This window comes from Shewanella sp. MM_2022_3 (assembly GCF_022557375.1).
Classification (GTDB): Bacteria; Pseudomonadota; Gammaproteobacteria; order Enterobacterales; family Shewanellaceae; genus Shewanella; species Shewanella xiamenensis.
The window spans coordinates 1-43,459 of sequence record NZ_JAKZGV010000037.1 but is presented as its reverse complement, the minus strand read 5'-3'; the positions used below and the strand labels follow the sequence as shown (position 1 = coordinate 43,459).

The 43,459-nt window shown below is 46.1% G+C and carries 37 protein-coding genes; 19 read left to right on the top strand and 18 right to left on the bottom strand.

What is annotated here, in order from left to right:
• Positions 1–735 precede the first annotated feature (735 nt).
• From MMG82_RS16080 to MMG82_RS16070, 3 genes are all read left to right on the top strand, one after another.
• Positions 736–2,547 carry a DUF4209 domain-containing protein gene (locus MMG82_RS16080; protein ID WP_241407098.1) on the top strand — a complete coding sequence of 604 codons (1,812 nt, stop codon included), beginning with the start codon at positions 736–738 and terminating at the stop codon, positions 2,545–2,547.
• A 606-nt stretch (positions 2,548–3,153) separates the two neighbouring features.
• Positions 3,154–3,888 (top strand): DUF599 domain-containing protein, encoded by a 735-nt coding sequence (locus tag MMG82_RS16075; protein ID WP_240293017.1) that lies wholly within the window; start codon positions 3,154–3,156, stop codon positions 3,886–3,888.
• A gap of 94 nt (positions 3,889–3,982) precedes the next feature.
• Positions 3,983–4,162 (top strand): helix-turn-helix domain-containing protein, encoded by a 180-nt coding sequence (locus MMG82_RS16070; RefSeq protein ID WP_011623867.1) that lies wholly within the window; start codon positions 3,983–3,985, stop codon positions 4,160–4,162.
• A 51-nt stretch (positions 4,163–4,213) separates the two neighbouring features.
• Here MMG82_RS16070 and cyaB read toward each other — a convergent pair whose 3' ends face one another.
• Genes cyaB through cydD form a run of 3 tightly spaced genes read right to left on the bottom strand, consistent with a single transcriptional unit; the run spans position 4,214 to position 8,536 of the window.
• Positions 4,214–4,813, bottom strand: coding sequence for a class IV adenylate cyclase (cyaB, locus tag MMG82_RS16065; RefSeq protein WP_240293016.1), 600 nt, complete (start codon positions 4,811–4,813; stop codon positions 4,214–4,216).
• Between the two features lie 52 nt (positions 4,814–4,865).
• Complete coding sequence (gene cydC, locus MMG82_RS16060; RefSeq protein ID WP_241407097.1) at positions 4,866–6,617, bottom strand: cysteine/glutathione ABC transporter ATP-binding protein/permease CydC; 1,752 nt, start codon at positions 6,615–6,617, stop codon at positions 4,866–4,868.
• Positions 6,614–8,536 carry a cysteine/glutathione ABC transporter permease/ATP-binding protein CydD gene (cydD, locus tag MMG82_RS16055; protein ID WP_241407096.1) on the bottom strand — a complete coding sequence of 641 codons (1,923 nt, stop codon included), beginning with the start codon at positions 8,534–8,536 and terminating at the stop codon, positions 6,614–6,616. The genes cydC and cydD overlap by 4 nt, the downstream gene beginning before the upstream one ends.
• 400 nt (positions 8,537–8,936) lie before the next feature.
• Here cydD and MMG82_RS16050 point away from each other — a divergent pair, with 400 nt between their 5' ends.
• Complete coding sequence (locus tag MMG82_RS16050; RefSeq protein WP_055647743.1) at positions 8,937–9,455, top strand: type II secretion system protein; 519 nt, start codon at positions 8,937–8,939, stop codon at positions 9,453–9,455.
• Between the two features lie 83 nt (positions 9,456–9,538).
• On the opposite strand, the gene MMG82_RS16045 is transcribed toward MMG82_RS16050, so the two are convergent.
• Positions 9,539–10,588, bottom strand: coding sequence for a DUF3626 domain-containing protein (locus tag MMG82_RS16045; RefSeq protein ID WP_037421804.1), 1,050 nt, complete (start codon positions 10,586–10,588; stop codon positions 9,539–9,541).
• Between the two features lie 407 nt (positions 10,589–10,995).
• Here MMG82_RS16045 and MMG82_RS16040 point away from each other — a divergent pair, with 407 nt between their 5' ends.
• The gene (locus MMG82_RS16040; protein ID WP_144345552.1) at positions 10,996–12,612 is read left to right on the top strand and encodes a DEAD/DEAH box helicase; all 1,617 of its coding nucleotides are present in this window, start codon (positions 10,996–10,998) and stop codon (positions 12,610–12,612) included.
• Between the two features lie 154 nt (positions 12,613–12,766).
• Here the strand turns inward: MMG82_RS16040 and MMG82_RS16035 are convergent, their stop codons facing one another.
• Entirely contained in the window at positions 12,767–14,467 is a 1,701-nt protein-coding gene (locus tag MMG82_RS16035) for a methyl-accepting chemotaxis protein (protein ID WP_144345551.1), read from the bottom strand.
• A 299-nt stretch (positions 14,468–14,766) separates the two neighbouring features.
• Here MMG82_RS16035 and MMG82_RS16030 point away from each other — a divergent pair, with 299 nt between their 5' ends.
• The 4 genes from MMG82_RS16030 (at position 14,767) to MMG82_RS16015 (ending at position 19,188) form a co-directional block, all read left to right on the top strand.
• Positions 14,767–16,137 carry a cysteine desulfurase gene (locus MMG82_RS16030; protein ID WP_241407094.1) on the top strand — a complete coding sequence of 457 codons (1,371 nt, stop codon included), beginning with the start codon at positions 14,767–14,769 and terminating at the stop codon, positions 16,135–16,137.
• 51 nt (positions 16,138–16,188) lie between these two features.
• Positions 16,189–16,632, top strand: a complete 444-nt coding sequence (locus tag MMG82_RS16025; protein WP_203432937.1) for a SufE family protein — start codon at positions 16,189–16,191, stop codon at positions 16,630–16,632.
• Positions 16,633–16,742: 110 nt separating this feature from the next.
• Positions 16,743–17,933 carry a membrane dipeptidase gene (locus MMG82_RS16020; RefSeq protein WP_172587622.1) on the top strand — a complete coding sequence of 397 codons (1,191 nt, stop codon included), beginning with the start codon at positions 16,743–16,745 and terminating at the stop codon, positions 17,931–17,933.
• 82 nt (positions 17,934–18,015) lie between these two features.
• Entirely contained in the window at positions 18,016–19,188 is a 1,173-nt protein-coding gene (locus tag MMG82_RS16015) for an AAA family ATPase (RefSeq protein WP_047533314.1), read from the top strand.
• Positions 19,189–19,191: 3 nt separating this feature from the next.
• Here MMG82_RS16015 and MMG82_RS16010 read toward each other — a convergent pair whose 3' ends face one another.
• On the bottom strand, positions 19,192–19,512 hold the full coding sequence (locus tag MMG82_RS16010; RefSeq protein ID WP_240293473.1) for a cupin domain-containing protein: 321 nt from the start codon (positions 19,510–19,512) through the stop codon (positions 19,192–19,194).
• Positions 19,513–19,649: 137 nt separating this feature from the next.
• Between MMG82_RS16010 and MMG82_RS16005 the strand changes: the two genes are divergently transcribed.
• Positions 19,650–21,935, top strand: a complete 2,286-nt coding sequence (locus MMG82_RS16005; RefSeq protein WP_241407093.1) for a toxin-antitoxin system YwqK family antitoxin — start codon at positions 19,650–19,652, stop codon at positions 21,933–21,935.
• A 65-nt stretch (positions 21,936–22,000) separates the two neighbouring features.
• Here the strand turns inward: MMG82_RS16005 and MMG82_RS16000 are convergent, their stop codons facing one another.
• Both MMG82_RS16000 and MMG82_RS15995 read right to left on the bottom strand, forming a co-directional pair.
• Entirely contained in the window at positions 22,001–22,375 is a 375-nt protein-coding gene (locus MMG82_RS16000; RefSeq protein ID WP_037421824.1) for a PH domain-containing protein, read from the bottom strand.
• Between the two features lie 142 nt (positions 22,376–22,517).
• A complete protein-coding gene (locus MMG82_RS15995) occupies positions 22,518–24,434 on the bottom strand; it encodes a U32 family peptidase (protein WP_047539475.1) in 1,917 nt (638 codons plus the stop codon).
• 190 nt (positions 24,435–24,624) lie between these two features.
• Here MMG82_RS15995 and rluA point away from each other — a divergent pair, with 190 nt between their 5' ends.
• The 3 genes from rluA (at position 24,625) to MMG82_RS15980 (ending at position 29,706) form a co-directional block, all read left to right on the top strand.
• Entirely contained in the window at positions 24,625–25,302 is a 678-nt protein-coding gene (gene rluA, locus MMG82_RS15990) for a bifunctional tRNA pseudouridine(32) synthase/23S rRNA pseudouridine(746) synthase RluA (protein WP_088586733.1), read from the top strand.
• A 95-nt stretch (positions 25,303–25,397) separates the two neighbouring features.
• Positions 25,398–25,859: a transcriptional regulator AsnC gene (gene asnC, locus MMG82_RS15985; RefSeq protein WP_011073571.1), complete on the top strand. Its 462-nt coding sequence runs from the start codon at positions 25,398–25,400 to the stop codon at positions 25,857–25,859.
• A 208-nt stretch (positions 25,860–26,067) separates the two neighbouring features.
• The gene (locus MMG82_RS15980) at positions 26,068–29,706 is read left to right on the top strand and encodes a S8 family serine peptidase (RefSeq protein WP_241407092.1); all 3,639 of its coding nucleotides are present in this window, start codon (positions 26,068–26,070) and stop codon (positions 29,704–29,706) included.
• 110 nt (positions 29,707–29,816) lie between these two features.
• On the opposite strand, the gene MMG82_RS15975 is transcribed toward MMG82_RS15980, so the two are convergent.
• The 9 genes from MMG82_RS15975 to MMG82_RS15935 all read right to left on the bottom strand — a co-directional run bounded on the left by MMG82_RS15975 (position 29,817) and on the right by MMG82_RS15935 (position 38,101).
• Complete coding sequence (locus MMG82_RS15975; protein ID WP_011715945.1) at positions 29,817–30,587, bottom strand: ABC transporter permease; 771 nt, start codon at positions 30,585–30,587, stop codon at positions 29,817–29,819.
• The gene (locus tag MMG82_RS15970; RefSeq protein WP_208661758.1) at positions 30,584–31,522 is read right to left on the bottom strand and encodes an ABC transporter ATP-binding protein; all 939 of its coding nucleotides are present in this window, start codon (positions 31,520–31,522) and stop codon (positions 30,584–30,586) included. The genes MMG82_RS15975 and MMG82_RS15970 overlap by 4 nt, the downstream gene beginning before the upstream one ends.
• Positions 31,523–31,773: 251 nt before the next feature.
• The gene (gene hpt, locus MMG82_RS15965) at positions 31,774–32,304 is read right to left on the bottom strand and encodes a hypoxanthine phosphoribosyltransferase (RefSeq protein WP_241407091.1); all 531 of its coding nucleotides are present in this window, start codon (positions 32,302–32,304) and stop codon (positions 31,774–31,776) included.
• Positions 32,305–32,311: 7 nt separating this feature from the next.
• Positions 32,312–32,971, bottom strand: coding sequence for a flavin prenyltransferase UbiX (locus MMG82_RS15960; RefSeq protein WP_241407090.1), 660 nt, complete (start codon positions 32,969–32,971; stop codon positions 32,312–32,314).
• Between the two features lies 1 nt (position 32,972).
• Positions 32,973–34,370: a UDP-N-acetylmuramate:L-alanyl-gamma-D-glutamyl-meso-diaminopimelate ligase gene (gene mpl, locus MMG82_RS15955; protein WP_241407089.1), complete on the bottom strand. Its 1,398-nt coding sequence runs from the start codon at positions 34,368–34,370 to the stop codon at positions 32,973–32,975.
• A gap of 168 nt (positions 34,371–34,538) precedes the next feature.
• Entirely contained in the window at positions 34,539–35,174 is a 636-nt protein-coding gene (locus MMG82_RS15950; RefSeq protein WP_047539463.1) for a hypothetical protein, read from the bottom strand.
• Between the two features lie 176 nt (positions 35,175–35,350).
• Positions 35,351–36,214 carry a sterol desaturase family protein gene (locus MMG82_RS15945; protein WP_047539461.1) on the bottom strand — a complete coding sequence of 288 codons (864 nt, stop codon included), beginning with the start codon at positions 36,212–36,214 and terminating at the stop codon, positions 35,351–35,353.
• A gap of 52 nt (positions 36,215–36,266) precedes the next feature.
• Positions 36,267–37,298 carry a DUF2804 domain-containing protein gene (locus tag MMG82_RS15940; RefSeq protein WP_047539459.1) on the bottom strand — a complete coding sequence of 344 codons (1,032 nt, stop codon included), beginning with the start codon at positions 37,296–37,298 and terminating at the stop codon, positions 36,267–36,269.
• Positions 37,299–37,540: 242 nt separating this feature from the next.
• Positions 37,541–38,101: a porin family protein gene (locus MMG82_RS15935; RefSeq protein WP_047539456.1), complete on the bottom strand. Its 561-nt coding sequence runs from the start codon at positions 38,099–38,101 to the stop codon at positions 37,541–37,543.
• Positions 38,102–38,238: 137 nt separating this feature from the next.
• Between MMG82_RS15935 and MMG82_RS15930 the strand changes: the two genes are divergently transcribed.
• The 4 genes from MMG82_RS15930 to MMG82_RS15915 all read left to right on the top strand — a co-directional run bounded on the left by MMG82_RS15930 (position 38,239) and on the right by MMG82_RS15915 (position 41,359).
• Positions 38,239–38,805, top strand: a complete 567-nt coding sequence (locus tag MMG82_RS15930) for a YajG family lipoprotein (protein WP_037421857.1) — start codon at positions 38,239–38,241, stop codon at positions 38,803–38,805.
• Positions 38,806–38,838: 33 nt separating this feature from the next.
• A complete protein-coding gene (locus MMG82_RS15925; protein WP_011073582.1) occupies positions 38,839–39,426 on the top strand; it encodes a peptidylprolyl isomerase in 588 nt (195 codons plus the stop codon).
• A 70-nt stretch (positions 39,427–39,496) separates the two neighbouring features.
• Entirely contained in the window at positions 39,497–39,817 is a 321-nt protein-coding gene (locus MMG82_RS15920) for a hypothetical protein (RefSeq protein ID WP_047539454.1), read from the top strand.
• Positions 39,818–39,973: 156 nt separating this feature from the next.
• The gene (locus tag MMG82_RS15915; protein ID WP_047539452.1) at positions 39,974–41,359 is read left to right on the top strand and encodes an MFS transporter; all 1,386 of its coding nucleotides are present in this window, start codon (positions 39,974–39,976) and stop codon (positions 41,357–41,359) included.
• Between the two features lie 96 nt (positions 41,360–41,455).
• Here the strand turns inward: MMG82_RS15915 and MMG82_RS15910 are convergent, their stop codons facing one another.
• Positions 41,456–41,941: a YajQ family cyclic di-GMP-binding protein gene (locus MMG82_RS15910; RefSeq protein ID WP_011073585.1), complete on the bottom strand. Its 486-nt coding sequence runs from the start codon at positions 41,939–41,941 to the stop codon at positions 41,456–41,458.
• Positions 41,942–42,103: 162 nt separating this feature from the next.
• On the opposite strand from MMG82_RS15910, the gene MMG82_RS15905 reads away from it, so the two are divergent.
• Together MMG82_RS15905 and MMG82_RS15900 are read left to right on the top strand one after the other, a co-directional pair.
• On the top strand, positions 42,104–42,466 hold the full coding sequence (locus tag MMG82_RS15905; protein ID WP_037422291.1) for a VanZ family protein: 363 nt from the start codon (positions 42,104–42,106) through the stop codon (positions 42,464–42,466).
• Positions 42,466–43,449 carry a 2-dehydropantoate 2-reductase gene (locus MMG82_RS15900; RefSeq protein WP_156143213.1) on the top strand — a complete coding sequence of 328 codons (984 nt, stop codon included), beginning with the start codon at positions 42,466–42,468 and terminating at the stop codon, positions 43,447–43,449. Before MMG82_RS15905 ends, MMG82_RS15900 begins: the two co-directional genes overlap by 1 nt.
• The last annotated feature ends 10 nt before the right edge of the window (positions 43,450–43,459 follow it).

The window sequence follows — 43,459 nt, the reverse complement described above, 5'->3', positions numbered from 1 at the left end:
ATACCAAGCGGACAGGTCGAGCTTGTGTAGAGGTATTGTGGGAAGGATGGTTTAGGTTACAAACCATCCTTGAGGGTTACGAATTGGCCATGTCTCTCAATCACGAAGACTTGTGATCAAGAGACAGGACTCTGTCTGGCTTTTTTATTGGGTAATGAATGCTTATACCTTAAATTCAATTCGGGAAATGATCATAGGAATCAGTGGCGCCCAGAACTTTTCTGCAGTTAAACTTTTAGTCGTGGCTTAATTTTTCATCCTTTGGGACTTTCTCAGTCTCAATTCAGGCCAGTAGTTGCGGTAATGGTTCGAGGTGCTAATAGGCTGCATAATGGTTTCTAGCTATCGTATCCCCTCATTGCCTGCCGCAGGCCCTTGCACTGTTACACCAGTGACACGCCGTGAATACGTCCCTGTAGGCTCTACTAAAACATCCATGTTTTAGAAGGTCACTGGCGCAACAATGCTTGATTTGGTGTAACCATTGATAGTCGAGTAATGCCTGTCCTGATCTTCCTGCGAGCGTAAAAGAATAAGAAAGCTAAAATAATATCAACTGATTACCAATCAAACGGTATAAAAACCGCTACCGCAAAAAAGCAAATACCTATAGCATCATTTGTACAAATTGATATGGATGTGGCAACTGCCAAGTCCAACAAGCAATTTATGCCCTACAAACAGTGCTGAGCATAAATACTAAGATGTTAGCTGCAATCTACACACTGAGGTCATATGTCTATACAGGAAGTTGAAGTAACTCTAGAGGAGTTGCAATCACTAGATCAAGATCAAATACTCAATGCATGTAAAAGCCCAGTGTATTATGAATTAGAGTCAGCTTTTGGGAGTATTAAAGACTCTAATGCCGCAAAGTTGCTATCTGCCGCTTGCTCGATGCATCTAAAGCCTGAAAATCCGAAAGCGCCATTTTCACCTAAATTCATAATGCAAGACCGTAGAGGTCTTATTGCTAATGATTTTTCTAAAGAGTCTTTAAACTCACTTTCTCAATTTTGCTCGTTTGTAACAATACCTGAGCTACAAGCACGATTAGCTGATATTTCTTGGGTCACAAAAGTTGGAAGTGTTGAACATGCTTATATGGCAATAGAGGCATATTTAGAGTCTGCAAAAAAATTATTAACAATAGCTGATTCATGGGTTCACCCAGCAGAGCGAATCGAACGTGCATTAAGGTTGAGCTGTATGTTCAGAAGTGACACTCAGCGGCCTGATTTGTTCGAAAAGTTAGTTGACTTCATTACATCTGAGATAAATAGTAAAAAGCTAGATGATAATCCCTTTTATGCTTTACGTTTATTGACGTTATCACATGAATGTGGCGTTGGGAGTGATGACTGGATTCTAAACACAGCAGAGGAAATAGCTCAAACTCGTTTCGAACTAGGTGATTTTAGGACTGCGATAAATGCGTGGGAGTGTGCATTGAACTCAGCACTCTCGACTCGAAATAAAGGTAAACAACAAGAAATCTGGAGAGAAATAGCAGCTTGCCACATCAAAGATTCAGAATTTCAAGATGGTGGACTTATCGCTGCCGGATGCATACTTAAAGCAAGAGATGCATTGTCTAAAGTTCCCAATACTAAGCAAGAAAGACTTGAGCTATATGAGAGAATGAGAGATCACCAAATTGAATCTCTACATCAACTTCATGAGTTTTCAACGCCCGCGCAAGACATTAGTGAAATTGTTCATCAAGCAAAAATTCACGTCCAAGGTAGAGATTTCTTCGATATGCTTTTTAGGCTTGGTGTTCTGGTTTCAAGACCTACAGATATTAACAAGCTGAAAGAGCAAGCAATAGAACAGATGCAAAGTAGCATTGCATGGATGTTTGGTGGAACACATATAGATCACGAAGGTATCACAGTTGCAACGATTCCTGCTGGTATGGGGCTAAATCAAAGTCAAGATGGTCCAGTCACTTGGGCTACAATGATGAGAAATATTGGAATTGATCATCAACTAGCTGTTCAAGGGCAAATACGACCTGCTCTTGATGAACTAATGACTCAACATTATGTTTCTGAATATGCACTAGAGTCGATTTTAAAAAACAGTCCGTTCATACCATATGGGCACGAATATTTTTATATTAAAGGGATTATGTTCGGCCTTGAAGGGGACTTCCTAAGTGCATGTCATCTTCTTATTCCACAGATTGAAAATTCACTTAGGTACGTGGCAAGAAGTCAAGGAGAGGAACCAACAACATTGCACGGTGATGGTTCTCAAGAAAGAAGTGGCCTGAAATATTTATTAGATCATCCAGTTATTCTTGAAGTTTTAGGTCAAGACATTGTCGGAAATCTTCAAGCGATTTTAATAGATAAGATATATGGGGACTTAAGAAACCAAATGTCTCATGGCTATATGCCGGCTGGTCACTTTTATGGTGTTGCACCGGTTTTTCTTTGGTGGTTAATTTTACACATTTTAATGTTGCCTTTAGGTAGTCACTGGAAGAAGTACTACAAACCAGAAAATGCAGCTAACAAAGCCATTAAGCCGGATTCGTAACAGTTGGCTCAGAAAAAATAGGACGAAAATTTACTGTACTGCCATTTTTAAATATCTAGTTATTAATAACTCACTTTCGGGTTTATCAATGGTTAGGGTAATTGAGCATTGCCATAAATTGACCATTCACGGCATGGTAATGCTAGTCTTTTGGATCTGCAGATTATGCTGATTTTCAAAAGGCAAACCATGGTAATGGGCGAGACGACCGTCCGCCCCATGGACGGGGCGGTCGAGCATCCACGGACGGACTAGCTGCGTGTCGGTGAGTCATTACCATGATTGGCCTCACTCCTATTTTGGCCTGATGCCAATCATAACGTCCTCTCAGGGTGATAAAATTTAACAAACCGCCATTCACTGTATAGTTACATTTTAAGTTGTTGTGTTAACAACACCTTTAGCATGAACTTTTAAGCCCATTCCTCCCAAATGAATCAGCTCTAAAGCAGAACTTAAAAACTACCAATGTGAGCGGCTTCAAATTGTGAATAGGCGAGATTTGAAAGCGATATGAGGGGATTGCGCCTAAGAGATAAAAACCTTCATAATCGCACTCAATCAACCGATTTTTTACTTTCTCAAAGTCACTTTCTCAAGGCAACTATGACATTCTCGCTATTAGATATTTCTGCATTGACGTGGTTTATCGTTTCTTGGGCTGGCTATACCGCCTTTGCCCGGCGCAAGGCGAGAGATACCGACTGTATTGCCCGTGGTCTGCATAAGCATAGAATTTACTGGATGCTTGAGTTGATGACCCGAGGAGTGCGGGTAGGCGATGCGGCACTACTGGCAAACCTTGAACGCAATATTGCCTTTTTTGCCTCGACCACGCTATTCGTACTCGCAGGGGTACTAACCCTATTTGCGCAGGTTGAACGCCTTGAGGCCGTGATTGCCACTATTCCCTATGCGACGCCACCAAATCATTCATTGGTACAAGTTAAATTAGCGTTATTAGTGGTCATTTTTGTGATGGCGTTTTTCCAATTTACCTGGTCGATGCGCCAATACGGCTTTGTGAACGTGATGATAGGCGCAGGCCCGATGGATAGCGAAGGCGCCAATGACAACCTTAAAGCGTACGCAAGACAAATGGCAACGGTGCAAGACCAAGCCGCCCATTCCTATAACTATGGCCTGCGGGCTTACTACTTTTCGATGGCCGTGCTCTGCTGGTTCGTGCACCCTATCCTATTTATTTTGGCTAGCCTGTTTGTGGTGGTCACCCTGTATCGCCGCGAATTTAAATCCCGCGCAGTTATGGCCATTACCGCTGCGAAGGCACATTTAGGAACAGAATACCAAGCGCGAGAAACTCAGCGTCAATCCAAGTAGTCGTCATTTAGCCTGAGACTGCGCCAGTAAAGCGCAGTCTAATTCTTGTTCTATACTCATTGGGTTAATCACCAATCAATAATGGGAGTGAACCATGAGTGATAATCTGTTGACAGTTGATGAAGTGTGCAAGTTGCTGGATAAGAGCCCAGCGACGATTAAACGCTATGCGCGGGAAAACTTGCTCAGCAGCGTGAAAGACGGTGAAGAATTGCGATTCCCCGAAGAAGAGGTCAAACGTTACTTAGCCTTTTCGCAGCGCTTAGGAAGATAAGCCGCCGCGCCTTTTATCGATTCATCCCCAAATGGACTTGGGATGCCTCGCTTATCCTTGTATAGCCATCTGTAACTGTTTGTAAGATAAGAGTTCTCGCTGTGATTCCTCTAGCCCAAGTTCTGCGGCTAAGGCTAGGAGCTGCGCCTCATAGATTGGCAGCTTAGCTTCATCATTAGTCATAATAGCAAGCTCGGCAAAGTCTCCTAAACCTTCGAGCCAATCAAGCGTTAAATGAAATTCCCCGAGAAAATACACGCTGCGGCGTTTTTTAATCTCAAGCACACATTGATAGCCTAAAGTCCGCAGCATACTTTTGGCCTTGTTGGCATCCGTGATATTGACCGCTTCACAACGGCCTTTCTCGGGCCCTTTTACAATCCACAGCATGATGCCAGAGGGATGCATCTCGCGAATACACAGGCTTTTATGCTCAGCAGCTAAGGATGCTATAGGTGAATCAAAATAGCAGTCATGCTCAAGATTATCCTCGAGCATCACCTCGGGGGATTTGGCGCTTAGACGTGCCCAAAAGGCTTCACGGTCTGCAAGTCGATACTTAAGCTCTACCTCAAACTTGCCGTTAAAATGAGCGTTAATTTGCGGAGCTAATTCTTTTGGTGCAATGTCTGCTGGCATTGGGTTACTCATATAAAGGCTTCACTCCTGCTGCACGTATTTCTCACCCATTCGACATCCAGCCTCAAGCTAAGCGACGATAGAGCGCCTGATAGGCGGGACAAGTTTGAAGTAACTGCTGATGATCGCCCGATGCCACAATTTGCCCCTCAGCCATAAGGTGAATTTGGTCCATCTTGGCCATCGCCGTTAATCTGTGGCTAATCATTAGCAAGGTTTTATCTTTCGCAAATTCAAATAATAAGCTTAGGATTTCCCGCTCGGTGCGCTTATCTAGCCCTTCTGTGGGTTCATCTAACAACAATAATGGCGCATCCCTTAGCAGTGCTCTCGCCACGCCGATACGGCGCTGCTCGCCGCCCGATAACTGCCGGCCGCCCTCGCCAATCCACATATCGAGAGGCTTGTCGCCTTTAAGTAATTCGCCTAAACCAACCTGTTGTAAGACTTGGATAAAACGCTCGTCATTGGCGGTACGCTTTTGCCCTTCTGGCACAGGCAAGGCAATGGCAAGGTTCTCCCGCAGCGTGCCCGCATACAGATAGATCCGCTGGCTCACGACTGTCATCGCCGATCTTAATGCGGCCTCGCTATAGTCACTTAATTGATGACCATCGAGGTAAATCTGACCGCTTTGCGCCTGCCACTCTCGGGTAATTAAGGACAATAAACTGGATTTACCGCAGCCAGTCGCGCCCAATAGCGCCACCTTTTGGCCCGGTTTTATCTCGAGGGATAAGCCCTGAAGCACAGGCTGGTTTCCGCTATAACTAAATTGGATATCGCGGATCAGCAATCCACCAAAGGTCGCCTTAAGATCTGTATCTGTACTAAAACGAATATCGCTTTCTTGGTCGGTGATTTCGTTAATACGCGTTGCCGCCAGCACACAACCGGACAAATGTTGGAAGGCGCCCGCAATCGGCATCATCATTTCCACACAGGCCATAGTGGCAAACACCATCAAGGCGAACATCGGGCCGGGAGGCACAGCATCGCCCACGCCATTGGCGGCTAAAAATAGCATCATGATGAGTGCCGAGCCCGTCGCCAGGATCAGCATGGCTTGGCTTAAGGCGGTGATATTAGCCATCGCCCCTTGGCTAGCAAATAACGCCTGCTCGGCCTCGTCGAGCTTGTGTCTGTATCTGGCGTTTGCACCAAATAAACTCAGCTCCGCTTGGCCTTGTAATATATCGAGTAACTGCACCCGATATTGGCGTTTAGTCTCCAGCATATTGCGGCTAGGCGCATGCCCTAGACGATAAAACAACAGTGGTAGCAGCAGCCAAATCACCACTAAAAACAGGCATAAACTTAAGGCTAGCTTGGCATCAAACCATGCAAGGAATAGATATAACAACGCCGTCATCAGCAAGGAAGCCGCCATCGGCGTCAACAATCGTAAATACAGATGGTCGAGTGTATCGATATCCGCCACGAGGCGGTTGAGCATATCCGCACGGCGCAAACCTTGCAGATTTTTAGCGCTGAGAGGGAAGAGTTTTCGCCAGGCCCAAACTCTGAGTTCAGTCAGTAATTTAAAGGTCGCCTCATGGGTCGCGAGACGCTCACCGTAACGACTGGCTGTACGGGCAATAGATAAGAATCGCACGCCACCCGCGGGGGTAAAAAAGTTAAAGGATTGGGAGCCGATAACCGTTAATCCCGCCACCGCCGTCGCCGATAAAAACCAACCCGACAACGACAATAAGCCAATCCCCGCCATCAAAGTGGTAAGGGTGAGCACTAGCCCAATAACCATCATTAACCATTGATGGGAGAACAACCGAATGAAGGGAAGGAGTATTCTCATTGTGCACCTCCCTCTGTTGTCCCTAACGCAATATCGACGCGAGTATCAGGCATTGGCGATTCAAGCTCAATATCGGCTACCGACTCGGTATTTTCATGCAACATGGTTTGGAATAAACCCGCCTGCATAGAAAGAGTCGCAAAGTCGCCTCGCTGGACAATCAATCCCTTATCTAAGACTAAGATCGACTGCATCCGATCGAGCTGATCTAATCGATGGGTCACCATAATGCACATCTTGCCCGCCATCGCACGGTTCAAGGTGAGCGTTAATAGTTGCTCGCTAACACTGTCTAAACTCGCGGAGGGTTCATCAAGGATAAACACCTGCGACGCCTGTGCTAGCGCCCGCGCCAGAGCTATACGTTGTGCCTGCCCGACCGATAGGGTTGATGATTGTTCACCGATAGCAGTCGCTAAACCAAGGGGTTGCATGCGCACAAATTCATGGATATTGGCTTGCTCTAGCAAGTGCCACACCTGCTCGTCTGTAATATTAGGATTGGCTAGGGCTACGTTTTCCCGCACTGTGCCATGGAATAACTGTGGCTCTTGTCCAAGCCACGCTAATTGGCGCCGCCAATAGGCAAGATCAATGCTGGAGAGCTCAACACCGTTAATCAGTAACTTGCCTTGATAGGGTAAGAATCCTAATAGCGCGTTGAGTAAACTGGTTTTGCCTGCACCACTTGGGCCAACTAAGGCTAAATGTTCCCCCTGTTTCAACTCAAAACTGATGGGTCCTAATAAGCGGCTGCCATCAACGCTAAAGACTTCAAGTTCTTCAGCTATCAGGCTTTCAATCTTCTCAAGTCTGGTATCACAAACGACTGAGTCTGTTGGCTGAGGCTCGGGATGCTCAAGCAGAGTCATTAAAGCCTGCGCGGCACCAATCGCCTGCGCTTTGGCATGGTAGTGAGTGCCCATATCCCTTAACGGCTGATAAAACTCCGGCGCTAAAATAAGGATAAACAAACCGACAAACAGGCTAAAAGGTAAACCTTCATTGGTATTAGGCCCAATTTGAGCGTGCGCGCCATAGTAGCCAAAATCGAGGTGACCTAAGTAACTAAAACCAAAGTAAACCGCTAATACAGCAATCGACACCGCCGCAAAAAACTCCAGTACCGCCGAGCTTAAAAAGGCCATGCGCAGCACCGACATGGTTCGGCTGCGAAACTCCTCCGATGCCTTTTCAATCACCTTCAGCTCAGCATCGCCTCGATTGAATAACTTTAAGGTCGCAAGCCCTTTTAATCTATCCATAAAGTGGCCACTTAATCTGGCTAACGCATTGAAATTTTTACGGTTGGCATCAGCAGCACCCATACCGACAAGGATCATAAACAGCGGGATAAGGGGCGCGGTTAACAGTAAAATCAGCCCCGCCGCCCAGTTGATGGGAAACACGGCGATGAGGATCAATAAGGGGATCACGCCAGCAAGCGTCATTTGCGGTAAATAACGGGCATAAAAATCTTGTAAATCTTCAACTTGCTCTAACACTATGCTCGCCCAACTGCCTGCGGGTTTACCTTTAATAAACGCAGGGCCGAGCCGAGTTAATTTATCCATTACCGCACTGCGGATCTGTTGGCGTAAACGCCTACCCGCTTCAAAACTGGCACGCTCGCGGCCATAGGCAAGTATTGCTCGCAATAACATTAAGCCAATCAAGGCCATAAAATGCGGCAGATAATCACTCGCGCTGATAACAGTCTGAGCGCTATCGGCGCCGAATCCGAGCAATCCATTACCAATAATCACACCATCGAGGAGAGTGGCAATTAAATAAGCCTGCACGATCAATGCAATAGCACTTAATATTCCACACCAGACCGAAAGTTTAAGAAACCAGCCACAGGCCTTTTTTTGCGACTTGAGCCAAACAAGAAGGGACTTTTCTAACGACTTATCCATGGTGCTCCAACAAAACCAACACTGCAGTAAATTGTAGAAATCGATCTAACGCTTACCAATCAATGCCAAGGACTTGCAATAAGCGAAAAGCTTCGATAGGGACGCAGTATCGCAGGCATCCCCAACAGATGAAACCTTGGACGTATCTTTTGCTAAAAGATTCACGAAAATGCGATGATGATCAATAAATTCAGATTTAGCTCACAAAGATAAATACTTCACGCCTATAAACACTTATCTAGAACCACGTATTCGCACTCTCACATATCATCAAACTTAAAAATCTTTGTTGATTACGGATAACCCTATTTAACGAGGATAAAGACTAAAATATTAGCTAACTGGTCATTAGCGAAATTGTTGGATAAGATAGGAATAATTTTCAAGGAGTTAGATAGCAATGACAAACAAACATTCCGGTTTCACGTTAATAGAACTTGTTGTTGTGATTATTATTTTGGGCATTTTGGCTGTAGTGGCTGCCCCCAAATTTGTTAATTTACAGTCTGATGCGTACAAAAGTCAGTTGTCGGGTGCATTGGCATCAATGAAGTCTGCGGTCACCTTATTCAAGGCAAAATCAGAAATCGCCAACACAGGTACGACTAATCGTGTGGTTTTTGATGGTATTCGGGGTGAGAATTACCAACCTTGGGCCGCAAGCAGTAGTGGCACAGCACCTAGTGCGGGCTACACAACACCACCTGAAATTTTTAATGCCGCAGGCTTAAGCGTGAATGATTGGTCCTACCGTATTTATACATCTAACGGCACCTATCAAGTCATTGCAACCCCAAAGCAAAAGTTAAATCTGGCGACCCCTACTCAAGCAGAGGTATCTGCAACTAATTGTTATATAGACTATAAATGGGAGACAACAGGTGTTCCGACCTATACTAAGGTTGACACAGGTTGCTAATCACTGAGGCTTGTTGACGTTTTGGGCGCAATCAAAACGTCAATAGTGCGCATGTAACCATATTTAGTGACCCTATTTCCGCGCTAAGGCTGAATACCACCGTATTTGACTAACACATGCCAAAGTAGCTTGAGTTCATGGGCTACTTGAGCACGATTACCTCGATCTCGCCAGTGTTGTGGTGAATGGTATAAATCCCGCGCAGCAACCCCAATGGCATAAGCATCGACGCTATCGTCAATCGCAATACGTTCGGCCAGAGATGGCATAGTGGGTCCACGGAAATCGCTAGGGATCTGTGCCGTATGCAGGCTAAAACCATTATGGTATTGCAGCTCAATATCGTAACGGTCGCACAACTTAGTTAACGTTGCCCCGATTTCAGTCCCTTTAAAACTCGGATCGGCCACCAGCATGGCAATATCTTCATCGAGTGACACGTCACCGTGAATTTGCGCTTCGATATAATGATCAAGATTTGTCGACATCGGGCGTTCAAAGCGGGCAAGCAATGACGAATTAAGCTGATGCGCCAAATAATGGATCACATTTAGAGGCTTAAAGTCCGCTTTACCCAAGGCATAGTGGCGCTCAAAACTCTCGGTCAGCAGTGCCGCTAGCACATCATCAAAACAAGATAATGTCCCCTTTTCCTTAGGATTACGGTAAGAATCAAGGTAAGTAAAGGTCGAACGCGTGAGCAATTGTGAGTGGGTGAGCAGATAACAACTGCCAAAACGCGGGGCGGGGCCATCCTGCCACATACCTAAATCTAAAGCGCCATACTTAGGGCGGGATTTGGTTCCTTTATACACATCGCCAAACAGCTGATTTTCCCAATGATCCCTTGGTCCTCCAAGCTCAGGCGATAACTGCCCATTGGAAATATGGGTCTCGAACTGACTACGGTATTGCCCATCACGTAGAAGCCCTTCAGCGACTGTTAGACCTCGGCTGTCGATTCTGTCGGGATGGAAATGCAGTGCAACGCGGCCACACTGAAATAATTGCTTGAGTGCTAACTGCATCTCCTGCATGGGAATATTCGACATCTGCTGCACGTTTTTAATCACAGCCACGGCCTGCTCACTTCGCCCACGTGCAAGGCGTTCAATATGCTGTATTGCTGTCATAATCCACCCGCCATGAGGCGTTAATATTCCTGAGCAGAACTATCTTAAGAATGCAATGGTGCAGAATTCAACCTGCAAACGGAAAAACATCCCGCGAATCTTTACATATCCCGTTTATGAATATGTCTGGCCAACACTTTGGCAACCTATTGAGGAATCTTGTTAATTTTACCTCAAGTTGAACTACTTATAAGCAATCAAATTAACATAAACGTGATCTTTCGCTAAATACTGAACAAGATACTGATAGGTCGATAAATTAGCCACTAATGAAATAGGATTTTTATGCCTTTATACAACAAAATGCTTTCAGTCGTAGCACTGAGGCCCCTGTTAATGTAAGCTGCACGCCCGCCGTTCAGGCTATACCAAAGCAACGATGCGATGTTGCCACAAGAGATCCATTAATGAGTTTTTCCGCCTTAGGTTTATCCGCACCACTCCAAAAAGCCGTATCCGAACAGGGCTATGACACGCCATCTCCCATCCAAGTGCAAGCAATTCCAGCTGTACTAACGGGCAAAGACGTCATGGCTGCGGCCCAAACGGGAACAGGAAAAACCGCAGGTTTTACGCTGCCATTACTGGAATTACTCGCTAAAGGCCAAAAAGCCAAGTCAGGACAAACTCGCGCCTTAGTCTTAACTCCTACGAGGGAACTGGCGGCACAAGTTGGCGAAAGTGTTGAAACCTATGGTAAATATCTACCACTGCGTTCAGCTGTGGTCTTTGGTGGCGTGCCTATCAACCCGCAAATCAATAAATTACGTCATGGTGTTGATGTGTTAGTTGCCACACCAGGGCGACTATTAGATCTTGTGCAACAAAATGCGGTGAAGTTTAATCAACTTGAGATCTTAGTGCTCGACGAAGCGGATCGTATGTTGGATATGGGCTTTATCCGTGATATCAAAAAAATCCTTGCACTCTTACCCGCTAAGCGACAAAACCTGATGTTTTCAGCCACCTTCTCCGATGAGATCCGTGAGCTTGCAAAAGGGTTAGTCAATCATCCGGTTGAGATTTCCGTCACGCCGCGCAATGCCGCCGCAACGACGGTTAAGCAATGGATTTGCCCCGTTGATAAAACGCAAAAATCAGCCCTGCTGATCCAACTCATCAAACAGGAAAACTGGCAGCAAGTGTTAGTGTTTTCGCGTACTAAACATGGCGCTAACCGACTCGCGAAGAGCCTTATCCAAGCCGACATTAGCGCTGCCGCGATCCACGGTAATAAAAGCCAAGGTGCGCGCACTAAGGCCCTCGCCGACTTTAAGAGCGGTGAAGTTCGCGTATTGGTTGCGACCGATATTGCCGCCCGCGGTTTAGATATCGATCAGTTACCGCAAGTTGTTAACTTTGATTTACCTAACGTGCCTGAAGATTATGTGCATCGCATTGGCCGCACCGGCCGTGCTGGCGCCACAGGTCAAGCCGTTTCATTAGTCAGCAGCGAAGAAATTAAACTGCTTAAAGATATTGAGCGATTAATTAACCGCGTGCTCGAGCGCCAAGAAGTTGCAGGTTTTGGCCCAGTGCATGCGCTGCCCGAAACAACGCTCACTCCCCAAGGCAAAAATCATAAAGTAAAAGCCGTGGCAAGCCAGCGTAAACACCGCAGTGCAGGAAAACCTGCCCCACGATCTGGTTCTGGCCGAGATGCGTCTCAAACATCAAGCGTTCGAGATGGCAACCACGATAAGCACAGCACGCCATCACGCAACAGCAATGAACATCATAAGACCGAGGCAGCAGTTGCACGCTCGCCAAAACCAAAGAGTAAGCATCCTCAGCGCGATGGCGGCACAACTAACAGTGCAACGGCGGGGAACAATGCAAAAGCGAAACCGCATTCAGGTGCACAGCAACGTAGCCATGCAGAACGAAGCGACAAATCAAACAATGATGGACGCCGCCAAGAGCAGCCCAAAGGCCGCCATCCACACAGTGCAAAACCGGCTTCGAATGAGCCGAAACAGCACTCACATCGCGCAGATAACCGCCCGAATCGTGTTAAGCCTTAATCGCGTTAAGTCATAGTCGCATTAAGTCGCGTTAACTAATAATCGCCGTTAAGCTTCAGCCAGTTATCCAAAAATGCACAATAAAAATGCCCAGAGCCTAAGCGCTGGGCATTTTTATTTTACTAAACAAATTGATAGCGATAGTGCTAAATCCCTAGACTGTGCGCACCTTAAATTGCAGCATCGCTTCACGTAATGAATTTGCCTGTTGGGAGAGTGACTCACTGGCTTTAGCCGTTTCAAAAGCGCTGCTAAGCACAGACTCACCTGAATCCCGTATGGTGTTGATCCGTTCACTGATATCCTCAGCCGTGACAGCTTGCTCCTCACTCGCGGTAGCCACTTGCGCATTAGCCTGCGATAACTGGGTTAAGGCATCCGAAATCTCAAACAAGTTTTGTTTGATTTGATTGACTAATAGAGATGAGTCTTTGATTTGTAATTCATTTTTACCAAATGAATCCACAGCAGATTTTGCATCAAGTACTAAAGTTTGAATAAGTTCACTGATTTCCTGTGTAGCCGTTTGGCTACGAGTTGCCAATGCACGAACCTCATCGGCAACCACGGCAAACCCTCGACCTTGCTCACCCGCTCTTGCCGCCTCAATCGAGGCATTTAAGGCTAACAAATTGGTCTGGCCAGCAATCGCATCAACTACAGACACAAAATTTAAAATTTTACCCGTACTGGCCTGTAACTGTTGGATCAGTTGACTGGATTGCTGAGCGCTAGCCACTAATTGCTGAGCAATTTTCTCACTCGCGTCAACAACGGCACAGCTTTCTTTCACTCGGCTTTCCGCTTGTCCAGAGGAGTAGGATGCACTCTCGGCGCTGCTAGCAACTTCAGTAATTGTCGCCGCCATTTGGGTCATGGAGGTGGCAACTTGATCTGTATCTTCCTGCTGGCTAAGTATCGCTTTACGGTTATTTTCAGCTACAGCATTAAGCTCTGTAACCATAGATGCGATTTCTTCACTGCGACCAATCACTTGCCCAACGGTTTTACTGAGGGTTAGGGCCATTTGATTCATACTAATAGTCAGCTCGCCCAGTTCATCTTTCGATTCTACTGTTAATTCTCGGCTAAAGTTTCCCGACTCCATCATGGCTGCTGCATTACGCAGGCGCATAATCGAACGTACTATGTACTGACTAAAGGCGATTCCGATAACTAAACCTAAAATCAAAGCGATAGAAGAAATAACTATCAAGCCGTAAATGGCGTCTTGCTCTTCGTTCTCGGTAACAGTGACTGCTGTTTGTGTCATTTGCTCTAAACGCAACGCAAACTGGCTTAGCTGGGTATTAAATTCACCTTGGGTTTGTTCAAGTTCATTCACCTGTTGCACCAATGCCGCAGGATTAGTGCGTTGCTGGATTGCGGCGACCACGGTGGCAAGCTTTAGATCGTAATCTCGATAAACTCGAATAATATTGGTAATTTCTTGGGTTAACTGTTGTGTTTTATCTCGTAACTCTGAAGATTGGGGATATGCTAGCGCCTCATTGAGCATGGTTTGGGTCGACATCAACTCATTATTAATCCGCTCTTTATGTTGAATAACTTCTCCAATAAAGCCGTCAATTAATCGCTCCTGCGCTGAAACGGGTATCTCAGAGGCTCTGAAAGCCTTCTCAAGGCTAATCGAACTCTCAAGCTGCAAGATAGTAACTTCATTCGACAATTTCACTAATGGTATGTTTTCTAATGCAATTGTGTGAATTTCATCAGCAACCCGCTTCATTTTAAGCAAGCTAAATCCTGCTAATACCAGAATCAGTAGCAGCATAATGCCGATTAAACTGCCCATTTTATATCTGATCTGCAAATCTCTTAAGAAGCCAAGCATAAGGATGCTACTCCAACTGCCAATGTCTTATTTGTCTTTATATAGCATAGATGGAGTTTTGAGCTTTGCTGCAATGAGCACGCTTGGGTTAAACAAAAAATTTAATCCCTACCCCCAACCCTTGTCCGACATATAAAGCAAAACAGGCGATGGTGTTTATATGGAATGGTGTTTATATGAAATGGCGTAAACGCTTGCTGGATATTGCGATAACGGGAATGCAGATCCGACGAAAACTTGCATTCACCTGAGAGATAACAGAAGATCCAACAGCCTTTTTTATTGCGTTAAGCCCGTAGATGACACACACAGCCCCAACCAACACCACATTACCCAACGCAGAGCTTGCGCAGCAGGATATTGGCTCACAGAGCACTGCACCAGAAAGCATTGCATCAGACCATTTTGTATCGGAGAAGGTTGTGCCTGAAACAAGCACATTACTAACGCAGGCGTTTGATCTCAATAGCCAAATCCGCGCGCAATTTCCCACCCTCTCGCAAATGTTGGGCGATTATCCCCTGTGTTATCTTGATACCGCGGCCACCAGCCAAAAGCCGCTGTGTGTGTTAGAGGCAATGGCACAGTATTACCAATACGACAATGCCAATGTGCACCGTGCGGCGCACCAGTTATCGGCGCGCGCCACCTCAAGTTACGAGAAGGTGCGCGATCAATTACAGTTATTTATCAATGCCAAACGCCGTGAAGAAATCATTTTCACCCACGGCACTACTGAGTCCATCAACTTAGTCGCGTTTGGCTTAACGCCACAACTTAAATCTGGCGACCTTATTTTGATCGATAGCGCCGCCCACCACGCCAACATTGTTCCGTGGCAAGAATTGGCAAAACGCACTGGCGCTATCATTAAACCTATTCCGCTGACTCAAGATTGCCGACTTGATCTAAATGCCTACCAAGCCTTGCTGGAACTGAAACCCAAGGTTGTCGCCCTGTGCCATGTATCCAACGCCTTAGGTACGGTAAATCCGGTGGTGGAGTTAGTTCGCCAAGCAAAATCCCAAGGGGCACTCACCTTAGTCGATGGCGCACAGGCCGTGGCACATTTAAGTGTTGATATGGCCGCCATCGATTGTGATTTTTATGTGTTTTCTGGCCACAAGATGTACGGCCCGACGGGCATTGGCGTGCTTTATGGCCGTTTCGAGATACTCGATACCCTTACACCGCTACTTACGGGCGGCGAAATGATCAAACGCGTCAGTTTTGATGGCACCGAATTTGGCAGCTTGCCTAATCGCTTAGAGGCTGGCACACCGCCGATCAGTGCAGTGATTGGCCTTGGCGCCGCTATACGCTTTTTGCAACAACACCTCACGTCAGAGGTTAAAGCCCATGAAGCTGAACTGCTTCAGTATTTGCAAAACCAACTGCGCGCCCTTGGCGATGTGCGTGTGTATGGCGCACATCGCGATAATATTGGCGCAGTCGCTTTTAACCTTGCCGATGAACATCATCAGGATGTGGGCATTTTATTAGATCAACAAGGCGTTGCAGTTCGCTGCGGCCATCACTGCGCCATGCCCTTAATGCAAACCCTTAACCTTAAAGGTTGTTGCCGCGCATCGATTGGTATCTACACCAATAAAACCGATATCGACCGCTTTATTGCCGCCTTGGCCTCAGTTAAAGAATTGCTACTCTAAGGTTTATCCTTAAAGCCGTCAGCAAAACAGATAAAAAGAGGATAGTTCCCCATGACATTGCCAATCATGCCTCCAGCAACCGATTTTGCTTATCAGGTTGAGGATGCAGCGACATTACTAGCACGGTTTGAGCAGGCGCCAAACTGGCAGGAAAGATATCGCCAAATCATGTTACTAGGTAAAACCTTACCCACTTTAGCGGATGAATTTCGCCTTGAGTCTGCTCAAGTGAAGGGCTGCGAGAGTGATGCCTGGCTGTACCATCTAGAGCAAGACGGTAAGCATTATTTTCTGGCCGATAGTGATGCGCGCATCGTGAAGGGGTTAATCGGTTTACTATTGAGTGCCTGTCACGGCAAACAGAGCGACGAAATACTTGCCTTCGACCCTTCCGCCTATTTCAAACAATTAGGACTAGAGGGCCAATTAAGTCCCTCACGAACCAACGGCTTACATGCCTTAGCTAAGGCAATGATTGATGCGGTAAAACCCTAAATCAATCTGCGGGTTAAATCGACAAAAGAGGGATTTAATCAAAGACTTCTATGCTTTAACAGGGTATAAAGAAGTACAAATGAGCTTAATCTAAAGGAGAGTGCACGTCCATGAAGGCTATCAATCACCGTCGCCGAACTCTGCTCAAAGGCCTCAGTGCAGTTACTGGATTGAGCGCCGCCAGTGCATTAAGCCCTTTTGCCAGTTTCTCTAGTCTTGCCGCGCCCCTCCCGCCACGTGCACGGCGCTTATATATCGATGGTTTATCCTTTTTGCCCGATGATTTAGCCGATGTTCTCGCCTCAGGCCTCGATGCCTTTCTGTGTGATATCTCCGCCATTGAAACCATTGAACAAGCCGACGGCACCTTAAACTACAAGCGAACCTACAAAGCCTGCCTGGACAGCATCCAGCAAGCAGCAAAACGGGTGAGCGAGCATCCCGATATCCTCTTACAAGGCTTAACAGGACGCGATATCCAGCTTGCGAGGGAGAGCAATCGCACGGCAGTTTTCTTTCAAATCCAAGGTGCGGACTGTGTTGAAGATGATAGTGATGCCAACCAATGGGCATATGTTGATGCGTTTCATCGCCAAGGCCTACGCGCACTGCAACTCACTCACCATTATGGCAATACCTTTGCGGGCGGAGCGCTAGATAATGATGCCAATGGCGGGCTCAATAAACCGCTGACGAATCATGGGCGAGCGCTTATCGCAAAACTCAACCAAGCCAATATATTAATCGATGTGAGCCACTCAAGCGCCCAGACCGCATTAGATGTGGCTAAACTGAGCCGCGCGCCAATCGTTCAAAGCCATGGCGCGGCGCGCGGGATCGTTAAACATGCCCGTTGTAGCCCAGATGAAGTGATCCGTGCTATTGCTAATTCAGGCGGTGTTTTTGGTGTCTTTATGATGAGCTTTTGGCTCACCAATAAGGCCGTCCCAACGATCAATGACTATATTCGTCAGTTAGAATATGTTGCACGTATAGGTGGAGTTGATTGTGTGGCCATCGCCAACGATTTTCCGCTGCGAGGTCAAGAAAATCTGTTAGCCCTGAATAACGATAATGCCCAAGGCATTAAGGAATATCAGGATTGGTGGTACAGCCTAAGGGCCAAAAAAGTATTAGGCTTTGATGCTGAACCAAGGCATGTAGTGATCCCTGAGTTAAACCATATCGAACGCATGAGTCGGATTGATGATGCCCTAGCCAAGGCCCGATTTAAATCGACCGACCGCGACCGCTTTATGGGCGGCAACTGGCAACGAGTGTTAAATCAAGTATTAATCTAAATCCATCACCGCATAACTGGTACTTAGATAACAGCTCCAAGACAGCTTACTCGAGGATGATGGGAAACCTAACAGGATAACCATGCTAACCACACTTGCCATCTCTAACTACCGCACCTTAAGGGAAGTCGTCTTACCCCTGGGCCGACTTAATGTCGTCACTGGCGCTAACGGTAGTGGCAAATCTAATTTATACAAAGCATTACGTCTATTAGCGCAAACGGCGCAGGGTGGCGTAGTCAATGCTTTAGCACAAGAGGGCGGCTTAGATTCCTGTTTTTGGGCTGGACCTGAGAATCTGACCAAGGGCATGTTAGCAGGTGATACCCCCATCGAAGCGACCGTAAGGCAAGCGCCAAAACGCCTAAAGCTAGGCTTTGCGGGCGAAGATTTTAGTTATCTGATTGAACTTGGCCTGCCCAAACCCGACTCGACGACCCTCTTTGGCTTAGATCCCCAAATCAAACGAGAGGCGATTTGGAATGGTGCAAAATACCGTCCAGCAAGCGTCTTAGTCGAGCGCCGCGGCCCTATGGTGAAAAGTCGCAGCCAAGATGGCCAAGGCTGGATTACCCTAAGCGCACACCTGCAAACCGGTGACAGTATGTTTACCGAACTTGCTGATCCAGAACGCAGCCCTGAAGTGTTAACGCTAAGGGATAGCATTCGTGCTTGGCGTTTTTATGATCATTTTAGAACCGATGCCGAGGCTCCGGCCCGCCGCCCTCAACTTGGCACAGCAACGCCCGTGCTACACCATGATGGCCGGGATCTTCCCTCTGCTATACAAACTATTTTTGAAATTGGCGATAAGAGCGCTTTTGACCATGCGGTGAGCGATGCCTTTCCGGGAGCGAAGGTTCGTATCACGCCTCAAGCGGGCGGGATCCTACAACTTGAATTTCACCAGCAAGGTTTATTAAGACCACTGCATGCGAGCGAGTTATCCGATGGCACACTGAGATATTTACTGTTAATTGCCGCCCTGTTGACTCCAAGACCACCGGAACTCATGGTGTTAAACGAACCCGAAACAAGCCTGCATCCTGATTTATTACCCGCATTAGCGAGACTTATCGCTAAGGCGTCCGAGGTATGTCAATTATGGGTAGTGTCACACGCTAATCGATTAATCAATGCCTTAAGTCAGTTTGAGGAATGTAATACTTTGGCTCTGGATAAAACCCTAGGGCAAACTCAAATCTTAGGTCAGGATTTGCTCAATACACCCAGTTGGCAATGGCAAAACAGCTAGACCTCACGCATCATAAAATACCGCGAGCCATAGGGTTTCGCCCTGTATACAAGTCGAAGCGACGCGGTGTTTTTCATGGGGCGCGATGGTGAGATAATCCCCTGGTTTAAGTGTTAACAATCTACCTTGCTCAAATTCGAGTTGTGCCTCTCCTTTGAGCAACATCACCCATTCATATTGTGTTTGATCGTACCAATCACCCTCAGGGGTTGAATGGCCTTTGGAGATAATGCGCTCAATCATCACATTGCCATTTCCGGCAAGGGTTTCAAACACTTCTTGTGAAAGATCACTTGGGAGTGACTGATAAAAATTTTGTAGCATCATGAATCCAGATCTCGACTTAAGGGCAAGATAATCTATTGAGAAACCAAAGTATAACCCGTTATCATAGGCCTATTCGACTTAAGAAATTTACCAGATAAGTCAGTTGTATCATATGGATTTGGAGATGTTGACCTATGTCGTTGTTGAACGCATTTAAAGCAAAGTTGTTTAATACCAAAGAAAAACGCGGCGTCCAGCAAGACATTCCATCTCAAGCAGCTCGGCCGCAAGCCACTCAAGCAGCCTCCTCGTTTAAGCCTTATTTTAGCCTTGCCATCCAGGCCACTCCGGCGCAAGCCAATCGAGTGGATACTCAGGCAGCGATAAATCGATATTATTTTGATAACCCGCAAACCATTGAACTCCTTGGCTGGGAACATAAACATGAGTCCTGTACTTTTCACGATACTCAGTTTGACAGCATTGAGGTCAATGGCCCTGAGCAATATTTTTATCTAGGCAAAGATAAAACCTGTAGTCTGCTCCCTCATCCCAATAATGCCCAGCAAACACTATGGCAAGTTGAACTCTATAACCAACAAGATTTAGTGACTTGCCATTTTATTATCGACTCAACCCATACCGTTCAAGGCGATATGCAAGATTTCTCCAGCCTCACAGGGAAATTGCAACGTACTTTACATCAAATTCATACCGAGCAAGGGCGCTCGCTGCTGAGGATAATTACCCTATCCCCTAACATCACTCAGGCGGTAGATTGCAATTACTTTGGTCAACGCAATGGGATAACGCGCCAGCTCAATGCCTTAGGTGTACTGCAATTTGAGGGCAATTTTATTAATGACCAACAACTTGGCCGCCAAACTTGGTATGACCATGAAGGAAAAATCAATCAAGTCGAAGAACGTCAGCTCGATGGTATGTTACTCACCTACTACCATAGTAATGGTCAGATAAGGGAAACCGCAGAAAAGGATAGCGAAGGCAATTATATCAATCAGTTAAAACGCTATTATGAATCTGGAAATCTGTGGCTGACGCGCCCAATGGTGGCAAATCACATCCACGGAATTGAGTATATGTACTATGAGGATGGCAAGCTGCAAGCCGAATTAACCCATGATATGGGTAAGCCTGTTAACGAACTTTGGTATCATCCTAATGGCATTCTGAAGCAAGAAGTCCACTTCAATCAAGTGGGCAAACGCATTGAAACTTATTATGAAGATGGCCAACTCGCGTGGCGAGTACAGCTCAATTCACAGGGGGTAAATGAAGGCCTACGTCAAGAGTGGCACCCCAATGGCGTGCTCGCCAAACAGCTCAACTTTAGTAACGGCATAGCCCATGGCAACAGTGAACAATGGTATCCCAATGGGCAGTTAGAACAGTGCATTCCCTTTGAAAATGGCCATGAGCAGGGCCTTGCCACTTGGTACCATGAAAATGGCCAACTCGCCCTTGAAATCTACCTTGAAAAGGGCTTAAGAGAAGGATTATTTCGCAGTTACTATGAAAGCGGTGTCCTATCTGCCGAAGGTCAATATCGACATAATCTCTCGATCGCGCCTTTTATTGAATACTATGAAAACCAACAAATTCAAATGTATTTGCCCCATACCCAAGGCAATCGTGATGGCACAGCACGCTGGTTTTATGAAGATGGCACCATCCGCACTATTACAGAATATGTCGTTCGAGAGGGACAGGGTTATCTCAAACAAAGTAGCGCCTACAACAAGCAGGGCATCCTTGAATCCTTTGAGAGCCACTCAAATACCCGCTGCGGCTATAATCTTGAGAATAATCAAAGGCAATACTATCAAGAAGGCACTCCTGATACTCGGATAGAATACTATCAAGATGGGACAATTCGTTGGTTGTTGACTCGCTTAGAAGGAGAACGATACAGCTCAAAATCCTTTTCTGAACAAGGCAAACTCATCGAAACGGGTTTTATCACCTATATCGATGGTGATTACCTTGATGTCGGCCATTGGCAACGCTTTACGCCTCAAGGGCAACTGTATCGTGAAGCGTGGCTCAGCGACGATGGCAAGCTCAATGAAAGCCGCCATTATTTTGATGGCGCAGAGGATACACAGGAACAAACTGCAACAATTCAAGCTGGTGCTGATGAAACTCACTTGAATCTTACAGAAGTGACTTCAACTGGAGCAGACACTGCAAGCTGGCAGCAAGCAAAACAACCCGCTCCTATCCTCTCTTATCATTTAAAATTTGACCCAGATAGCCAACTCTACGCCATGAAGCGCTATCACCCCAACAGCCAAATCGCTGAGGAGGGTAACCTACACTTCCAAGGAGAAGAGCAATTTTGGGTCGGCATCCATAATCAATATGATGAGCAAGGTCGAATCACACTATCAGAAACTTACACTATGAGCGGCAAACCGATAGAACAGTCTAACGACCTAAACTACCGAGTATTAAATTGATTGGATATAAGCAAGCACACCTGCTTGCTTATAATATCTTGATATAAAAGTATTAAATCAAAAGACTACAGTGCGAAAGTGGCGATAGTCTTTTGGATCCCGACCACATCGGTGCCGCGCTTAAGCTCTTTTACCAGTGGCTCACTTCGACCTGAAATCCAAATTCTTAGCTCGGCATCCATATCGAAATGGCCTGTGGTTTCCACTTCGAAATGGGTGATGGATTTATAGGGCACGGAGTGATAGCTGGTCTTTTGGCCTGTGAGCCCTTGCTTATCAATTAAGATCAAGCGCTTATTGGTAAATACAAACAGATCACGGACCACTTTATAGGCCAGCTTTAATTCTTCCTGAATCCCCATGATTGGGCGCAGCTCTTCGGCCAGCTCCTGTAAATTCACCTCAGAAGCATTTCCGAGCAACCCATCTAATAGTCCCATGCTGACATCCTTTATTATTAAAATTTTTCAATAAAGTATCCTTTCAGTAACCCATAGGCAACAATGAGAAAGCTGAGCAGCTGAAAAACAATAAAAAAGGGAGCATTGAATGCTCAATGCTCCCTTACTATGAAGGCGTTAATTAAAGCGCTTTTTGGCCGCGAACCTGACGGTTTTCACCGACAACCAGCATCTCGCACTTAGGGCAATCAAATACTAACTTAAGTACATCGTTACCGATTTCGAGCACCATAGGATCGGCCTTAATTCCCGGCACTTCCTTAGGACAAAGATTAAAGTTAAATCTCAGGCAGTGCTTAGTCACCATCAAAGGCACGTCTTCAGTCACGCCGTTTTTCTCATAGGTATCTTGAATTTCAATCACGCCATGGCGTTGATAAAAATCTTTGGCCTTTTCGTTTGCCACGTTACCCAAGTAACTTAAGTGTTTGAATGGATACACAGCATCTTGGTTATATTTCCAAGGTTTTGGCCGTTGGTAGCCCTCTACACGGGCAAGTTCTAATGCAGCTACCGCATCACGGCGCAGGCCGTTAAGGGTTGAAGCAGGCAGGAACCAAGGCTGAGCAGTTTCGATACTAATCTGGCGCGCCGTAAAATCGGTACTGCCAAGCTTCGATAATTGTGTACGAATCGTCTGCAAGGTTTTTTCAGCGTCGGTGGCGGGCGTCTTTTCAACTTCCAACTCAACCGTAGCACTGAGGCCGTAGATATCGGTTAAAGTCAGCGCTACGCCCCTGGCGGTATCGGTTAAACGCATATCTACGCCGATAATTCGCTTGGCCGACTCTTTCGCTAACAAGGCTTCAAATGCCTGATTATGGTTACGGTATAAAGTCATACCAACACGTAAATCCCGTGGAACTTGTAACACATGCAGCTTATGGCCTTCGGCGCGGTTTACCCGTAAACCTTGCAACTTGTCGTCGGACTGCTTTGCCATCGCATAATTGGGTGGAAAATACGCTAACCCATCACCGTTATTAAATTCGTGGGTTGAACTGACTTGAATAAAATCCTTACCAAGAGCAACCACTTTACCCACATCTTGGCCAATATATTTGGGCGAGCGAAAATCTTTAATCCCTTGGCTACGCTCATGGACAAAATAGTCGGTGCTGCCACGATTAAAGGTTTTTTCGGGATCTGGGGTAAACGTATGCTCAGTACGGCCATGGGATGAAGCCACAAACTCAGGGCGACGCGCCATAATGGCATCGAGTTTTTGGCGATAATGAGCAGTCACGTTTTTTACATAACTTAAATCTTTTAAACGCCCCTCAATTTTGAAGGAGCGAACACCGGCATCAATCAAAGCTTCGAGGTTATCGGTTTGGTTATTATCTTTTAATGAGAGTAAGTGCTCGTTTTGCGCCAACACATCCCCTTGGCGGGTCTTAAGATTGCCCGGCAGACGACACATTTGCGAACATTCGCCGCGGTTAGCACTGCGATTACTAAAGGCATGGCTTAAGTTACATAATCCACTGTAGGCCACACACAGGGCGCCGTGGATAAAGAACTCAATCTGCATATTGGTATGAGCCGCAACCTCACGGATTTGGCTTAAGCCCAACTCGCGCGCCAGTACCACCTGCGAGAATCCCACTTGCTCTAAGAAGGCAACTTTTTCGGGATTACGGTTGTCCATTTGCGTACTGGCGTGCAGCGCAATCGGCGGCAGGTTAAGCTGTAAAACCCCCATATCCTGCACAATCAGCGCATCGGCGCCCGCGTTATACACATCCCAAATCAGTTTTTCTGCGGTTTCGAGCTCATCGTCCATCAGAATCGTATTGAGGGCGACAAACACTTGCGCATGATACTTGTGTGCAAAAGCACATAGGCGAGCGATATCTTCCACACTGTTACCCGCCGTCGCACGCGCCCCAAATGCTGGACCACCGATATAAACCGCATCGGCACCATGGCGAATGGCTTCAATACCATAATCGGCATTTTTTGCTGGCGCCAATAACTCTAAACGGTTATTAACGTGAGAAAGTGTCTCAGGGGTGTAAATCTCTGGCTGGCTCATACTTCACAGGCTCAAAATGAACAATAACGAAAAAGGTGACGAGTATAACAAAAACTCAAATCCAGCTCTATCTGCAAATCATTTTTCGCTGGATTAAAGCAAGGCGAGATAAGGAGGAGGAGAGACAACAAACTTGCACCCCAGAGCCTAGCGGAGTATCTTTGCCGCGCATTATTGAATAGGCGCGATTATGACTGATTTTATTTACCAACCACCAACAACTCCCTGGCTCGATGTGCTTTACCAAGATAAAGACATTATCGTCGTCAACAAGCCTTCGGGGTTGTTATCAGTGCCTGGTCGCGATCCCGCCCATTACGACAGTGTGTACGCCCGAGTAAAAGCTGAGCATCCGCATTGCCAAATCGTCCATCGCCTTGATATGGCGACCTCAGGTGTAATAGTGGTTGCGCTCATTCGTAGCGCCGAACGCGAATTAAAACGCCAGTTTCATGATAGAGAAACCAGCAAAACCTATCTCGCCAGAGTCGCTGGCCACATCAAAAACGATACGGGTAGCGTAGATTATCCGCTGATCTGCGACTGGCCCAATCGCCCAAAACAGAAAGTTGACCACGACATTGGCAAGCCATCATTGACCCATTTTGAAGTGTTAAGCCGCGCCAAGCGCTCGACGCTGGTTAAACTCAAGCCGATTACTGGGCGCTCACACCAACTCAGAGTACATATGATGGCACTCGGCCATCCTATCCTAGGCGATGGCTTTTACGCCGATCCACTGGCCAAATCCTTAGCACCGCGATTATTACTCCACGCCGCAGAGCTTACGATCAAACACCCATATACGGGTGAACCTATGACATTCAGCGCTAATGCCTCCTTTTGCGAACCAGAAGGTGAGCAATGATCACTAAAAACAATTAAAAAACGCAAAAGCAGTAGCCATTCCCTATAAAAAAACGTAACTTTATGACAATTCATTATGTTATAGAGAGTTTATTTATGGAAACCGCATTTCAGCGTGATCAGCTAGATAACCATATCCTCGAAGCCTTAATGCAAGACGCGCGCACACCTTTTGCCGAACTTGCCAAACGTTTCGGCGTGAGTGCGGGTACCATTCATGTGCGTGTCGAGAAAATGAAACAAGCGGGGATTATCACGGGTGCCCAGATCACCATCAATCCCAAGGCGCTAGGTTACGATGTCTGCTGTTTTATTGGAATTAATCTCAAAAGTGCTGGCGACTACCCCGCCGCCATCGCCAAGCTAAACGCCCTAGAAGAAGTGGTTGAAGCCTACTATACCACTGGCAACTACAGCATTTTTGTCAAAGTCATGTGCCAATCCATCGATGGCCTGCAACATGTGCTGATTAACCGCATCCAATCAATCGACGAAATTCAATCGACTGAAACCCTGATCAGCCTGCAAAACCCGATTACACGGGCAGTAAAGCCTTAATCAACCCACGAATATAAAGCTCAACAAACAGAACGATATATTGCAAAAGTATGACTTAAGTCTTTTTTACTTCAAAAGTGTTAACCGTACGATATTTTTGTGTTACAACTCCATTGCTAGCCATAAAATGCGCAGCATAATTATAACAATTTAGCTACAAGTGCGATTAATTTTGCACTACAAGCATTAATTGACAAGGAATGAAGTTGTGAAGACAAAACTATCTATCGCTATCTCCGCGGCACTATTATCAAGTGCTGCTGTTGCAGGTACAACTGCTCAGTACAATACAACCAATCAAACAACTGATAAGTATGCAGGCTTAAGCGTTACTAAAAATGATAGTAACGAACAAAAACAAGCTGTAGCTTGGATGGTAAAATTAAAGGCACCTTCTCTTGCGCAACAAAGCCAGCTAAAGGGATTTAATAAGCAATCGGTCATGAGCCAAATTGAAAGCTCTCAAACCAAAGTCAAAAATGCAATTAACAGCATGGATGCTGATTTAAAAATCGTTGCAACAACGTCAAAATTAGTAAACTCGATTGTTGTGGAAGGTAATCATAAGCAAATTGCATCCCTGCTTAACAACGCTGAAGTAGCGGCTATTCTGCCAATCTATGACTACAAACTAGATGTTGCCGCAAGCGCTGAATACATCAAAGCAAAAGCGGTTATTGATGCGGGTATTGCTTCGGGTAAAGGTCAACGAGTGGCCGTGCTCGATACTGGCGTTGACTATACCCACAAAGCCTTAGGTGGCTCAGGATTAGTTGCTGACTACAAAGCAGCCGTCGCAGCAAAAAGTGAAATGCCAAACTGGCCACAAGGCAAAGTCATTGGAGGTTGGGACTTTGTTAATAATGATCCAAACCCAATTGATGTCACAACCAATCATGGTACTCATGTAAGCCATTCTGTTGTTGGAATAGCTCCAGATGTTGAGCTGCTCGTATATTCAGTATGTAACTCTGGCTGTTCTGGTATCGCTCAATTAAACGCGCTTGAAGCCTCTATGGATCCAAACGGTGATGGAGACATCAGCGATCGCGTCGACACTGTTAACATGTCGTTAGGCGGTGATTTTGGTGATGTTGAGGACGGCGCCGTTCAAGCCATGATCAATGAAATGGTCAAACTAGGTGTAAACCTTGTGATCTCAGCCGGTAACGATGGTCCAACACCTTTTGTGGTCGGTGGCCCAAGTACCACTAATAGCGCTCTTTCCGTTGGCGCAATGACACATCCAACGACTAAAGTTGGCAAAATTGAAGCATCCATAGCGGGTAATACAGTCACAGCAATTGGTGCTGGATTTAATAAATCCAATGCTTATAGCTTCACAAATACCGTTGCACCGATTGTTTACCCCGCTGCCAATAAAAATGGCTGCGCGGCTTATACTGAAGATTTAACAGGCAAAACGGTACTAATTGACCGCGGAACCTGTGGTTTTACAGTTAAGGTACTAAATGCTCAACTAAAAGGAGCCTCATTTGTTATTGTGGCTAACAACGCAGCCAATGCTGGTGCGATTGTGATGGGCGGGACCGACGACAAGATCACCATTCCTTCGGTAATGGTTTCTAAGGAAGATGGCGATGCAATCAAAGCTGCACTCGCATCTGGCGATGTTCCATTTAGTATTACATCAACTGAAGTCACTACCGCAGGTGCCATTGCGACCTTTACGTCAAGAGGTCCATCAATCGGCGGAACCTTAAAACCTGAGATCACCGCACCTGGTACTGATATTCTCACCGCACACCCAGGATTAGGTGAAGGATTAAGTCCAATCAGCGGCACATCATTCTCTAGCCCGATTACAGCTGGTGCAGTGAGTATCATTCGTGAAGCCTTACCTCATCGCAATGCATTTGAGGTAAAAGCGACCATCATGAACGCGGCTAACCTTGATGTAACGCTGGAACCTAAAGAAATCAACCCTGATACAGAGCTTGCACCTATCAGCTATATCGGTTCAGGTTTAGTTGACGTAGAAAAAGCCATTAATCTGCCCGTTGCGGCTTGGAATAAAGACACCAAACAAGCGGCGTTAGCCTTTGGCTTATTAGCGCTCAACAAAACCACATCAATCACTAAGACAGTTACTGTTAAAAACTTCTCTGCAGCTGAAAAAACTTACACCTTAAAAGTCGATCAACGTTTCCAAAACGATCTTGATTCAGGCGCCTTAAGTTTTGCATTACCAGCCAGTGTCACTATTCCTGCCGGACAAACCGTTGATTTTGATGTTACTGCGACAATTGATCCGACTAAGTTGCCAGAATGGACGCTAACCTCATCATATGAACTAGACGGAACTGCTGCAGATGCATCAGTAGCACTGACGCTATCTGAATACGATGGTGCAATTGAGTTTATGGATGGTGAATCAAAAGCACTCCACTTGGTATACCACGTGTTACCTAAAGCAGCGGCGGCAATTTCAGTTGAAACTGAAGTCACTGAAGACGGTTTAGTTCGTACACTAACCAACGTTGGTGCAACCTCAATTACCGATCCATTTACAGCTCCATTGATCGCAACAAGCCCTGTCGACGAATCTAAACGCCATGACTTGTTAAATGCATCGAGTGAACTGTTGCTCAGTAGCTCATGTGATACTGGCATTGCAATCTATAACACCTTACAAATGCGCGATCCTATCGTTCATGCGTTAGTGGCCAGTTATGACGTAGACTATGACCTCAACAATGACGGTGTTTGGGACTACACAGCAGCAACCGCAAACCTAAACTGGTTTAATGATGCCTATCCAAGATCAATCTATGGTTTAGTGGCTAAATATGGCACCTCATCAGGTACGCTTGAGCCTGTTTTCCACGTCACAGGTAATGACTTCCTAACCAGCAAAGTGTGTTTTGAAGACATGGGGTTAACTGAAGCAGACTTAGGTAAAACCATTAAAGTTCGTTACCGTGTAGAAGACAGTGATTGGGCTCCGACACCTTCTGGTGATGAAGACAGTGTTGTTGCATCGCTTGTACTTGATGGCTCAGGAACATCAGCCATGTTAGTGGATAGCGATGGAAAAGAAGTCACTGAACTCAAACCAGGTGAAAGTGCGATTTTAGAAGCTCAAGTTGGTGATAACGCTAAAGGCTTTATGTTCCTGTCGGACTCAGGCTCTATGTCTGTTGTGGCTAATACCACTGATGAAGGTAACTCAGCGCCAACGGTAGAAAACTTAACACTATCAGTTAAGAAAGGTACTGCTGCTGGAACCGTATTAGGACAAATAAAAGCGACTGACCCTGATATGCTGACAAGCCCGTTCTCCGAATTTGTGACTACAGGCTCGAATAGCAGTATGGTTTTAGTTGCTAAAGATGGAACAGTACGCTTAAGTGACGACGCTGTAATTAATCAGCAAAGCAAAACTATGGAAGTTGAAGTTATTGCTCTAGATACGATGGGGAATGCTTCTGCACCAGCCAAAGTGACAGTGTTGATTAATAACACTAAGCCAACAGTCTCTCCTACCAGTGCAAATGCTACTGAGAACTCATATGTAGCCTTGCTAGCAAATGGTAAAGATGCTGATGGCGATACTTTAACTTACACTTGGAAGCAAACATCTGGTCCTGCAATAAGTTTTGTTAACGGCTCAGATAAACTTGGATTTACAGCCCCTGCAGGTGACAACGTTTACACATTTACCGTTGTCGCATCTGATGGGGTAGATGATAGTAATACTGGTACATCAACAGTGACAGTTAAAACAACAAAAGCAAACAATGCTGGCGGTACCTCCGGCGGTGCGCTGGGTTGGTTAACGGCGTTGTTATTACCTCTGGCGGCAATGCGTCGTCGTATGAAGTAATCTGTTCACATAAGTAAGCAAACAAAAGGGAGTCTAAATGACTCCCTTTTTATTATTCAATGTCCCGTCCTGGAATACGTGAGACATTGATGGTATCAACAAGAACCGGATTACGAACGCAGCCCTATACCTCTTGAAATAAGGTAATACGCAACACCCCAAAGTACAGCGCAAAAGCCCACCATGATGCCAATAGAAAGCGGAATGCTGATATCGGCAAAACCTAAGAAACCGTAACGGAAGACGTTGATCATATAGACCACAGGGTTGAGTGCCGAAACGCCTTGCCAAAAGGATGGCAGTAACGACAGTGAATAGAATACTCCACCAAGGTAAGTTAATGGCGTGAGCACAAACGTCGGGATGATGCTGATATCATCGAAACTCTTGGCAAATACCGCATTAATTAATCCCCCTAAGGAGAATAACACTGAGGTTAAAAATACCGTCATGACGACTAAGCCTGCATGGTGCAAACTGATGTCGACAAAGAACATGGCGACTAGCGTGACGATTAAACCAACGCATAACCCCCGAGCGACACCGCCACCCACATAGCCTGCAATCATCACATAGTGAGGCACGGGCGCGACCATTAACTCCTCGAGATTGCGCTGAAATTTCGCGCTATAAAAAGAACTCGCCACATTCGAATAGGAGTTAGTGATCACCGACATCATGATTAGGCCTGGCGCGATAAACTCCATATAAGATACCCCCCCCATATCACCAATGCGGCTACCGACCAAGTTACCAAAAATCAAAAAATACAAGGTCATAGTGATTGCAGGCGGAACTAAAGTCTGGATCCAGATCCGAGTAAAACGATTGATTTCCTTGGTTAATATGCTTTTGAAGGCGATAAAATACAGCTGTTTCATGCCTTAGCTCCTTGGGTTTTCTTCACTAACTCCACAAACAATTCTTCTAACCGATTGGACTTATTGCGCATCGACAACACTTCCACATTGGCCGCGGTTAATTGGGTAAACACATCGTTGAGATTGTGCTCCTTTGCCACATCGACCTCTAAGGTATGCGGATCGGTTAAACGACACACCATGCCATCGAGTATTGGCGCGACATTGATATCGCGGCGAAGGTCGAGGATAAAGGTTTCAAGATTCAGCTTACTCAGCAAGGTCTTCATGCTAGTACACTCCACCAGCACGCCCTTATCGATAATGCCGATATTGCGACACAGCATTTCAGCTTCTTCAAGATAGTGGGTGGTCAGTATGATAGTCACACCCTGCTGATTAATTTGCTTGAGGAATTCCCACATTGAGCGTCGTAGCTCAATATCGACCCCCGCAGTTGGTTCATCTAAGATCAGTAAGTTAGGTTCGTGCATCAGGGCGCGGGCAATCATTAACCGCCGCTTCATCCCCCCCGACAAGGTGCGGGACTGACTATTACGCTTCTCCCACAAATCCAGCTGGCTTAAGTATTTTTGGGCTCGCTCAAGAGCAACGGCCTTAGGTACGCCATAATAACCCGCCTGATTCACCACAATTTGCAGCACAGTTTCAAACTGGTTGAAGTTAAATTCCTGTGGCACTAAACCTATGCACAGCTTGGCTTCCTCGAGTTGCTTATCGATATCAAAATCAAAAACCTGCACAGAGCCAGCGGTTTTCTGCACTAAGGAGCTGATAATCCCAATGGTAGTCGACTTACCCGCGCCGTTAGGGCCTAACAGTGCAAAAAAGTCTCCCTGTTCAACGGTAAGGCTAATGCCCTTTACCGCTTCTACACCGCCTTTGTAGGTTTTTTTTAGCCCCTCGAGTACGAGAGCATGGGCATGCTTGGCCATAGTGCTACCTGATCCTGAAAGAATAAACGAAATACTAAAATGGTGACGAAAACAGCAAATGCAATACGCTAAGCTGTATAAAAACGAATTATGACTCTAATTGATTGAAAAAATAGTTATTAATTTATTAAAAATAACTAATAGAGCACCATACATAGGTCAGTTACACCAAATCGCATTCGTGTGACCAACTTTCTACACAAAACAAAACTCCCGCCTAGGCGGGAGTTTGAGTCATAACGCATCTGAGCTTATTCGAGCGGCACCACTTTGGCGATATAAGGTAAGTTGCGATATTGCTCAGCATAATCGATGCCGTAACCCACAATAAACTCATCTGGGATAGTAAAACCGATAAAGTCGACTTTGACATCCACTTCACGGCGCTCAGGTTTATCCAACAGAGTGCACAGGGCTAAGCTCTTTGGCTCACGCAATAACAGCATTTCGCGCACTTTGTTTAAGGTGTTGCCCGAGTCAATCAAGTCTTCCACAATCAGCACGTCGCGGCCCGCGATATCCGATTGCACATCCTTCAGCACTTTCACATCCCGTGAGCTGGTCATGGAATTGCCATAACTCGAAACCGACATAAAATCGACTTCAACATGGCCTTTAATACGGCGGCACAGATCAGCCATAAATACGACTGAGCCTTTTAATAATCCCACCATCAGCAAACGCTCGCTGTTGGCATAGTGGGCATTGATTTGCTCAGCCATTTGATCCAATTTTTGGCTAATCTCTTCAGCGGAGATCATCACTTCGGTGGTGTGTTTCATATCAGTCTCAATTGTCGATGTCAGTAGGGGAGTGTTTGTCATAACCCCAACGACTCGTTAATGCATGGTCAACGCCCAAATGATCGAGGATTCGAGCGACCATGAAGTCTACCAGATCTTCAACCGATTTGGGATTGTGATAAAAGCCAGGCGCCGCAGGCATAATAGTGACACCTAAGCGCGATAGGTTGAGCATATGCTCTAAGTGTATGGCATTAAAAGGAGTTTCCCGCGGAACGAGGATCAGTTGACCACGTTCTTTTAACACCACATCCGCCGCACGTTCGAGCAAATTATTGCTCATTCCCGTCGCAACAGCCGCGAGAGTCCCCGTCGAACAAGGGCAAATCACCATTTGTTTAGGTGCGGCACTGCCCGAAGCTGGCGGCGAAAACCACTCATCCTTGCCTAATACCACTAACTCGCCAGATAAGGTTATCTGCTTCTTTGCTAGCACATCGAGCAATTGTGCCTTAGCTTTATCGCTATTAGCACTGAGCTGCAGGCCATGTTCAGTGGCCAGCACCACACGTGCGGCGCTCGAGATCATTAGAAATACTTGATAGCCAGAGGCCAGCAAACATTCTAATAATTTCAAGCCATAAGGCGCGCCCGAGGCTCCCGTCCAGGCTAAGCTAATGGCTTTCTCTGATTTGGCGTAGGCCATATTAGTCCGCCTGCTGAACAAACTGAGGGGTGACTTCGAGCGCCGCCAACAGTTTCTTATGTAAGCCGCCAAAGCCACCGTTACTCATCACCACGATAGTGTCACCCGCTTTTGCCGAGGCAGATACTTTAGCCACAACATCATCAATTTGATGCAGAACAGTCACAGGGATCACCGCCGCTTCCATCGCCTCTTTCATATTCCAATCGATAGTATCGGCTTGATATAAAAAGGCCTCGTCCGCTTGCAGCATGGAATAAGCCAGCGTGTCTTTGTGCACCCCACTCTTCATTGTGTTTGAGCGCGGCTCTAATACGATAGTGATTTTGCTTTGACCGACCTTAGCACGCATGCCCTTAATAGTGGTCGCAATCGCCGTTGGATGGTGGGCGAAATCATCGTATACGCTGACGCCGTGGACAGTACCCAACAGCTCCAGACGACGTTTCGGCGGTACAAAGCGGGTTAATGCATCAATCGCAGCACTCGGTTTAACCCCAACATGGCGCGCGGCTGCGATGGCCATTACTGCATTTTCGATATTGTGCTGACCAATCAGCGTCCATTCGAGCACGCCTTGGGACAGGCCATCGAAAAACACTTCAAACTCATGGCAATCATCACTTAAGGCCTTAGCATGCCAACCTTTCGTCGCATCAGTGGTATGGAAGGTCTCTTGTTCGCTCCAGCAGCCCATATCAATGGTTTGCTTTACCGCGTGGGAATCGGCTGGCCAAATCACTTTGCCTTGTCCTGGCACAGTTCGGATCAAATGATGGAACTGTTTTTGGATCGCCGCTAAATCGGCAAAAATATCAGCATGGTCAAATTCGAGGTTATTAATCACCAGCGTACGGGGATGATAATGCACAAATTTAGAACGCTTATCGAAGAAGGCGCTGTCGTATTCATCGGCTTCGACCACAAAAAATGCCGATTCCCCTAAACGGGCCGACACGCCAAAGTTTTGTGGCACGCCGCCAATCAAGAAACCGGGTTGATAACCACAGTCCTCTAAGATCCACGCCAGCATGCTTGAAGTGGAGGTTTTTCCATGGGTACCAGATACGGCTAATACCCAACGCTCAGGCAGAATATGATCGGCTAAAAACTGTGGTCCAGAGGTGTAAGGGATCCCAAGGTTTAATACCGCTTCGACACAAGGATTACCTCGGCTCATGGCATTACCAATCACCACAAGATCGGGATAACTGCCCGCTTCACCTAACTGACTTGGATCAAAACCTTGAATGAGTTCAATACCTTGCTCTTCAAGCTGCGTACTCATCGGTGGATAGACGTTGGCATCCGAGCCTGTCACTCTGTGCCCTTTTGCCCTAGCCAAGAGTGCAAGACCACCCATGAAGGTTCCACAAATTCCTAAAATATGTACGTGCATACCGCTCGCTCTGATGTTTTTGAATTCAAGGCTATTCTAATCCATAGCACAGCAGATTGGCAGGTTAGGATCTCGGAAAAGCCACATGTTCGGCAAAGATCCTGAGAGAGGAATAAATTTTAACAATTGGCTGAAGTTTAACTAACAGAATTATGCCACTAGGCTCACTTATCCGCGCAAGCTGGCATAGAGCTTGGGATATTGACTGCGGTGACGATTAAAGAGGAATTGACGTAGGGCTTCTCGCTCTTCGGCTTCGGCCTGAAATCTGACAATCGCCAGTCCCTCTTCATGGCGGATAGGCTCGATTTTAACCCGCATGGTTTCACCATCGGGCAACTGTAATTGCAGTTCTTGGCTATCGACCAACTGTTCAAACTGTTGTGGTGATTTAGCACGAATCGCCATGCCAGAACTCGATAAAGACACCACAGACCATTGTTCGCCCTGATCTTGGTCGAAGATCCACACATCTTCAGGCTGAGTCAAACGCCAACTCCGCTCAGCCCCTTTTGCGTCTAACACTTCAGGCACCCCAAGAGTGGGCTGTAATTGGCCAAAATCATCGAGACGCATCTCAAGGGGAAACCAGAGCTTATAGGAGCCGACTTCAGCCAATAGGGTCAACTTGGCCTTACCCAATAGTGAGGCAAGCGCCTGTGGCACCTCGGTTTTGACCGTTAATACATGGTTAACCAAAGGCTCAGGATGAGCGTCCTCAGTGCTATGGATTATGCGATTGGGGGAAAATAGCTCTCTAAAACAAGCTAATTCCTCTAAGGTTAAATGCGGCTCATCAACCATACGACAACCTACTCAGATGAATCACTTGTACAAAAAATTACCACCAAAGCGTGATTCTGTATATTTTTTCAGCGATTAATTTGCAAAAAAAGAAAAGTAGGCTAGCAAGGTTAAGATCTGACTCCAATTACCCATTTGCACTATTTGAAGATGGATGATTCCTGAATTTAAGCAACTCACTTATCTTTTTGCTGACTGGCAGGAGGGGCGAATAACAGCTTAAGCCGCTCTGAAAAGCTCAGCCCCTTAGTCGTGACATCACTAAACATATCGCGCCATTCGCTAAAGGTCACTTTGATTGGATTAAAACTGTTGACGGGTTTAGTGATGCCGTAAATCACGGTTTCCTCTTCAGGAACAAAGGTACCGAAAAGTTTGTCCCAGATAATCAAGATACCGGCATAATTTTTATCGATATATTGCGGATTACGCCCATGGTGCACCCTGTGGTGGGAAGGCGTATTAAACAGCCATTCCAATGGGCCGAGTTTTCTCACCGCTTGGGTGTGCACAAAAAACTGTAATCCCAAATTGAGCAGCACCACAAAAACCACCCAATTAGGGTCGAAACCCAAAATTACCAACGGCAACCAAAACACCCACATACCAGCGAAGGGATACATCAAACTCTGGCGAAACGCGGTGCTAAAATTCATATTCTCCGAACTATGGTGCACCACGTGGGCTGCCCACATCCACCGTACTCTATGGCTCGCACGATGGAACCAGTAATAGCAAAAATCTTGGGCAATCATCAGCAGCACAAAGCTGAATGGCCCCATTTGAATATCGAATAATTTCCAACCAAATACCGCAAGATACAATTTAGCGATCAGCAAGCCCGCCAAAATATCCATTCCTTGGTGCATGGCGGCGAGGCTAAAATTACACAACACTTCCTTTGGATAGTAACGGGCGCTAACGGGCAGTTTTTGTCTTCTGTCACCGAAATACCATTCCAGCAAAATGCAGACAAAAAACAGTGGAGCCAATACCAGTAACAGCACTTCGGGATGATTAATTAACGCAGCGATATCCATATACCTTTATCCTATTGTTATTATTGTATTAAAGCGTAAATCTGCCCATGGTCTACCAGCGAGCGTAATGATCCTCAGTTAATCCCAATACATTGTTGAGTTGGAATTTCCGCCCCTGATTGTCAATGATAAAACCGCTAAAAAGCCCCAGATATTGACGGAAGTTACTCTTCAGCAAGATAAAATTGCGTTTCTCACTGCGGCAATTTCGCGCCGTAAACTCTAAATCGACGCGGCCATCGTGACTATGAATACGCCAGAGATCTGTGCCCTGGTGGCCATGACGGTCAAATTCAAATTGTACTGGTCCGAGTAAATGCCGCTCACCATTGATCCAAAACACATTTTCATTAGCACCAGTTTCATTCACGCCCGCAGCAAGATTTAATCCAATCACTCCGTCGTCAATTTGCGCACTCAGCGATGCCCAACGCCAACTGGTATCTCGGCGCATAAATCCCGCGGAAAAATCATAGCCTGCGAGGGCGAAATTCAATGGCTGCGGTTCATGATCTACGGTGAGTTGTCCTTTGACCGACAAACCATTGTGTTTTTGGGTATAGGTCCAGCCGTTGTATCCCGTGGGGCTACACATGGCCATAGGTAAACTTAAAGGCAATGCATGTAAGGTTAAATCGGCTTTAATGCTTTTAGTATCAATGACTAAATGCCAACTCCCCTCTTGGATTTTAAAGGTTATGCGCTTACCTTTGCCGCCAATGGTTGCCGTGCCATTGGCTGGAGAAGGCGTCATCCGGTAGCCAAACCCAAGGGGTTTTAGCCAGTCCTGCTGAGTTAACCTATTGTTTTTAACATCGTATAAATAACAAAATCCACTGCCAAGGTAGGCGATATCCGCGAGCGCAACACCAATAATATAACGGGGCGTAACGATAGAAATAAATTGGAACTGCTTATAGTCAAACCGTTTCGCCCAAGCCGATGCGGGCTTATCCATAGTATCGAAATAGGCAAAATCCGCTAAACCTAAGCGACTGACTATACCGTCGAAATGACCAAAATGTGGCTGACCTTTGGCATTGATCAAACTGTCGGGGGCGATTTGGGTGATAATCCTAGACATAACTTCGCCTTTGCTTTTGCACTCGAGGGAGCATTTATGCTCTCTTATTTAATGTTGAATTTTTACTCTAACCTGTCATTCATTGCATTAAAAGAGTGCAAGCTCAAATTGTTGTTATTTTGTTGCCGAGAGGAGTTCGGTTTAGTTTCCTCAAAAAGCCATTAAAAAAGCGCCCAAAGGCGCTTAGTTGAGACAAACCTATTTAATCAAATGTTGACGAATCCAGTGGAACACCTCAGTCGTTAAAATCGATAGCTGATACCAAAGTTTACCCCTTGTAACTCTAGCTCTTTCATCGGCACATATTGGTATTCGAGATTTAGCCCAAAGCCAGAGCGAAAACGATATTGCCAACCGATAGCGCCGTAAAAGCCCACATCGTCCGAATCCATCTCCTGCTTTTCAAACTCATAACTCACTTTAGTGTAGGCTGCACCAACTTTGGCATACAGACTATTACCACGAGACAGAGCATACTCACCGTAAGCAGTAGCTCTCACGCCTTGGTAATCTAAGTCTTTTATATCACTGATCGCACTAACAAGCGCACTCGCCACGCCACCAGAGCCCGCTAAATATCCCGCTTCAAATCCAAAATGCTCGTTGAGCATATAGCGGTAATACAAGTCGCCAGTAAATGTATCACCCGCATCATATTTACCGCTTTTAGTTTCAAACTCTTGGGAACCATAGCCTAAGCTGCCGCCTAACACATGGGGTGAATCGGTGGCATTGGCATTACCAGCAAAACCAGCACATAAAGCGAGAAATAACACGCAAACATTTATTTTTAAGTACTTCATATTGTTAATATTCCATTATTATAAGGTAGTCATATCATAGCCCCCAACCCTGTACAAAAACTGAACACCTATGCATTGTGGCAACAGAGATGATTTCTGGTATGCTGTAACCACTTTTTACTAGCATGAGATTCCACATGAAACGGTTATTATTGACGCTGACTTTTCCTTTACTTTTTGTAGGCTGCGCGAGCCAAAATCCGACTCATATGGCATTTAGTCCACAGGTTCCAGATATTAGCCAACAGACTTCAAGACCGCTGCAAATCTCACTAGACACAATCGACACTCGTAACGCCGAATACGTTGCGCGTTTTATGGAAGAAGGCACCAAAACCCGTTTAGTCGGCCCAAGCGAGCCCCCTAAGTTATTGCTCGACGAAGTATTTCGTAACGGTTTCACTCAAGCGGGATACCAAATCGATCCCAGTGCAACCAACTCTGTTCAAATTCAATTAGAAGAATTACAGATGGATGTCACCAAAAAGACCTTTGGCTACGAAGCCAAACACAGCGTCCGTATCGCAGTCCAAGCACGTAATTCCAATCAAGAATTGGTCAAACGCTATAAAGCCAAGGGGGTCTTAAAAGGCCCATTAACTCCTGACTTTGCCACCTTAGAAATGGATATGAATAAGCTCCTCGGTCAACTCACAGGGGAGATTCTAAATGACCCAGAGTTAAACCAGTTTCTACAACAATAATTGCGCAAGTTTATAATGATTAAGGAAAGAATGATGTTTCGTTGGATATCCGCACTTTTAGTTCTCTGTGCAAGTTATAGCAGCTGGGCGGCAATCGACATTCAACCCGATAGCTTGTATCCACAGGTCGAGTTTGATACGAGTTTAGGTAAGATTGTCGTCGAACTCGATAGAACTCGCGCGCCGATTACGGTTGATAACTTCCTCACCTATGTGGTCAAAGGCGAGTACAACAATACGATTTTCCATCGCGTGATCAGTGACTTTGTGGTGCAAGGCGGTGGGCTGAATCCACAATTAGAAGAGTTGCCAGCGGGCAAGCCGATAGTCAACGAGTCGGGTAATGGTTTATCAAATAGCATGGGCACCATCGCCATGGCGCGTGATAATGAGCCCCATTCTGCCACCCGCCAGTTTTATTTTAATGTTGCGGACAATACAAAGCTTGACCCATCAAAACGTCGTTGGGGATATGCGGTATTTGGTGAAGTGATCGAAGGAAAGCAAGTCCTCGAAGCCATGGCAGTGGTAGAGACCACTACTAATGCCAAACTGAATTGGCCCGATGTGCCAGTAACACCTATCATATTGAAAACAGCTAAATTACTCCCCAAAAAATAATCGAAAAAAATTTGAGCAAAAGCCCTAATCCTGCATCTATACTGTACAAGCAGAAAGAAAGGAGGCAAGGGTGACGATTGAAGAATTTATCGATAATAAAGCGCCCCAACTTGCAGTATATGGGAAAGCGTTTTTGAGTGATGAACTCGATTTCTGCGAGATCCAGCTCTATTTATGGGACACACTTGAAGAATGGCAACAACTCATTCCAACAAGTGAAGCGCAAACAGAAATGGAAACCGTGTTTTGGCACTTGCTCCATAGCTTTAGTAATTGGCCAGACTGGATGATCCGCGGCAATCAGTACCTGTGTCAGCAGTTGCATGCGTGCTGTGACTTCCTCTGTTTGGGAGGCCAAATGCCCTCGGGTTGTATCGGTATCCGACCTTGAACAATCCCTTCTTAAAAGACTCAGCTTGCTGAGTCTTTTTATTTTTAGCTTTTGCAAACAAAATCGCTCTGAGTATCAAAAGGAGATACCTTGCCCCTTGAACCTAACCACATCTTACCCGTAAGCTAGGCGGATTCGACTCTTCGGCTAATACATATGTCCGTACCCAGTTTTACTCGTCGCACCTTAGATTCCTTGAGTGTTTATTACCATAAACGCGTTTTGATCCTGCTATTACTCGGTTTTTCTGCTGGCCTACCATTAATGCTAGTCTTTTCAACCTTGTCATTTTGGTTACGGGAAGCAGGTGTCGATCGCACCTCTATCGGTTATTTCAGTTGGATAGCCTTAGCCTATGCCTTCAAATGGGCCTGGTCACCGTTAGTAGATAGATTATCACTCCCTTTACTGACGCGCTTTTTAGGCCGGCGACGCGGCTGGATGTTGTTCGCCCAGTTGTTACTGGTCGGTGCAATTTTGGGGATGTCTTTTAGTGATCCCGTTAAAGATCTCGAACGCTTAGCTTTGTTTGCATTAATGGTTGCATTTGCGTCTGCGACCCAAGATATCGTGATTGACGCCTTTCGCATTGAATCGGCTCCCGAAAAAATGCAAGCAGCCTTAGCGGCGGCCTATCAGGTGGGTTATCGCAGCGCCATGATTGTGGCGACCGCAGGCGCGCTGACCATCGCAGCTTGGGTTGAGCCAGGTAATACCGAATATAACTTAATCGCTTGGCAAACTTCCTATTTAGTCATGGCTGGACTGATGTTTATTGGGGTTTTGACTACGCTCTTTAGCCAAGAGCCACAGGTCGATACCCGCGCCGCCGATGAGACCGAATTAGCGGTCAAACAACGCTTAAGCGAGCGTTACCCTAAACCTATAGCTGCGACTCTCTCGTGGATTTATACCGCCAGCATCCTGCCCTTTATCGACTTTTTCAAACGCTATGGCCGTAGTGCTATCTTAATTTTATTGCTGATTTCCTGCTATCGCATCTCAGATATTGTGATGGGAATTATGGCCAACGTGTTTTATGTGGACATGGGATTCACTAAGGAAGAAATTGCTTATCTGAGTAAAATCTATGGCCTTATCATGACCTTGGTTGGCGCAGCCTTTGGCGGAGTCCTGTTAGCCCGCTTTGGTACCATGAAGATATTATTTCTTGGCGCGCTGTTGGTTGCTGTCACTAATTTGCTCTTTGCTTGGCAAGCGGTCATTGGTTATAACGTCAGCTTTTTAACCTTTGCCATTTCGGTTGATAACTTCAGTGCGGGGATTGCCACCGCTGCCTTTATCGCCTATTTATCAAGCCTCACCAGCAGCGGCTATAGCGCAACCCAATACGCCCTGCTCTCTTCGATTATGCTGCTCTTCCCTAAGTTTATTGCGGGTTTCTCGGGCGCCTATGTCGATGCCTATGGTTATGTGAACTTCTTTGTCGCTGCCAGCGTGATTGGCTTTCCTGTGTTGTTACTTATTCACTTAGTGAATAAATACGCCCCCCACGTCAGTAACAAACCAGACCAAGAATAATCAGATATAAAAAAGCCCCAAACCGTAAAGGTTTGGGGCTTACTGTATTTTCCACGCTTAAGTTAGCTTAACGCGAACTCAAGCCAATTTTCATGATTAATCGCGGAAGTTATTGAACTGGAAAGGCTGACCAAGATCGGCTTGACGCACTAACGCCATCACAGCTTGTAAATCATCACGGGCTTTGCCCGTCACACGCACTGTGTCGCCTTGGATCTGCGATTGCACTTTAATTTTACTATCTTTGACCATCTTAACGATTTTCTTGGCGATATCCGTCTCGATGCCCTGCTTAAAGCGCACTTTCAGGGAGAAAGTCTTGCCACTGTGAACTGACTTTTCGTCGACATCCATAGTCGAAGGCTCAACATTACGCTTGCTCAATTGAGTACGTAAAATATCCACTAACTGTTTGCACTGGAAATCGTCTTCTGCGGTGAGCGTCACCACATGATCTTTGTAATCGATGCTGGCATCTTTACCGCGAAAATCAAATCGGCCGCTGAGTTCACGGCGAGAGTTTTCGACCGCGTTACGTAACTCAACCTCGTCAACTTCAGACACAATATCAAATGAAGGCATAGTTGCCGCCCCTTAGGTGATTGTAAATGCCCATAGTTTACCGACTCCCTCCCCCAAGTTGAAGGTTAACTTTGTCCCAGCAAGATAAAACTCGGCTTAGGGATGACTTTGGCGACACATTTTCCTATTATGGCGTCACACTAAGATAATCAAATTGTATTTGTGATAACTAAACACACCCTATTCAAACTGGCTTTAGCCGTAGCCTTTGTCGTGATCAGTTATCTGGTGTTCTCCAGACCAACCTATTCGCAAAGCATCCCCCATATCGATAAAGTAGGCCATCTTGGAAGCTTTTTCTGCCTCTCGTATCTGACCTATCTCGCCTTTCGTCCTAAGTGGTATTGGCTCTCACTGGTACTTGCAACTTACGCGATGTTAATTGAGATTGTGCAATCCCGCCTCCCCTATCGCAGCGCTTCAATAGGTGATGTGTTGGCTGATTTTGCGGGTATTGCCTTGTTTTATTTTTGTCTTTGGGCCTATCGAAAATATGTTAGTGCCGCACAACTCAAGGAAGAATAATGTTAGGCCAAGATGTGCCATTAGCTATGGAGTCTCAAGTCACTGATATCGCGATTTTAGGCGCAGGTGCTGTAGGGCAATTGATTTGCCATCAATTGTCTTCGGCGGGATTAGCGGTAGGCTTAATTGCACGGGACTCCTCGGTATCAAACCTTGAAGCAACTGATTGGCAAGACTTGGTATTTAGCCCTTTGTCCCCAAGCGATGCCGTTACTGACTGTGTGTCCTATCGAGTCCCGCTGCTTAGCGCCGACAAAGCCCACTTACAGCAAGTACAACTGTTGATTGTGTGCGTAAAAGCTTATCAAGTCATTGATGCGATAGGTCCTTTACTCAACAAGTTATCGCCACAATGTCATATCCTATTATTACATAATGGTATGGGGCCACACCTCGCGCTCGCACCAATGTTAAATGGCCGCGGCCTAAGCTTAGGCACTACCTCGCAGGGCGTATTACGTCAGTCATGTTGGCAAGTTAAGCAAACCGGCCAAGGCTTAACCCAGTTGGGTCATTTTACTGGCCCGGCGCTACCACAAACGCTTAGAGATAACCTATTACATGCCATCCCAAACAGTGAGTGGGTTGAGGCGATTATCCCCTGTCTTTGGCAAAAACTGGCCGTAAACGCCGCAATCAATCCTCTTACGGCGCTGCATCAATGCCCCAACGGCGCTTTGGCTCAAGCTGAGTTTAGTGAAACCATTGCTAGTATCCTAGATGAATTAGTCGACGTTGCCGCACATGATGGGATTGAGCTCGACAGGCACTTCTTAGAGGAGCGCGTCTATCGAGTGATTGAACTCACAGCCGCAAACTTCTCATCGATGCACCAAGATGTTGCAAACCACAGACTCACCGAGATAGACCAAATTAATGGCTATATTTGTGACCGCGCCAACGCGCACGGTTTAAGTGCAGCAACTAATACCAAGATGGTCCGCGCTATTAAACAGCTTTCGGCAATAACGCTACCACGATAACTATATATTC

Coding starts and splice junctions, on each gene's coding strand:
- MMG82_RS15925 (WP_011073582.1), top strand. CDS start 38,839: ATGTTTCGTTGGATATCCGCACTTTTAGTTCTCTGTGCAAGTTATAGC.
- cydC (WP_241407097.1), bottom strand. CDS start 6,617: ATGAGAATACTCCTTCCCTTCATTCGGTTGTTCTCCCATCAATGGTTA.
- MMG82_RS15995 (WP_047539475.1), bottom strand. CDS start 24,434: ATGAGCCAGCCAGAGATTTACACCCCTGAGACACTTTCTCACGTTAAT.
- cyaB (WP_240293016.1), bottom strand. CDS start 4,813: ATGAGTAACCCAATGCCAGCAGACATTGCACCAAAAGAATTAGCTCCG.
- MMG82_RS15910 (WP_011073585.1), bottom strand. CDS start 41,941: ATGCCTTCATTTGATATTGTGTCTGAAGTTGACGAGGTTGAGTTACGT.
- MMG82_RS15940 (WP_047539459.1), bottom strand. CDS start 37,298: ATGTCTAGGATTATCACCCAAATCGCCCCCGACAGTTTGATCAATGCC.
- MMG82_RS15900 (WP_156143213.1), top strand. CDS start 42,466: ATGTTAGGCCAAGATGTGCCATTAGCTATGGAGTCTCAAGTCACTGAT.
- MMG82_RS15975 (WP_011715945.1), bottom strand. CDS start 30,587: ATGAAACAGCTGTATTTTATCGCCTTCAAAAGCATATTAACCAAGGAA.
- mpl (WP_241407089.1), bottom strand. CDS start 34,370: ATGCACGTACATATTTTAGGAATTTGTGGAACCTTCATGGGTGGTCTT.
- MMG82_RS16075 (WP_240293017.1), top strand. CDS start 3,154: ATGACATTCTCGCTATTAGATATTTCTGCATTGACGTGGTTTATCGTT.
- MMG82_RS16000 (WP_037421824.1), bottom strand. CDS start 22,375: ATGGGACTATTAGATGGGTTGCTCGGAAATGCTTCTGAGGTGAATTTA.
- MMG82_RS16050 (WP_055647743.1), top strand. CDS start 8,937: ATGACAAACAAACATTCCGGTTTCACGTTAATAGAACTTGTTGTTGTG.
- hpt (WP_241407091.1), bottom strand. CDS start 32,304: ATGAAACACACCACCGAAGTGATGATCTCCGCTGAAGAGATTAGCCAA.
- MMG82_RS15970 (WP_208661758.1), bottom strand. CDS start 31,522: ATGGCCAAGCATGCCCATGCTCTCGTACTCGAGGGGCTAAAAAAAACC.
- MMG82_RS15915 (WP_047539452.1), top strand. CDS start 39,974: ATGTCCGTACCCAGTTTTACTCGTCGCACCTTAGATTCCTTGAGTGTT.
- MMG82_RS16025 (WP_203432937.1), top strand. CDS start 16,189: ATGACATTGCCAATCATGCCTCCAGCAACCGATTTTGCTTATCAGGTT.
- MMG82_RS15960 (WP_241407090.1), bottom strand. CDS start 32,971: ATGGCCTACGCCAAATCAGAGAAAGCCATTAGCTTAGCCTGGACGGGA.
- MMG82_RS16040 (WP_144345552.1), top strand. CDS start 10,996: ATGAGTTTTTCCGCCTTAGGTTTATCCGCACCACTCCAAAAAGCCGTA.
- MMG82_RS16005 (WP_241407093.1), top strand. CDS start 19,650: ATGTCGTTGTTGAACGCATTTAAAGCAAAGTTGTTTAATACCAAAGAA.
- rluA (WP_088586733.1), top strand. CDS start 24,625: ATGACTGATTTTATTTACCAACCACCAACAACTCCCTGGCTCGATGTG.
- MMG82_RS16080 (WP_241407098.1), top strand. CDS start 736: ATGTCTATACAGGAAGTTGAAGTAACTCTAGAGGAGTTGCAATCACTA.
- MMG82_RS16030 (WP_241407094.1), top strand. CDS start 14,767: ATGACACACACAGCCCCAACCAACACCACATTACCCAACGCAGAGCTT.
- MMG82_RS15950 (WP_047539463.1), bottom strand. CDS start 35,174: ATGGTTGATGAGCCGCATTTAACCTTAGAGGAATTAGCTTGTTTTAGA.
- MMG82_RS15930 (WP_037421857.1), top strand. CDS start 38,239: ATGAAACGGTTATTATTGACGCTGACTTTTCCTTTACTTTTTGTAGGC.
- MMG82_RS15935 (WP_047539456.1), bottom strand. CDS start 38,101: ATGAAGTACTTAAAAATAAATGTTTGCGTGTTATTTCTCGCTTTATGT.
- MMG82_RS16020 (WP_172587622.1), top strand. CDS start 16,743: ATGAAGGCTATCAATCACCGTCGCCGAACTCTGCTCAAAGGCCTCAGT.
- cydD (WP_241407096.1), bottom strand. CDS start 8,536: ATGGATAAGTCGTTAGAAAAGTCCCTTCTTGTTTGGCTCAAGTCGCAA.
- MMG82_RS16010 (WP_240293473.1), bottom strand. CDS start 19,512: ATGCTACAAAATTTTTATCAGTCACTCCCAAGTGATCTTTCACAAGAA.
- MMG82_RS16035 (WP_144345551.1), bottom strand. CDS start 14,467: ATGCTTGGCTTCTTAAGAGATTTGCAGATCAGATATAAAATGGGCAGT.
- MMG82_RS16015 (WP_047533314.1), top strand. CDS start 18,016: ATGCTAACCACACTTGCCATCTCTAACTACCGCACCTTAAGGGAAGTC.
- asnC (WP_011073571.1), top strand. CDS start 25,398: ATGGAAACCGCATTTCAGCGTGATCAGCTAGATAACCATATCCTCGAA.
- MMG82_RS16045 (WP_037421804.1), bottom strand. CDS start 10,588: ATGACAGCAATACAGCATATTGAACGCCTTGCACGTGGGCGAAGTGAG.
- MMG82_RS16070 (WP_011623867.1), top strand. CDS start 3,983: ATGAGTGATAATCTGTTGACAGTTGATGAAGTGTGCAAGTTGCTGGAT.
- MMG82_RS15945 (WP_047539461.1), bottom strand. CDS start 36,214: ATGGATATCGCTGCGTTAATTAATCATCCCGAAGTGCTGTTACTGGTA.